Source organism: Variovorax sp. HW608 (assembly GCF_900090195.1).
Classification (GTDB): domain Bacteria; phylum Pseudomonadota; class Gammaproteobacteria; order Burkholderiales; family Burkholderiaceae_C; genus Variovorax.
Genome location: NZ_LT607803.1, coordinates 4,621,888 through 4,675,736, shown reverse-complemented (window position 1 = coordinate 4,675,736; position 53,849 = coordinate 4,621,888). Strand labels below are relative to the sequence as shown.

56 protein-coding genes and 1 tRNA gene (1 of these 57 running past the window's edge) are annotated in these 53,849 nt (G+C 67.8%); 19 read left to right on the top strand and 38 right to left on the bottom strand.

The features are described from left to right. The 3 genes in view from VAR608DRAFT_RS22070 to VAR608DRAFT_RS22060 are tightly spaced (at most 10 nt apart) and all read left to right on the top strand, a layout consistent with a single transcriptional unit that may run on beyond the window. Nucleotides 1-37 carry the 3' end of an ArsR/SmtB family transcription factor gene (locus tag VAR608DRAFT_RS22070; RefSeq protein ID WP_088956011.1) on the top strand. 284 nt of this gene lie to the left of the window's left edge, so only the last 37 of its 321 coding nucleotides appear in the window; its start codon lies beyond the left edge, outside the window; its stop codon occupies nt 35-37. Then, on the top strand, nt 37-471 hold the full coding sequence (locus VAR608DRAFT_RS22065) for a YeeE/YedE family protein (RefSeq protein ID WP_088956010.1): 435 nt from the start codon (nt 37-39) through the stop codon (nt 469-471). Before VAR608DRAFT_RS22070 ends, VAR608DRAFT_RS22065 begins: the two co-directional genes overlap by 1 nt. A gap of 10 nt (nt 472-481) precedes the next feature. Then, nucleotides 482-919 carry a DUF6691 family protein gene (locus VAR608DRAFT_RS22060; RefSeq protein WP_088956009.1) on the top strand — a complete coding sequence of 146 codons (438 nt, stop codon included), beginning with the start codon at nt 482-484 and terminating at the stop codon, nt 917-919. A gap of 26 nt (nt 920-945) precedes the next feature. Here VAR608DRAFT_RS22060 and VAR608DRAFT_RS22055 read toward each other — a convergent pair whose 3' ends face one another. From VAR608DRAFT_RS22055 to serS, 4 genes are all read right to left on the bottom strand, one after another. Beyond that, complete coding sequence (locus VAR608DRAFT_RS22055) at nt 946-2,106, bottom strand: YVTN family beta-propeller repeat protein (protein ID WP_088956008.1); 1,161 nt, start codon at nt 2,104-2,106, stop codon at nt 946-948. Nucleotides 2,107-2,143: 37 nt separating this feature from the next. Beyond that, entirely contained in the window at nt 2,144-2,968 is an 825-nt protein-coding gene (locus VAR608DRAFT_RS22050) for a creatininase family protein (RefSeq protein WP_088958906.1), read from the bottom strand. 207 nt (nt 2,969-3,175) lie between these two features. Beyond that, nucleotides 3,176-3,266 (bottom strand) — tRNA-Ser (locus VAR608DRAFT_RS22045). 48 nt (nt 3,267-3,314) lie between these two features. Next, on the bottom strand, nt 3,315-4,646 hold the full coding sequence (serS, locus tag VAR608DRAFT_RS22040; protein ID WP_088956007.1) for a serine--tRNA ligase: 1,332 nt from the start codon (nt 4,644-4,646) through the stop codon (nt 3,315-3,317). Between the two features lie 57 nt (nt 4,647-4,703). Between serS and VAR608DRAFT_RS22035 the strand changes: the two genes are divergently transcribed. Next, nucleotides 4,704-5,114 (top strand): VOC family protein, encoded by a 411-nt coding sequence (locus VAR608DRAFT_RS22035; protein WP_088956006.1) that lies wholly within the window; start codon nt 4,704-4,706, stop codon nt 5,112-5,114. 12 nt (nt 5,115-5,126) lie between these two features. Here VAR608DRAFT_RS22035 and VAR608DRAFT_RS22030 read toward each other — a convergent pair whose 3' ends face one another. From VAR608DRAFT_RS22030 to VAR608DRAFT_RS22020, 3 genes are read right to left on the bottom strand one after another with little or no spacing between them, the layout of a single operon-like run. After that, a complete protein-coding gene (locus tag VAR608DRAFT_RS22030) occupies nt 5,127-6,089 on the bottom strand; it encodes a threonine/serine dehydratase (RefSeq protein ID WP_088956005.1) in 963 nt (320 codons plus the stop codon). Next, on the bottom strand, nt 6,086-7,051 hold the full coding sequence (ispH, locus tag VAR608DRAFT_RS22025) for a 4-hydroxy-3-methylbut-2-enyl diphosphate reductase (protein WP_088956004.1): 966 nt from the start codon (nt 7,049-7,051) through the stop codon (nt 6,086-6,088). Before ispH ends, VAR608DRAFT_RS22030 begins: the two co-directional genes overlap by 4 nt. Beyond that, nucleotides 7,048-7,506 carry an FKBP-type peptidyl-prolyl cis-trans isomerase gene (locus VAR608DRAFT_RS22020; protein WP_088956003.1) on the bottom strand — a complete coding sequence of 153 codons (459 nt, stop codon included), beginning with the start codon at nt 7,504-7,506 and terminating at the stop codon, nt 7,048-7,050. The genes ispH and VAR608DRAFT_RS22020 overlap by 4 nt, the downstream gene beginning before the upstream one ends. Before the next feature lie 65 nt (nt 7,507-7,571). On the opposite strand from VAR608DRAFT_RS22020, the gene radC reads away from it, so the two are divergent. Both radC and VAR608DRAFT_RS22010 read left to right on the top strand, forming a co-directional pair. Continuing rightward, nucleotides 7,572-8,249, top strand: a complete 678-nt coding sequence (gene radC / locus VAR608DRAFT_RS22015) for a RadC family protein (protein ID WP_088956002.1) — start codon at nt 7,572-7,574, stop codon at nt 8,247-8,249. Between the two features lie 160 nt (nt 8,250-8,409). Then, the gene (locus VAR608DRAFT_RS22010) at nt 8,410-9,072 is read left to right on the top strand and encodes a Smr/MutS family protein (protein WP_088956001.1); all 663 of its coding nucleotides are present in this window, start codon (nt 8,410-8,412) and stop codon (nt 9,070-9,072) included. Nucleotides 9,073-9,082: 10 nt separating this feature from the next. Here the strand turns inward: VAR608DRAFT_RS22010 and VAR608DRAFT_RS22005 are convergent, their stop codons facing one another. Then, nucleotides 9,083-9,502, bottom strand: a complete 420-nt coding sequence (locus VAR608DRAFT_RS22005; RefSeq protein ID WP_088956000.1) for a group II truncated hemoglobin — start codon at nt 9,500-9,502, stop codon at nt 9,083-9,085. A 39-nt stretch (nt 9,503-9,541) separates the two neighbouring features. Between VAR608DRAFT_RS22005 and VAR608DRAFT_RS22000 the strand changes: the two genes are divergently transcribed. Continuing rightward, a complete protein-coding gene (locus VAR608DRAFT_RS22000) occupies nt 9,542-10,582 on the top strand; it encodes an isopenicillin N synthase family dioxygenase (protein WP_088955999.1) in 1,041 nt (346 codons plus the stop codon). Here the strand turns inward: VAR608DRAFT_RS22000 and VAR608DRAFT_RS21995 are convergent. The 13 genes from VAR608DRAFT_RS21995 to VAR608DRAFT_RS21935 all read right to left on the bottom strand — a co-directional run bounded on the left by VAR608DRAFT_RS21995 (nt 10,504) and on the right by VAR608DRAFT_RS21935 (nt 24,219). Beyond that, nucleotides 10,504-11,100 carry a GNAT family N-acetyltransferase gene (locus tag VAR608DRAFT_RS21995; RefSeq protein WP_088955998.1) on the bottom strand — a complete coding sequence of 199 codons (597 nt, stop codon included), beginning with the start codon at nt 11,098-11,100 and terminating at the stop codon, nt 10,504-10,506. The two genes, VAR608DRAFT_RS22000 and VAR608DRAFT_RS21995, sit on opposite strands and share 79 nt — an antisense overlap. Nucleotides 11,101-11,114: 14 nt before the next feature. Then, a complete protein-coding gene (locus VAR608DRAFT_RS21990) occupies nt 11,115-13,631 on the bottom strand; it encodes an ABC transporter permease (RefSeq protein WP_088955997.1) in 2,517 nt (838 codons plus the stop codon). Nucleotides 13,632-13,686: 55 nt separating this feature from the next. Then, nucleotides 13,687-14,550, bottom strand: coding sequence for a formate dehydrogenase accessory sulfurtransferase FdhD (locus tag VAR608DRAFT_RS21985; RefSeq protein ID WP_088955996.1), 864 nt, complete (start codon nt 14,548-14,550; stop codon nt 13,687-13,689). Next, the gene (locus VAR608DRAFT_RS21980) at nt 14,547-14,885 is read right to left on the bottom strand and encodes a hypothetical protein (protein WP_088955995.1); all 339 of its coding nucleotides are present in this window, start codon (nt 14,883-14,885) and stop codon (nt 14,547-14,549) included. Before VAR608DRAFT_RS21980 ends, VAR608DRAFT_RS21985 begins: the two co-directional genes overlap by 4 nt. Continuing rightward, the gene (locus VAR608DRAFT_RS21975; RefSeq protein ID WP_088955994.1) at nt 14,882-16,105 is read right to left on the bottom strand and encodes a formate dehydrogenase subunit gamma; all 1,224 of its coding nucleotides are present in this window, start codon (nt 16,103-16,105) and stop codon (nt 14,882-14,884) included. Before VAR608DRAFT_RS21975 ends, VAR608DRAFT_RS21980 begins: the two co-directional genes overlap by 4 nt. A 12-nt stretch (nt 16,106-16,117) precedes the next feature. After that, nucleotides 16,118-16,369 (bottom strand): hypothetical protein, encoded by a 252-nt coding sequence (locus VAR608DRAFT_RS21970; protein WP_088955993.1) that lies wholly within the window; start codon nt 16,367-16,369, stop codon nt 16,118-16,120. Next, a complete protein-coding gene (fdh3B, locus tag VAR608DRAFT_RS21965; RefSeq protein WP_088955992.1) occupies nt 16,366-16,986 on the bottom strand; it encodes a formate dehydrogenase FDH3 subunit beta in 621 nt (206 codons plus the stop codon). Before fdh3B ends, VAR608DRAFT_RS21970 begins: the two co-directional genes overlap by 4 nt. A 9-nt stretch (nt 16,987-16,995) precedes the next feature. Then, nucleotides 16,996-19,992: a formate dehydrogenase subunit alpha gene (locus VAR608DRAFT_RS21960; RefSeq protein ID WP_088955991.1), complete on the bottom strand. Its 2,997-nt coding sequence runs from the start codon at nt 19,990-19,992 to the stop codon at nt 16,996-16,998. Nucleotides 19,993-20,008: 16 nt separating this feature from the next. Next, complete coding sequence (locus tag VAR608DRAFT_RS21955; protein WP_088955990.1) at nt 20,009-20,236, bottom strand: formate dehydrogenase; 228 nt, start codon at nt 20,234-20,236, stop codon at nt 20,009-20,011. A 118-nt stretch (nt 20,237-20,354) separates the two neighbouring features. After that, nucleotides 20,355-20,972, bottom strand: a complete 618-nt coding sequence (locus VAR608DRAFT_RS21950; RefSeq protein ID WP_088955989.1) for a TorD/DmsD family molecular chaperone — start codon at nt 20,970-20,972, stop codon at nt 20,355-20,357. Further along, nucleotides 20,969-23,092 carry a 4Fe-4S binding protein gene (locus VAR608DRAFT_RS21945; protein ID WP_231972918.1) on the bottom strand — a complete coding sequence of 708 codons (2,124 nt, stop codon included), beginning with the start codon at nt 23,090-23,092 and terminating at the stop codon, nt 20,969-20,971. The genes VAR608DRAFT_RS21950 and VAR608DRAFT_RS21945 overlap by 4 nt, the downstream gene beginning before the upstream one ends. Further along, nucleotides 23,016-23,639, bottom strand: coding sequence for a DUF3306 domain-containing protein (locus VAR608DRAFT_RS21940; protein WP_088955987.1), 624 nt, complete (start codon nt 23,637-23,639; stop codon nt 23,016-23,018). The genes VAR608DRAFT_RS21945 and VAR608DRAFT_RS21940 overlap by 77 nt, the downstream gene beginning before the upstream one ends. Continuing rightward, the gene (locus VAR608DRAFT_RS21935; protein WP_088955986.1) at nt 23,632-24,219 is read right to left on the bottom strand and encodes a DUF3305 domain-containing protein; all 588 of its coding nucleotides are present in this window, start codon (nt 24,217-24,219) and stop codon (nt 23,632-23,634) included. Before VAR608DRAFT_RS21935 ends, VAR608DRAFT_RS21940 begins: the two co-directional genes overlap by 8 nt. A gap of 204 nt (nt 24,220-24,423) precedes the next feature. Between VAR608DRAFT_RS21935 and VAR608DRAFT_RS21930 the strand changes: the two genes are divergently transcribed. Further along, nucleotides 24,424-24,945 (top strand): hypothetical protein, encoded by a 522-nt coding sequence (locus VAR608DRAFT_RS21930; protein WP_088955985.1) that lies wholly within the window; start codon nt 24,424-24,426, stop codon nt 24,943-24,945. Here VAR608DRAFT_RS21930 and VAR608DRAFT_RS21925 read toward each other — a convergent pair whose 3' ends face one another. From VAR608DRAFT_RS21925 to apbC, 7 genes are all read right to left on the bottom strand, one after another. Then, the gene (locus tag VAR608DRAFT_RS21925; protein WP_157731082.1) at nt 24,946-25,311 is read right to left on the bottom strand and encodes an FHA domain-containing protein; all 366 of its coding nucleotides are present in this window, start codon (nt 25,309-25,311) and stop codon (nt 24,946-24,948) included. Nucleotides 25,312-25,453: 142 nt separating this feature from the next. Beyond that, nucleotides 25,454-26,356 (bottom strand): LysR family transcriptional regulator, encoded by a 903-nt coding sequence (locus VAR608DRAFT_RS21920; protein WP_088955983.1) that lies wholly within the window; start codon nt 26,354-26,356, stop codon nt 25,454-25,456. Then, nucleotides 26,338-29,202, bottom strand: a complete 2,865-nt coding sequence (gene fdhF / locus VAR608DRAFT_RS21915; protein ID WP_231972917.1) for a formate dehydrogenase subunit alpha — start codon at nt 29,200-29,202, stop codon at nt 26,338-26,340. Before fdhF ends, VAR608DRAFT_RS21920 begins: the two co-directional genes overlap by 19 nt. Before the next feature lie 104 nt (nt 29,203-29,306). After that, nucleotides 29,307-31,130, bottom strand: a complete 1,824-nt coding sequence (locus VAR608DRAFT_RS21910; RefSeq protein WP_088955981.1) for an NADH-ubiquinone oxidoreductase-F iron-sulfur binding region domain-containing protein — start codon at nt 31,128-31,130, stop codon at nt 29,307-29,309. Between the two features lie 195 nt (nt 31,131-31,325). Continuing rightward, complete coding sequence (locus tag VAR608DRAFT_RS21905; RefSeq protein ID WP_088955980.1) at nt 31,326-33,020, bottom strand: OFA family MFS transporter; 1,695 nt, start codon at nt 33,018-33,020, stop codon at nt 31,326-31,328. Between the two features lie 166 nt (nt 33,021-33,186). Further along, nucleotides 33,187-34,131, bottom strand: a complete 945-nt coding sequence (locus VAR608DRAFT_RS21900; RefSeq protein ID WP_088955979.1) for a LysR substrate-binding domain-containing protein — start codon at nt 34,129-34,131, stop codon at nt 33,187-33,189. A 16-nt stretch (nt 34,132-34,147) separates the two neighbouring features. Then, nucleotides 34,148-35,239 carry an iron-sulfur cluster carrier protein ApbC gene (gene apbC, locus VAR608DRAFT_RS21895; RefSeq protein ID WP_088955978.1) on the bottom strand — a complete coding sequence of 364 codons (1,092 nt, stop codon included), beginning with the start codon at nt 35,237-35,239 and terminating at the stop codon, nt 34,148-34,150. A 157-nt stretch (nt 35,240-35,396) separates the two neighbouring features. Here apbC and VAR608DRAFT_RS21890 point away from each other — a divergent pair, with 157 nt between their 5' ends. Then, nucleotides 35,397-36,338, top strand: coding sequence for a CysB family HTH-type transcriptional regulator (locus VAR608DRAFT_RS21890; RefSeq protein ID WP_088955977.1), 942 nt, complete (start codon nt 35,397-35,399; stop codon nt 36,336-36,338). 33 nt (nt 36,339-36,371) lie between these two features. Next, nucleotides 36,372-37,637: a patatin-like phospholipase family protein gene (locus tag VAR608DRAFT_RS21885; RefSeq protein ID WP_088955976.1), complete on the top strand. Its 1,266-nt coding sequence runs from the start codon at nt 36,372-36,374 to the stop codon at nt 37,635-37,637. On the opposite strand, the gene VAR608DRAFT_RS21880 is transcribed toward VAR608DRAFT_RS21885, so the two are convergent. Next, entirely contained in the window at nt 37,612-38,079 is a 468-nt protein-coding gene (locus tag VAR608DRAFT_RS21880; RefSeq protein ID WP_157731081.1) for a GNAT family N-acetyltransferase, read from the bottom strand. The genes VAR608DRAFT_RS21885 and VAR608DRAFT_RS21880 overlap by 26 nt on opposite strands. 130 nt (nt 38,080-38,209) lie before the next feature. Between VAR608DRAFT_RS21880 and metG the strand changes: the two genes are divergently transcribed. Genes metG through VAR608DRAFT_RS21865 form a run of 3 tightly spaced genes read left to right on the top strand, consistent with a single transcriptional unit; the run spans nt 38,210 to nt 42,222 of the window. Continuing rightward, entirely contained in the window at nt 38,210-40,288 is a 2,079-nt protein-coding gene (metG, locus tag VAR608DRAFT_RS21875) for a methionine--tRNA ligase (RefSeq protein WP_088955974.1), read from the top strand. 2 nt (nt 40,289-40,290) lie between these two features. Then, nucleotides 40,291-40,509 carry a hypothetical protein gene (locus VAR608DRAFT_RS21870; protein WP_088958905.1) on the top strand — a complete coding sequence of 73 codons (219 nt, stop codon included), beginning with the start codon at nt 40,291-40,293 and terminating at the stop codon, nt 40,507-40,509. Between the two features lie 36 nt (nt 40,510-40,545). Beyond that, nucleotides 40,546-42,222, top strand: coding sequence for a SulP family inorganic anion transporter (locus tag VAR608DRAFT_RS21865; RefSeq protein WP_088958904.1), 1,677 nt, complete (start codon nt 40,546-40,548; stop codon nt 42,220-42,222). On the opposite strand, the gene VAR608DRAFT_RS21860 is transcribed toward VAR608DRAFT_RS21865, so the two are convergent. After that, nucleotides 42,219-42,668 carry an outer membrane protein assembly factor BamE gene (locus VAR608DRAFT_RS21860; RefSeq protein WP_088958903.1) on the bottom strand — a complete coding sequence of 150 codons (450 nt, stop codon included), beginning with the start codon at nt 42,666-42,668 and terminating at the stop codon, nt 42,219-42,221. The two genes, VAR608DRAFT_RS21865 and VAR608DRAFT_RS21860, sit on opposite strands and share 4 nt — an antisense overlap. Nucleotides 42,669-42,767: 99 nt before the next feature. Then, entirely contained in the window at nt 42,768-43,442 is a 675-nt protein-coding gene (locus VAR608DRAFT_RS21855) for a hypothetical protein (protein ID WP_088955973.1), read from the bottom strand. A gap of 104 nt (nt 43,443-43,546) precedes the next feature. On the opposite strand from VAR608DRAFT_RS21855, the gene VAR608DRAFT_RS21850 reads away from it, so the two are divergent. Together VAR608DRAFT_RS21850 and VAR608DRAFT_RS21845 are read left to right on the top strand one after the other, a co-directional pair. Further along, nucleotides 43,547-43,753, top strand: coding sequence for a DUF3460 family protein (locus VAR608DRAFT_RS21850; protein WP_088955972.1), 207 nt, complete (start codon nt 43,547-43,549; stop codon nt 43,751-43,753). 126 nt (nt 43,754-43,879) lie between these two features. After that, entirely contained in the window at nt 43,880-44,677 is a 798-nt protein-coding gene (locus VAR608DRAFT_RS21845) for a segregation and condensation protein A (protein ID WP_088958902.1), read from the top strand. A gap of 2 nt (nt 44,678-44,679) precedes the next feature. Here VAR608DRAFT_RS21845 and VAR608DRAFT_RS21840 read toward each other — a convergent pair whose 3' ends face one another. From VAR608DRAFT_RS21840 to VAR608DRAFT_RS21825, 4 genes are all read right to left on the bottom strand, one after another. Further along, entirely contained in the window at nt 44,680-45,681 is a 1,002-nt protein-coding gene (locus tag VAR608DRAFT_RS21840) for an NAD(P)H-dependent glycerol-3-phosphate dehydrogenase (RefSeq protein WP_088955971.1), read from the bottom strand. 22 nt (nt 45,682-45,703) lie between these two features. Next, the gene (gene secB, locus VAR608DRAFT_RS21835) at nt 45,704-46,171 is read right to left on the bottom strand and encodes a protein-export chaperone SecB (protein ID WP_088955970.1); all 468 of its coding nucleotides are present in this window, start codon (nt 46,169-46,171) and stop codon (nt 45,704-45,706) included. A 103-nt stretch (nt 46,172-46,274) separates the two neighbouring features. Further along, on the bottom strand, nt 46,275-46,535 hold the full coding sequence (grxC, locus tag VAR608DRAFT_RS21830; RefSeq protein WP_088955969.1) for a glutaredoxin 3: 261 nt from the start codon (nt 46,533-46,535) through the stop codon (nt 46,275-46,277). Between the two features lie 32 nt (nt 46,536-46,567). Then, entirely contained in the window at nt 46,568-46,975 is a 408-nt protein-coding gene (locus VAR608DRAFT_RS21825; protein ID WP_088955968.1) for a rhodanese-like domain-containing protein, read from the bottom strand. 72 nt (nt 46,976-47,047) lie between these two features. Between VAR608DRAFT_RS21825 and gpmA the strand changes: the two genes are divergently transcribed. The 3 genes from gpmA (at nt 47,048) to VAR608DRAFT_RS21810 (ending at nt 50,149) form a co-directional block, all read left to right on the top strand. Then, nucleotides 47,048-47,794, top strand: coding sequence for a 2,3-diphosphoglycerate-dependent phosphoglycerate mutase (gpmA, locus tag VAR608DRAFT_RS21820; RefSeq protein WP_088955967.1), 747 nt, complete (start codon nt 47,048-47,050; stop codon nt 47,792-47,794). A gap of 101 nt (nt 47,795-47,895) precedes the next feature. Next, nucleotides 47,896-49,338, top strand: coding sequence for a S41 family peptidase (locus VAR608DRAFT_RS21815; protein WP_088955966.1), 1,443 nt, complete (start codon nt 47,896-47,898; stop codon nt 49,336-49,338). A gap of 52 nt (nt 49,339-49,390) precedes the next feature. Further along, a complete protein-coding gene (locus VAR608DRAFT_RS21810; protein WP_088955965.1) occupies nt 49,391-50,149 on the top strand; it encodes a HesA/MoeB/ThiF family protein in 759 nt (252 codons plus the stop codon). Here the strand turns inward: VAR608DRAFT_RS21810 and VAR608DRAFT_RS21805 are convergent. Together VAR608DRAFT_RS21805 and VAR608DRAFT_RS21800 are read right to left on the bottom strand one after the other, a co-directional pair. Beyond that, nucleotides 50,146-52,134, bottom strand: coding sequence for an AsmA family protein (locus tag VAR608DRAFT_RS21805; RefSeq protein ID WP_231972916.1), 1,989 nt, complete (start codon nt 52,132-52,134; stop codon nt 50,146-50,148). The two genes, VAR608DRAFT_RS21810 and VAR608DRAFT_RS21805, sit on opposite strands and share 4 nt — an antisense overlap. 70 nt (nt 52,135-52,204) lie before the next feature. After that, the gene (locus tag VAR608DRAFT_RS21800) at nt 52,205-52,411 is read right to left on the bottom strand and encodes a hypothetical protein (RefSeq protein WP_088955963.1); all 207 of its coding nucleotides are present in this window, start codon (nt 52,409-52,411) and stop codon (nt 52,205-52,207) included. Between the two features lie 288 nt (nt 52,412-52,699). On the opposite strand from VAR608DRAFT_RS21800, the gene VAR608DRAFT_RS21795 reads away from it, so the two are divergent. Beyond that, complete coding sequence (locus tag VAR608DRAFT_RS21795) at nt 52,700-53,104, top strand: response regulator (protein ID WP_088955962.1); 405 nt, start codon at nt 52,700-52,702, stop codon at nt 53,102-53,104. 20 nt (nt 53,105-53,124) lie between these two features. Here VAR608DRAFT_RS21795 and VAR608DRAFT_RS21790 read toward each other — a convergent pair whose 3' ends face one another. Next, nucleotides 53,125-53,757, bottom strand: coding sequence for a response regulator (locus VAR608DRAFT_RS21790; protein WP_028249172.1), 633 nt, complete (start codon nt 53,755-53,757; stop codon nt 53,125-53,127). Between the last annotated feature and the right edge of the window lie 92 nt (nt 53,758-53,849).

Genomic DNA, 53,849 nt, shown 5'->3' with positions numbered 1-53,849 from the left:
GCTTCTCTACCAACTCTATTGCCCAAAGGAAGAATGATGTCCATCGACTGGAACCACTTCACGCCGCTCGCCGCCCTGGCCGGGGGGGTGCTCATCGGGATTGCCGCCGCGATGTTTGCGCTGCTCAACGGCCGCATCGCAGGCATCAGCGGGGTGCTCGGAGGCCTGCTCCGGCCCACCAGGGGCGACATGGCCTGGCGTATCGCCTTCGTCCTCGGCCTGGTCGGCGCGCCAGGGGTTTATGTGCTGTTCGCGGCGCTGCCCAAGCCGCAGATCGACGCCAGCTACGGCGCGCTGATCCTGGCCGGCCTGCTCGTGGGTATCGGCACGCGGTATGGCTCCGGCTGCACCAGCGGCCACGGGGTCTGTGGGCTGTCTCGCCTTTCGCCGCGTTCACTCGTGGCCACGGCCGCCTTCATGGGCGCCGGTTTCGTCACGGTGTTCGTGACGCGTCACCTTCTGGGTATCTGAGGAGTCCACCATGATCGTTCTTGCTTCGCTGCTCGCCGGCCTGGTCTTCGGCCTCGGCCTCATCGTCTCGGGCATGGCCAATCCGGCCAAGGTGCTCGGCTTCTTGGACCTGGCCGGCACCTGGGACCCGTCCCTGGCTTTCGTCATGGGCGGCGCCATCGCCGTCGGCGTGGTCGCCTTCGCCCTGGCCGACCGGCGCTCCGCATCCCTGCTCGGCGCTGAAATGCGCCTGCCCTCGGCGCGCCACATCGACCGCCGCCTGGTCGCGGGAAGCGTGCTGTTCGGCATCGGCTGGGGCATTGCGGGCATCTGCCCCGGGCCGGGCCTGGTTTCGCTCGGGATGGGCGAAGTCAAGGCGCTCGTCTTCGTGGCCGCGATGCTGGCGGGCATGGGCGTGTTCGAACTCTTCGAGCGCCGCAAGCGCCTGCCGGTGCCGCGCGCGGCCTGAGGTCTCACCGCGGCACGACGATCTCCTCAACGCATGTTGCCGGTATGGCCGAGCGCATGCCGGCCCGGAAGCGGCCACACCGCGAGGCCGTGAGGCTCGGTGCCGACCGGAACCTTGACGACCGCGCCGGTGGTCGTGTCGAAGTTGTAGACCACGTTGTCAAAGCGCCCGGACAGCCACAGGTGGCCGCCGTCCGCGCTCACATTGCCCATGTCCGGACTGCCGCCGCCGGGGATCGGCCAGGTCGCCACGACCTTGCGGGTCGCGAAGTCCAGCACCGAAACGCTGCCGGGGCCGCCCTTTTTGCCGTGGATCTTGTTGGAGCCGCGGTTCGCGATGTAGAGCTTGGTGCCGTCACGGCTCGGGTACAGGCCATGCGTGCCGACACCCGTGGGGACGAAGCCGATCTCGCGGAAGGAGTCGCCGTCGATGAGGAACACGCCGTCAGCCATCATGTCGGCCACGTAGAAGACCTTGCCATCGGGCGAGACGCGGATGTCCTGCGGCATCCCGCCCTTGGACAGCTTCAGGATGCCGAGCACCTTGTGCTCGACCATGTCGATCTTGGCCAGGTGGCCGCCGAACTCGCAGGTGAAGATGGCATAGCGGCCGTCGATCGCGAAGTCGGCATGGTTGATGCCGGAGCAATCGGGCACGGCCAGCGAGGACTCCAGCGCCATGGTGTGCGGATCGCGGAAGTCGAGACGCTGGTGCGCTTCGGCGACCACGATCGCCTGCTTGCCGTCGGGGGTGAAGTACATGTTGTAGGGGTCGTCCACCGCAATCGGCTTGCCGGACGGCTTGCCGGTCAGCGGGTCGACGGGGGTGAGGCTGCCCTTGGTCGTTCCTTCGGCATTGTTGGCGACCCACAGCGTCTTCAGGTCCCACGAGGGCACGACGTGTTGCGGGTTCGTGCCGACCTTGAAGCGGTCGACCACCTTGTTGGTTGCCGGGTCGATCACGTAGACATCGTTCGACTTCACGTTGGGCACGTAGACGCGCGACAGCGCACCCTGCACCGCAGGGCTGAGCTTGTCGGCCGTGGTCTCGCTGTAGAGATTGGCCGGATTGACGATCGGCGGCATGCCCGGCAATGCCGGCTCGATCGCTGCAGCGTGCAGGTGGACGGCCAGCAGGGTTGCGCCGGCGAGCGAAGCAAGGCGCAAGGAGGAGCGTGAAAGATGCATGTTGAAAGTGGGTAGTTGTCTGGATGTGACGCAGGTCTCAATGCCGCTCGGTGTCCTTGCGAATCGCAGCGACGGTGTCAGCGACGATGGCATCGATGCCGAGCTTGCCCAGCTCTGCCGTGGCGCGACGCGGATCGCCTCCGTAGACGCCATCGCTCGGGCCGCGCTTGGGGGCCTGGCGCAGGCGATCGAGCCGCACCATCTGCGGCGCGCTGGCCAGTTGCAGCGAGGTGTCCGCGAGAGCCGCATGGGTGCCGATCTCGTCGTCGCGATAGCCCCTGCTGCGCAGGATCCTGTCGAAACCGTCGGAGCTGCTCTCGTAGTAGGCCGGCGGCACGAAGGCCCTTGCGCCCGAATTGGCCCATGACTTGTTGAGCATCGCCACCACGCGCTGGATGCTCTTCTGGTATCCGCCGTGGTCGCCGAGGAACACGATGTCGCGAAACCCGTGCGCCTTGAAGCTGTTGGCCGCCGAGGCCAGCGTCTTCTCGAAGGCATCCTCGGGCACGGTGATCGTGCCGGGAAAGCGCATGTGCGATGTCGGCGGCGCGTAGCCGCCCTCGGGCACATAGGCCACGACCGGCGCGACGATCGCGTTGCCGAGCTCTTCCGCAATGCGCCGCGACAGATACAGGACGCGCGCGTTGTGCTTTCCGAGCGCCATGTCCGGCCCGCTCTGCTCGGTACCGCCGATGGGGATGAGGATGGTTGTCTTGCCGGCGCCGACCTGGTCGCGCAACTCGGTCCAGGTCAGGTCCTCGAGCAAGACGGTGTGCGGCTCGGCCTGTGCGAGCGCAAGCTGCGCGCCCAGCAGCATCGCCAACAGAAATGCGGCCCGGCGAAAGCCAAGGGGAAACTGCATGTGCGCCATAGCTCCTGATGCGATCGGAGACGGATTACAGCAGATGCGAAAAGGCCAAAACCTGACGCGCCTCAAAGATCCTGCGCCGCCGGCGCGAAGTGGCTCGAGGTGATCCGCGGCATCAAACGACCAGACGCAAAAAAGCCCCGGCTGGCGGGGCTTTGGCGGGCTTTTTGATTCACCGTGAAGTGATCCGGAAGCCATTCCTGGAGGAGAGGGAGGGATTCGAACCCTCGGTGGGCTATGAACCCACGCCTGATTTCGAGTCAGGTACATTAGACCACTCTGCCACCTCTCCGGTGTTGGTCGAGCCCGCGATTCTAGCAGAGCTTCGGCCGGTTTTTCTTCAGGGGCGCAAAACTTCGAGGCCGCCGAGGTACGGGCGAAGCGCCTGGGGCACCTTGATCGACCCGTCCTCGTTCTGGTGGTTTTCGAGCACCGCGACCAGCGTCCGCCCCACCGCCAGCCCCGAGCCGTTGAGCGTGTGGACCAGTTCGTTCTTGCCCTGTGCGTTCTTGAAGCGCGCCTGCAGCCGGCGCGCCTGGAAGGCCTCGCAGTTCGACACCGAGCTGATCTCGCGATAGGTGTCCTGCGCCGGCAGCCACACTTCGAGGTCGTAGGTCTTGCTCGATCCGAAGCCCATGTCGCCGGTGCAAAGCAGCACGACGCGATACGGCAGTTCGAGCGCCTGCAGCACTGCCTCGGCGTGACCCACCATGGCCTCGAGCGCTTCATAGCTCTTCTCGGGATGCGTGATCTGCACCATCTCGACCTTGTCGAACTGGTGCTGCCGGATCATGCCGCGCGTGTCGCGGCCCGCGCTGCCGGCTTCCGAACGGAAGCACGGCGTGTGCGCGGTCAGGCGGATCGGCAGCTGCGCCTCGGGCACCACCTCGTCGCGCACGAAGTTCGTGAGCGGCACTTCGCTGGTCGGGATGAGATAGAGCGCCTGCAGGTCGGGCGCAGGCTCGCCCTCCTGCCCGCCCTTCTTGGCGGCGAACAGGTCGCCTTCGAACTTGGGCAGCTGGCCGGTGCCGCGCAGCGTCTCGGCGTTGACGATGTAGGGCACGTAGCACTCGGTGTAGCCGTGCTGCTGCGTCTGCAGGTCGATCATGAATTGAGACAGCGCGCGATGCAGGCGCGCGATCGGCCCCTTCATCACGTTGAAGCGCGAGCCCGACAGCTTGGCGCCCGTTTCGAAGTCCAGCCCCAGCGGCGTGCCGAGGTCGACGTGGTCCCTGGCCGTGAATCCCAGCGGCTCGGCAGAGGCGCCCGCACCGCCCTTCGGGCTCCAGCGGCGGATTTCGACATTGGCCTGTTCATCCTCGCCGACCGGCACGCTGGCGTGCGGCAGATTGGGCACCGCGAGCAGCAGCGCGTGCAACTCGGGCTGGAGCGCATCGAGCCGGGTGGCCGACGATTCCTGCTCGGCCTTGAGCGCGTTGACTTCGGCCATCAGCGCATCGACCGACTCGCCCTTGGCCTTCAGCGGCCCGATCTGCTTGTTGAGCGCGTTGCGCCGCGCCTGCAATTCCTCGGTGCGGGTCTGCAGGGTCTTGCGTTCGGCCTCGAGCGAACTGAACCTGGCGACATCGAGGTAAGGCTGGTTCGTCTTGCGGGTTTCGAGGCGCGCAACGACCGAGGCGAGGTCCTTGCGTAACAGTGTGATATCGAGCATTGCGCGATTTTAGGTGCGCGTGCATCGTGAACCCCCGACACACCTCAAGGAGCCAACATGGAAGCCTATCTGACCTTCAACGGCAACGCGGCCGAGGCGCTGGCGTTCTACGCCAAGTGCCTGGGCGGCAAGATCGAATTCAGCATGACCTTCGCCGAGAGTCCCATGGGAGCGCAGACGCCCGACAGCCACAAGGACAAGATCATGCATGCCACGCTCACCGCGCGCGGCCAGAAGCTGATGGCGTCCGACGGGCCGCCCGACTTCAAGTTCGAGGGCTACAAGGGCTTCTCGCTGTCGGTGCAGGCCAAGGACGTGAAGGAAGGCGAACAGCTCTTCAATGCGCTGTCGGCCGGCGGCAAGGTCACGATGCCCTATGCGGCGACCTTCTGGTCGCCGGGCTTCGGCATGCTGGAAGACAAGTTCGGCGTGCCGTGGATGGTCAACGTCGAGCATCCGCCGGTCTGATCGACCGGCCCTTCAGCCCAGCGTGGCCGGGTCCACGTTGGCGCCGCAGACGATGAGGCAGACCTTCTCGCCGTCCTGCGGCGCATAGGCGCCGCTCTGCAATGCGGCCAGCGGCAGCGCGGCCGCGGGTTCGACGGCGAGCTTCAGCTCCTTCCACAGCCAGAGCTGCGCAGCGCGGATCGCTTCATCCGTGAGCAGCAGCGCTTCGGGCACGTGGCGCTGCGTGATGCCCCACGAAATGCTTCCGATGCGCCGCGCGCCGAGCGCATCGGCCGCGATGCCGCCGACTTCGACGTCCACCGGCTGACCGGCTTCGCGCGCCTTGAACAGGGTCGGCGCGCGTTCGGGCTCGAGTGCCACCACGCGGGCACGCGCCCCGAACCACGCGGCCAGGCCGCCGATGAGGCCGCCACCGCCGACGCTCACGAGCACTGAATCGGGCACGCCGCCCTGCCGTTCGATCTCGAGCCCCAGCGTGCCGGCGCCCGCGACCACTTCGGGCTGATCGTAGGCGTGGGTCAACAGGGCGCCGCTCGCCCTTTGCCGCTCGAGGCAGGCGGCAAGCGCATCGGCGTAGGCATCGCCACCGACCACCACCTGGGCGCCGAGCGCGCGCAGCCGTGAACGCTTAGCCTCGGACGAGACATCGGGCAGGAAGACTTCGCAGTGAACGCGAAGCGCCTGCGCGGCCGCAGCCGTCGCGATGCCGGCATTGCCGCCCGAGGCCACGATCACGCCGCTGGCCGGGATGTCGTTGGCGAGCAGCCGGTTCATCATGCCGCGCGCCTTGAAGCTGCCGCTGGTCTGCAGCTGTTCGAGCTTCAGCCAGACCCGGGCATTGCGCGCCGCGAGGCCCAGCGCGGCGCCCGGCAGCTTCCACAGCGGCGTCTCGCGCAGGAATCCGGGCGCGCGTTCGCGCGCACGCTTCGACGCCGCCTCGATGTCCCCGCGCCAGTCGACCGCGCCGCCCGTCACGAGATATGCCCCGGTGCAGGAACGTCTTCGAGCTTGAGCCCCTTGGGCAGCGGGAACTTGAGCGTTTCCTGGATGCCGTCCATCTTGCGCACCGACACGGCGCCGAGCGCCTTGATCCGGTCGACCACCTCGCGCACCAGCACCTCGGGCGCCGACGCGCCTGCGGTCAGGCCGACGCGGCTCTTGCCTTCGAACCACTCGGGCCTGAGCTCGGCGGCCGAATCGACCATGTAGCTCTCGGTGCCCAGGCGCTGCGCAAGTTCGCGCAGCCGGTTGCTGTTGGAACTGGTCGGGCTGCCGACCACGATCACCAGGTCGACCTGCGGGCTCAGGAGCTTCACCGCGTCCTGGCGGTTCTGCGTCGCATAGCAGATGTCCTGCTGCTTGGGCTCGCGCGCATTGGGGAAGCGCGCGCGCACGGCAGCGGAGATCTCGGCCGCGTCATCGACCGACAGCGTCGTCTGCGTGACGACCGCGAGCTTCTCGGTCTGCGAAGGCGCCACGCGCTGCACGTCTTCCACGTCCTCCACCAGATGGATGCCGCTGGAGAGCTGCCCCATCGTGCCCTCGACTTCCGGATGGCCCTTGTGGCCGATCATGATGAACTCGTAGCCTTCCTTGGCCAGCTTCGCCACCTCGACGTGGACCTTGGTCACCAGCGGACAGGTGGCATCGAAGATCTCGAAGCCGCGCTCGCGCGCCTCGGCCTGCACCGCCTTGCTGACGCCGTGCGCGCTGAACACCAGCGTCGCGCCCGGCGGCACTTCGGCGAGGTCCTCGATGAAGATCGCGCCCTTGGCCTTGAGCTCGCTGACCACATAGGTGTTGTGCACGATCTCGTGGCGCACGTAGATCGGGGCGCCGAACTTCGCGATGGCGCGCTCGACGATCTCGATCGCGCGATCCACGCCGGCGCAGAAGCCGCGCGGCTCGGCCAGGATGACTTCTTCGACCTGGCTCACAGCACGCCGATCAGCTTGACCTCGAAGGTCACCGGTTGACCTGCGAGCGGATGGTTGAAATCGAAGCGCACCGCGGTCTCGCTCGACTCGATCACCGCGCCGGCGTAGCTGCCGGCGCCGTCCGGCGTCGGGAACTGCACCACGTCGCCGACGGCGTATTGCTCGTCGGGGTCGCCCATCTGGGCGAGCAGCTTGCGCGCGACCCATTGCTGCATGTCGGGATTGCGCTCGCCGAAAGCCGCGCCGGCCGGCAGCTCGAAAGTGGCGTGCGTGCCCTCTTGCATGCCGATCAGCCGCTGCTCGACCGCGGGCGAAAGCTCGCCGTTGCCCAGCGACAGCGTGGCCGGCTTGTCGTTGAAGGTGTTGATGATGTCGCCCGCAGGACCGGCAAGCCGGTAGTGCAGCGTAAGGAATGAACCGGCGGTGACGACGGCGGGCTGAGTGGTCGTAGACAAGGTGGAAGGCCGCTATAGACTGAGGGGCGTATTTTAGGGAGAGGGGCCAGAACCCCGTAGAAACCATGTCATTCAAGGACCTGATCGCACCGTTGCGGCCGCGCGAGAAGCTCATGGATTTCGGCCCCGGCGCGCTGGCCGACGCGGAGCTCGTGGCCCTGCTGCTGCGCACCGGCATCCGCGGAAAGAACGTGCTGCAGCTCGCCCAGGAACTGCTGGATTCCTTCGGCGGCCTCTACGGCCTGCTGCACGCGCAGCTCGGCGACCTCAAGCGCATCAAGGGCCTGGGCGGCACCGCCAAGCGCGCCGAGCTCGCCGCCGTCCTCGAACTCGCACGCCGGGCCATGGCCGAGGGCCTCAAGGAAAGCCCGGTATTCGACTCGCCCGAGGCCGTGAAGCAGTACCTGCAGCTCCACCTGTCCGCCAAGCCGCACGAGGTGTTCGCGGCACTTTTCCTGGACGCGAGGCACCGCCTGATCGCCATGGAGGAGCTGTTCCGCGGCACCCTGACGCAGACCAGCGTCTACCCGCGGGAAGTGGTGGCACGTTCGCTGCACCATGGCGCCGCCGCGGTGGTGCTGGCCCACAACCACCCGAGCGGCTGCACGGAGCCTTCGCGCGCCGACGAGATCCTGACCCAGTCACTCAAGAGCGCCCTCGCGGTCGTGGATGTCCGCGTGCTCGACCACATGGTCGTCGGCCGCGGCCACACGCTGTCGATGGCTGAACGCGGTCTGATCTGAGCGGATCATCCGCGTCGAAGCCCGCCAGAGGGAACTGGTTTTGTCGATCCGCGACAATGGCCGCGGCTTCGCGAACGAATCGACCGCAGCTGCCGGCACCCTCGCCGGCATGGGCCTCCCGTGAGCAAGGCCGTCCGAGTCATTCCCCTGCCCCGCACGCATGTCCGCCAAACCCAGGAACCTCAAGAGCCTCGCCGACCTCCGGGACGTGCAGCGCTCGCTCGTCGAACAGCGCGAACGCGAAGCCGCCGAGGCGATCGCCCGCGCGGCGGCCGAGAAGAAGCGTGCGGCCGAGCAGGACCTCTTCGCGCGCGCCATCGGCGCCACCCAGCCTTTGCGGCGCAAGGCCGCGGTGCATCTCGCGCCCGAGCCGCCCGCGCCGATTCCGGTGCAGCAGCAGCTCGACGAGCAGCGCGTGCTGCGCGAATCGCTCTCCGACGAGTTCGACGTCACCACGCTCCTTGACGCCGACGACGCGATGAGCTTCCGCCGGCCCGGCATCAACACCGACGTGACACGCAAGCTGCGCGCGGGCGAGTGGTCCATCCAGCGCCAGATCGACCTGCACGGCATGCGCACCGACGAGGCGCGCGAGGCGCTCGGCGCCTTCATCCGCGATGCCTGCAAGCAGGGCCTGCGCTGCGTGCGCGTGGTGCACGGCAAGGGCCTCGGCTCACCGGGCCGGCAGCCGGTGCTCAAGGCCAAGGTGCAGCGCTGGCTGATCCAGAAGAACGAGACGCTGGCCTTCGTGCAGGCCAAGCCGGCCGAAGGCGGCGCCGGCGCGCTGGTGGTGCTGCTGGCGCCGTCGCGCCGGAACATGTAGCGCCGCCGGACTAACCGCTGCGGTTGCGCATCCAGTCGGCCGTCTGGAAGAACGAGTCGCGCAGCCGGTCGCGCAGCGCCTCGGGCACGCCGGTCTCGCCCATCGCCTGGTCCATGCAGGCCAGCCACTCGTCGCGCTCCTTGATCCCGATGCTGTGGCCGCCGATGCTCTGCGGCAGATGCCGCGCACGCAGCATCGGGTGGCCGAAGCGGTCGGTGTAGTGCTGCGGGCCGCCGAGCCAGCCGCAGAGGAACCAGAAGAGCCGCTGGCGGGCGTTGTCGAGCGACGTGCCGTGCACCGCGCGCAGCCGCGCGTAGGCGGGCTCGAGGTCCATCAGATCGTAGAAGCGCTCCACCAGCGCGTGCACCTTTTCCTCGCCGCCGATCCATTCGAAGGGGGTGTCGAAGGGCGGTTTATCCTGAATTTGCATGGGCTACATTGTCCCAAGGACTTGCGGCACCATGGCGGGATGCGCGATTTACCCCTTCCCTCTGCCGGCGCCCTGCCGGTCATCGACGTGTCGGGCCTCGCCAGCGGCGGCCCCGCCCAGGGCGAGGTGGCGGCGCGGATCGGCGCCGCGTGCCGCGCCCATGGCTTCTTCTACGTGGTCGGCCATGGCGTCGATCCGGCGCTCGTGAAGCGGCTCGAAGACCTGAGCCGCCGATTCTTCGCGCAGGACGAGGCGACCAAGATGCGCTGGCGCATGGCGCTGGGTGGCCGGGCCTGGCGCGGCTATTTCCCGCTTGCGGGCGAACTGACCTCGGGCCGCCCGGACTGGAAGGAAGGTCTCTACCTCGGCACCGAGCTGCCCGAAGACCATCCGCTGGTGCGCGCACGCACGCCGGTGCACGGGCCGAACCTGTTCCCGGCGATCGAGGGCTTGCGTGAGACGATCCTGGCGTACATGGACGCGGTCACGCAGCTCGGACACCGGCTCATGGAAGGCATCGCGCTCGGCCTCGGGCTGGCGCCCGACTACTTCGCGCGCCGCTACACGGCGGATCCGCTGATCCTGTTCCGCATCTTCAACTACCCGACGCAGCCGGTGCCGGAAGGCATGGACGTGCACTGGGGCGTGGGCGAGCACACCGACTACGGCCTGCTCACGATCCTGCACCAGGACGACGTCGGCGGCCTGCAGGTGCGCACGCCGGAGGGCTGGATCGAGGCGCCGCCCGTCGCCGGCTCCTTCGTCTGCAACATCGGCGACATGCTCGACCGCATGACCGGCGGCCTCTACAAGTCGACGCCGCACCGCGTGACGCGCAACACCTCGGGGCGCGACCGGCTGTCGTTCCCGCTCTTCTTCGATCCGAACTTCGAGGCGCGCGTGCAGCGCATCGAGGGACTGGCGGGCGCGAGTGCGCTCGACGACAGCGCCGCGCGCTGGGACCGCGCGAACGTGCATGCCTTCAATGGCAAGTACGGCGATTACCTGCTCGCGAAGGTGTCGAAGGTGTTCCCGCAGCTTCGCGACGAAGTGCTCCAGGACGCGCGGCCGAGCCGGTAGAGCTTGTGCGGGCGCAGCGGGTGCCCTTCGGGCAGCGCGGGGTGCTCGAAGACGCCATCGGCCGTCATGCGAAGCCGCTGCATGACGGCTTCCGAACGCAGGTTCGGCACGGCGGTGAACGAGACGAGCTCCGGCAGGCCGAGGCGCTCGAAGCCCACATGCAGTGCGCCGCGCGCGGCTTCCTGAGCATAGCCCTTGCCCCAGTGCGCCCGTGCGAGGCGCCAGCCGACCTCGACGCAAGGCGAGCACGGCAGGTCGGGCCTGGGAACACTCAGTCCGACGAAGCCCACGAAGGCACCGCTCTCGCGCTCCTGCACCGCCCAGAGGCCCCAGCCGCGCTCATCGATGCCCGCCGCGATGCGATCGACCAGCGCATCGCTTTCGGCGCGCGTAAGCGGCGCGGCGAAGAATTCCATCACGCGCGGATCGGCGTTCAGTGCCGCGAAAGCCTCGCGGTCGCTGTCACGCCATTGGCGCAGGCGCAGCCGTTCGGTGTCGAACTCGATGCACTGAGTCATTGCTCGGCGAGCTTCTATTCAGCCGCCTGCCGCAGGGTGGCGACCACCGGCCGGCGCAGCACTTCACGCAAGCCCCACCAGCCGGCAGCCAGCGCGAGCACCGCGCCCGAGAGCGAACCGGCGATCGGCACCAGCGGTGACGCGGTCCAGGTGAAATCGAACACGTAGCGCGCAAGCCCCCAGCCGATCACCGAGGCCACGATGCTGGCGAGGAAGCCCGCCATCAGCCCGACGCCGGCCAGCTCGGCGCGCTGCACCTGGCGCAGCAGGCTGCCGCGCGCACCGACCGCACGCATCACCGCGAACTCGCGCGCCCGCTCCTCGCGGGTGGCGGTGACCGAGGCGAACAGCACCACCAGCCCGGCGGCGAGCGTGAAGCCGAAGAGGAACTCCACGGCGCCGATCACCTGGTCCAGCACGCGCTGCACCTGCCCGATGGTGGCGCTCATGTCGACATTGGTGATGTTGGGATAGGTGCGCACGAGCGCGTTGTCGAAGCCCTTCACGTCCGGCGCACGGAACGCGCCCATGTAGGTCACGGGCACGTCGGCCAGCTCGGGCACCGTGTACATGACGAAGAAGTTGGCGTGCATCGAACCCCAGTCCACCTTGCGCAGCGAGGTGATGCGCGCATCGTTCTGCAGGCCCCCGATGTCGAAGCGCAGCACGTCGCCGAGCTTCAGGCCCAGCGTCTCGGCCAGGCCCTCCTCGACGCTGACTTCGCCCGCCGCACCCGGCTTCCAGGTCCCGGCGGTGACGATGTTGTGCGGCGGTGCCTCGGCGCTGTTGCTGAGGTTGAACTCGCGGTCGACCAGCCGCTTCGCGCGGTCGTCGGGGTAGTCGTCCGGCGAGACCGCGCGGCCATTGACCGAGACCAGCCGGCCGCGAATCATCGGATACCAGTCGAACTTGCGCACGCCGGCGTCGCGCAGCGTCTTCTGGAACACGTCGCTCTGGTCCGGCATCACGTTGATGACGAAGCGGTTCGGCGCGTCGGGCGGCGTGGCCTTGCGCCAACTCGACACCAGGTCGGTTCGCAGCAGCACGAGAAGGATCAGCGCCAAGAGACCGACCGCCAGCGCGCTGACCTGCACCACCGCATAGGCGGGCCGTGCCGAGATCTGCCGCGTGGCCAGTACCAGCCAGCGCGGCGCGGTCGTCTCGTTGACGCTGCGGCGCAGCACCAGCACCGCGAGCCAGCTCAGGAGCGCGAACACCGCCACCGCGCCCGCGAAACCGCCGACCGCGATCAGACCCAGCTTGAGGTCGCTGCTGGCCGCGACCAGCAAGGCCGCGAAGCCGGCGACGCCCAGCGCGAGCACCGCGATCGACGCCGGCTTCAGGTTGCCGACGTCGCGGCGGATGACGCGCAGCGGCGGCACGCGCGCCAGTTGCAGCACCGGCGGCAGGCCGAAGGCGAAGAGCAGCGTGAGGCCGACGCCCATCCCGAAGGCCACCGGCCAGAGGGTCGGCGCGGGCAGCGAGTTCTCGACCAGCCCGGCCAGCAGCACCACGAAGGCGTAGTGCACCCCGAATCCGATCGCGACGCCGAGCACGCTGGCGATCACGCCGACGACGGCGAACTCGAAGGCATAGGCGCCGGCGATGGTGCGCTGGCTCTGCCCGAGCACACGCAGCATCGCGCAGTCGTCGAGATGGCGCGCGGCGAAGCCACGCGCCGCCAGCGCCACCGCCACCGCCGACAGCAGCGCGGCCAGCAGTGCGACGAGGTTCAGGAATTTCTCGGCGCGGTCCAAGGTCTGGCGCATCTCGGGCCGTCCGCTTTCGAAGGATTCGAGCCGCGCACCGCGGATCTCGCCGCGCTTGAGCGTCTCGGCCGCCCAATCGCTGAATCGCGTCACCGCGGCGGGTTCGCCGGCCACCGCGAAACGGTAGCTCACGCGGCTCGCCGGCTGCACGAGGCCGGTGCGCGGCACGTCGGCCTGGTTGATCATCACGCGCGGCGCGAAGCTCATGAAGCCGGCGCCGCGGTCGGGCTCCAGCGTGATCACGCGCGCGATGCGCAGGCCCGCGTCGCCGAGCAGCAGCGTATCGCCGACCTTGAGGCCCAGCGCTTCGAGCAGCGAGCCGTCGACCCAGGCGTCGCCGGGCGCCGGTATGCCGCGCGTCGGCTGGCCCGGCGTCGTGGCGTCGCTGCTGACCAGCAGGCTGCCGCGCAGCGGATAGCCGGCAGTGACGGCCTTGAGCGCCACCAGCTTGGTCGCGCCGCCCTGCGCATCGCTCGCGCGCGCCATGGTCGGGAAGCCGTAGTTGGTGGTGGTCTTGAGCCCCAGCGCACGCGCACGGTCGATGAAGGCGGCAGGCGTCGGGTTGTCGCTGGCGAGCACCGCATCGCCACCGAGCAACTGGCGCGCGTCGCGCTGGAGACCGCCCTTGAGGCGGTCGGCGAAGAACCCCACGGCGGTCAGCGCCGCCACGGCGAGCAGCACGGCCACGATGAGAAGCCGGAGCTCGCCCGCGCGAAGGTCGCGCCAGAGCGTGCGCCAGCCGAGGCGGAGGGAAGCGTTCATGGACGAAACGATAGCCGAGCGGCCAACGGCCCGCCAAACTGAAGGATTTAGGCGCTCAAGCCGCCGCGGGCTGCCGCGCGCCGGCCAGTTCGGGCTGGAGTTCCAGCCGGTCGGCGCCCGCGAAGCAAAGGAAGCGCCGGTTGGTCGCGCGGCCGATGGCGCACAGGCCGACGCGGCTGGCGACCTCGTGGCCCATCTGGGTGATGCCGCTGCGCGAAACCACGACCGCGACGCCCATCTGCGCCGACTTGATGATCATCTCGCTCGTCAGCCGGCCGGTGGTGTAGAACACGCGCGCGCCGCCGAGCTCGTTCGCGGGCTGCATCGCGATCCAGCCGGCGATGGTGTCGATCGCGTTGTGGCGGCCCACGTCCTCCACGAAGCAGCGCATGCGCACGCCCGCGCCGCCTTCGTCGAGCGTGAAGAGCGCGCAGCCGTGCACCGACCCGGCCGACTTGTAGGTGCTCTCCTGGACGCGAATGGTGTTGACCAGCGCATAGAGCTGCGTCTGCGTGATGCGCGTGTCCGGCAGGCGCAGCCGCTCGATGCCGGCCATCAGCTCGCCGAAGACGCTGCCCTGCCCGCAGCCGGTGGTCACGACCTTCTTGGCGGTGCGCTCCTCGATGCGGTCGATGCCGCTGTGCGTACGCACCGCCGCGCCGCCGACCTCCCAGTCGACGGTGATCGACTCGACGTCCGAGGCCGATTCGATGAGCCGCTGGTTCAGCAGGTAGCCCAGCACGAGCAGCTCGGGTTCGGCGCCGAGCGTCATCAGCGTGACGAGCTCGCGCCGATCGACGTAGACCGTGAGATCCCGTTCGGCGGGGATGGAGACGGTGCCGCGTTCGCCGTGCTCATCGACGATTTCGACCTCGCGCGTGAGCGGCGCCCGGGCCCTCGTCAGGCGCGGGAGTGTCACTGCTTGGGCGCGGTGGGCGCCTCGGCCGAAGGCTTGGGCTCCTCGGGCGGCGCGAAAGCGAACGGGCCGGGGTCGGCACACGGCGGCGTCGGCGTCGGGGTGGGCACCGGCTTGCCGGCGGCGACGAGGCCGTCGCGCACATGGGCCACCACACGCTCCTGCGCCTGGCAGAGCTGGAAGGTGTCGACCTTGGCCGACCAGGCGGCCTTTTGCGCTGCCTCGGCGGCCTTGAGCTTGGCGTCGGGCGTGGCGGCAGGCCCGGGCAACTTGGCGAAAGCAGCCGGCGCGGCGACCAGGCCGGCGAGCAGGCCGCAGAGGATCAGCGACTTCTTCATGAGGGACTTCCTTCGACGCGGGCACCGGCGACCGGCGCATGGGCGGCAGCGCGGGCCTCGGCGCTGCGCTCGGCCGGGATCTTGCCAGCCGCGATGTCGTCGTACCAGAGCTCGTGATGCTCCTTGGCCCAGGTTTCATCGACGTAGCCCTCGCGCATCGCAGCGTACGCGCCACGCATGCCCAGCGTGCCGAGGTAGATGTGGCCCATGATCAGCGCGATCATGAGCAGCGTCGCGGTCGCATGGATCATGTGGGCGATCTGCATTTCGCCGCGGGTGTAGACGAAGCCCGGAAGCAGCTTGTCGAGGAACAGCCCGGATGCGATCACGAAGCTGCCGAGCAGCAGCACACCGCCCCAGAACACCACCTTCTCGCCGGCATTGAAGCGGTGCGAGCGCGGCTCCCTGCCGCCGAACAGGCCGCCGCCGCGGCGGACCCATTCCACGTCATACCTGTGCGGCAGGTTGTCTCGGAAGAAGGTCACGAGCATGAAGATGGTGGTCAGGACGAACAGCGGGCCGACGAAGTTGTGCACCGTCTTGAGCACGTAGGTCAGCCAGCCGAAAAGCGCGCCGCCCAGGATCGGCAGCAGGAAGAACTTGCCGAAGGCCATCACCAGGCCCGAGACCGCGAGCACGACGAAGGCGATCGCGTTCGACCAGTGCGTCGCGCGCTCGAAGGGCGTGAAGCGCTCGATCTTGCGGCCGGTCTCCCTCTCGTGCAGCTCGATCGTTCCGCGCGTGAAGTAGTAGATCGTCACCGCGAGCAGCGTCACGAAGAGCAGCGCGGCGCCGTAGGGAATGATCAGGTTGTTGCGCGTCTGGCGCCAGGCTTCCCCGGCGTTGGTGTAGTGCGAGCCGGGGTAGGTCACGAAGCGCTGGATCAGGTTGCCGGCCTCCGGCGCCTGCTCGACCGGCAGGCTGCTGAAGCCGGTGACGCCGCCGCTCACCTGCCGCCACATCGGCGCGTTGTTGCCGGGCTGGACACGCTGGCGCTCGCCGTTGGTTTGCTCGAGGTAGCCGGGATCCTGGCTCGCATCGGGCTTGAGCTCGAAGATGTTCTGGCTGCGGATGCCGCTGCCGGCCTGAGCCGGCGCGGCGGCGGGTGCGGCGGGCGCCGCTGCGGGCGCGGCGGTCGTGGCCGGCGCCTGCGTCTGCGCGCCGGCCAAACCGCAACCCAGTGCCGCGGCGATGACCAGCGCGTCAAGCAGGTGTCTCATACGGCCTCCGCTTCAGTTGATCCGCGTGTATTCGTTCTGGCTGAACTGCATGCGTGCCTTGAGATGCTGTTCCCAGGCGTTGCGGTCGCCGGGCTGCCAGCCGCTCGCCGTGAAGGCGGTGCCGGTGTTCGCTTGCGCACCGCTGCCGGTCCACGGCGGCGCGTCGAAGCGCACGCCGTGCTGGTTGGTCTGCGGCCTTTCGCCGCAGGCGCCGACCAGCAGCGCGGCGGCCAGGACAACGGCGGTCGAGAGTGCGCGCTTCACTTGGTGCCTCCGTTGGTCGGCGTGCCGGCCTGGCGCGAACCGTAGGCCGTGCCCCAGCCCCAGACTTCCGCGCCCTTGCCGCGCTGGACCACGCGCGTGCGGAAGATGTCCGCCACGACATCGCCATCGCCCGCGAGCAGGGCCTTGGTCGAGCACATTTCGGCGCAGGCGGGCAGCTTGCCTTCCGCGAGGCGGTTGCGCCCGTATTTCTCGAACTCGGCCTCAGAGCCGTTGGCTTCGGGGCCGCCGGCGCAGAAGGTGCACTTGTCCATCTTGCCGCGTGCGCCGAAGGTGCCTTGCGACGGGAACTGCGGCGCGCCGAACGGGCAGGCATAGGAACAATAGCCGCAGCCGATGCACACGTCCTTGTCGTGCAGCACCACGCCTTCCTCGGTGCGATAGAAGCACTGCACCGGGCACACCGCCATGCACGGCGCGTCCGAGCAATGCATGCAGGCGACGGAGATCGAGCGCTCGCCCGGCACGCCGTCATTGAGCGTGACCACGCGGCGGCGGTTCACGCCCCACGGCACTTCGTTCTCGTTCTTGCACGCGGTGACGCAGCCGTTGCATTCGATGCAGCGCTCGGAGTCGCAGATGAATTTCATTCTGGCCATGGGATTTCCTTAAGCGCGTTCAACGTTGCAGACCGTCGTCTTGGTCTCTTGCATCATGGTCACGCTGTCGTAGCCATAGGTGGTCGAGGTGTTGATCGCCTCGCCGCGCACGATCGGGTGTGCACCCTCCGGGTAGTAGGCCAGCAGGTCGGCACCCTGCCAGTGCCCCGAGAAGTGGAACGGCATGAACACCGTGTCGGGCCCGACCCGCTCGGTCACCTGGGCCTGCACGTTCAGGCGCGCACCGGTCGGCGTCATCACCCAGGCGCGCTCGCCGTTGCGGATGCCCTTCTCGGCCGCGACCTTGGGATTGATCTCGATGAACATCTGCTGCTGCAGCTCGGCGAGCCACGGGTTGGAGCGCGTTTCCTCGCCGCCGCCCTCGTACTCGACCAGCCGGCCGGAGGTCATGACATAGGGGAACTTCTCCGAGATCTTGTCCGCGATGTTGCGCTGCTGCACCGTCTTGTAGAGCGTCGGCATGCGCCAGAAGGCCATCTTGTCGTCGTGGGTCGGGTACTTCGCGGCGAGGTCGGGCCGGGTGCCGTAGAGCGGCTCGCGGTGCTGCGGAATCGCATCCGGGAAGTTCCAGACCGTCGCCCGCGCCTTGGCGTTGCCGAAGGGATGGCAACCATGGTTCTTCATGAAGACGCGGATCATGCCGCCCGAGGGGTCGGTCTTCCAGTTCTTGCCGTCGGCCTTGGCCTTCTCGGCCTCGGTGAGTTCGTCCCACCAGCCGAGCCGCTTGAGCAACAGATGGTCGAGCTCGGGGTAGCCGGTGGTGATGGCCGCCCCCAGCGAATGCGAACCGTCCTCGGCGAGCAGGTTCTTGCCGTTGCGCTCGACGCCGAAGTTCGCGCGGAAGTTGCCGCCGCCGTCCATCACGTGCTTGGAGGTGTCGTAGAGGTTCGGCGAGCCGGGGTGCTTGAGCTCCGGCGTGCCGTAGCAGGGCCACGGCAGGCCGAAATAGTCGCCCGCGATGTCGTAGCCGTTGACCTTGTCCTTGACCGAGGCCTTGGCCCTGAGCGTGGCGACGTCGAAGGCGGCCATGTTGCGCATGTGCGCCTGCAGCCGTTCGGGGCTCTGACCGGTGTAGCCGATGGACCAGCAGTTCTTGTTGATCTCGCGCAGGATGTCGTCGGGCAAGGGCTCGTCCATGCCCTTGACCTTCTGCATCCGGTAGTTCTTGCTCAGTTCCTTGCCGAAGCCGAGGCGGTCGGCGAACTGCTGCATGATCATGTGGTCGCTGCGGCTTTCCCACAGCGGCTCGATGACCTTCTCGCGCCACTGCAGCGAGCGGTTCGACGCGGTGCACGACCCGCTGGTCTCGAACTGCGTGCAAGCCGGCAGCAGGTACACCGCGCGATTCGGGTTGAGGTCCTCCGGCTTGCCGGGCATCGCCGCCATCGCCGCGGTGGCGGACGGATAGGGGTCGATCACGACCAGCAGGTCGAGCTTGTCCATCGCCCGCTTCATCTCGAGGCCGCGCGTCTGCGAATTCGGCGCATGGCCCCAGTAGAAGACGCCGCGCAGGTTCGAGTCCTGGTCGATCAGCTCGTTCTTCTCGAGCACGCCGTCGATCCAGCGCGACACGGTGATGCCGGGCTTGCTCATCATCGCGGGCGAGGCGTAGCGGCTCTTGATCCACTCGTAGTCGACGCCCCAGCTCGCCGCGAAATGCTTCCACGAGCCTTCGGTGAGGCCGTAGTAGCCGGGCAGCGAATCCGGGTTCGGGCCGACGTCGGTGGCGCCTTGCACGTTGTCGTGGCCGCGGAAGATGTTGGTGCCGCCGCCCGAGACGCCCACGTTGCCGAGCGCGAGCTGCAGGATGCACGAGGCGCGCACGATCGCGTTGCCGATCGTGTGCTGGGTCTGGCCCATGCACCAGACGACGGTGCCGGGGCGGTTCTCGTGGAGCCAGGTCGCGACCTTGAGGACCTGCGCTTCCTTGACGCCGCAAACCTCCTCGACCTTGTCGGGCGTCCACTTGGCGAGCACTTCGGCGCGCACTTCGTCCATGCCGAAGACGCGGTCGTTGATGAACTGCTTGTCTTCCCAGCCGTTCTTGAAGACGTGGTGGAGGATGCCGAAGAGGAAGGCGATGTCGGAGCCCGACCGGATCCGCACGTACTCGTCGGCCTTGGCGGCCGTGCGCGTGAAGCGCGGATCGACCACGATCATCTTGCAGCCGCGCTCCTTGGAATGGAGCATGTGCAGCATGCTGACCGGATGCGCCTCGGCCGCGTTCGAGCCGATGTACATCGCGACCTTGGCATTGCGCATGTCGTTGTACGAATTGGTCATGGCGCCGTAGCCCCATGTGTTCGCAACGCCGGCGACGGTGGTGGAGTGGCAGATGCGCGCCTGGTGGTCGCAGTTGTTGCTGCCGAAGAAGCTCACGAACTTGCGCAGCAGGTACGACTGCTCGTTGCTGTGCTTGCTGGAGCCGATCCAGTAGACCGAGTCGGGCCCGCTGGCCTTGCTGAGTTCCTTGAGCTTGGCCGTGATCTCGTCGAGCGCGGTGTCCCAGCTGATGCGCTGGTACTTGCCGTTCACCAGCTTCATCGGATAGCGCAGGCGGTATTCGCCATGGCCATGCTCGCGCAGGGCCGCGCCCTTGGCGCAATGCGCGCCGAGGTTGATCGGCGAGTCGAACACCGGCTCCTGGCGCACCCAGACGCCGTTCTCGACCACGGCATCCGATGCGCAGCCGACCGAGCAGTGCGAACACACCGTGCGGCGGACTTCGACCTTGCCGGCGCCGATCGCGGTGGGCCGGCCGTCGGCTGCCTGGGCCTTGCGGATCAGCGTGAGCTGGCCTGCCGCGAGGCCGACGCCGACGCCCAGTCCGGAGCGCCGCAGGAAGGCGCGCCGGTCCATGGTCGGCAGGGCGTTGGAGAGCCCGCGCCGGAGGCTGTGCACGAACGATGACGTGGAGTTGGAGGAAATTGCAGGGGTCGCGGCGCCGTCACGCGCGGTGCCGCTCGCTTTCTTGGTCAATAGCATGGGTTCACCTCCGTCTTCAGGCGGACGCGGTCTTGTAGTAGCGCTTGACGTGCTCGCTCAGCGTGTAGCCGCCCCCCTTTTCGGGCGCGGGCTTGGGCTCGGGCGCGGCGGCGGAGGCATCGGGCGCCTGCACGACCTTCGGCAGCACCGTGACGGCCGCTGCGGCTGCGCCGACCGTGGCGGCGCCGAAAAAGAATCCCCGACGGGAAGCCGGCCGTGGGCCGGAAGCTTGACAGTCCTGCATGACGAACTCCAGGAATGGCTGACGCACCAGTCAGATATGAAACCAGTTACATAAGTTCGGATACTAGTCCAGACCCTAATACGGTGGTCTGAAATTCCCTCTGAGATTTCCCCTGTTCTCAGCCGAGCATGTCGAAGCCCTGGGCCTCGACCTCGCCGAAGGCACGCGTGAGCGCCGCCAGCGCGGCGTAGAAACGGGCCTTCGAATGCCCGGACACGGCATCGCACAGCGCCGGAAGCCAGGGCAGGATGTGGGCCGAGAAGAACGCCCGCTGACGGGTCAGGTTGGCCACCGCTGCGTCCTCGCCCGCGATCAGGTAGCGCATCACCTCGAACAGGAAGGCGATGTGGTCCTCGGTTTCGGGCACGCTCTCTTCGCGCGCCAGGCCGAGCTGGTCGAGGTCGCCCCGCAGCTTGGCGAGCGGCTTGTCGTTGAGGAAGCCGCTCAGGTAGTGCGAGCCGAAGAGAAAGACCTCCGGCTTGCCGATGCCGCCGAAGAGCGCGTCGTATTCGTCATCGAGCGCGGCGATGTCCATGCCGCGCCCGACGCCGACGAGATGCCGCCACGGCTCCTCGAGGAAGGCGCCGGCGGCCGGGGCCTCGGTCGGCGCGACCTGGAAGGCTTCGAGCAAGGCGGCATCCGGCGCCGCATACCAGAGCCGCGCGAGCAGGCCGTAGAGTTCCGCGCGCGCGATTTCTTCGTCGAGGGCCGAGGTCGCAGGGAAGGTCTGGCTCATTGCGGCGGGATCCTGGTGATCTTGATTTCGTCCTGGGCGCTGTAGAGGTCGATGACCCGGCAGTCGCTGCACATCTTGAGGCGCTCCAGCGCCTCGCCCTGGAACATTGCGTGGCCGGCCAGCTTGACCAGCATCGCCTCGATGGCCTTCTGCGTGCCGAAGGGCTTGCCGCAGCGGATGCAGGCCCACGGCCTGGCCTCGTTGAGCACTGCGGGCTGCCTGCGCGCGGGCGAGGCCAAGAGGCGCGGCACGAGTTCGATCGCATCCTCGGGGCAGGTGGTTTCGCAGAGTCCGCACTGGACGCAGTTCTTCTCGATGAAGCGCAGCTGCGGCGAATCCCGGTTGTCCTGCAGCGCGGCCGCGGGACAGGCGCTGACGCAGGCGAGGCACAGGGTGCACTTGTCCTTGTCGACCGCGATGGCGCCGAAGGGCGCGCCCGCCGGCAACGGGACCGCCAGCGGCGCATCGGCCGCCGCCTTCAGCGCGGGCGACTCGTCCATCAGGTGATCCAGCGCCAGCTCGAGCGTGCTGCGCTTTTCCGCACCGACCGCGAAGCGCGCGGCCCTGGACGGCACGATCTGCCGGGTCTCGCGCAAGCCGGCCAGCGCGGTGTCGAGCGCAGCCGGCGTTGCCGCTTCGATGAGCCTGAAGTGCGTGCCGGTATAGCCCAGGCCATGCAACAGCGCCTGGGCGATCTCCGCCTGCTTCTTCATGGCCGCGACGTACTGCGGCGCTTCTTCGCCGGTCAGCAGCACGCACACCTGCGAGGCGCCGAACGCCACCGCGCTCAGCCAGAGGTCGATGCCGGTGCTCGCCGCATGGAAGAGCGCCACCGGAATCACGTTCGCTGGAACGCCATGCGCCTTGCGAAGCTGCGCCGCGCGGCCGAGCTGTTCGACCAGCGCGCGCCCGCCCTCCTCGCTGTGCAGCAGCAGCGTCGCGTCGCGTCCGCCGGCAGCGGCGTAGGTCGCGAGCAGCGTGCGCAGCTTGAGCCCCTGGTCCGGCGTGCGCGGGTAGGTGTAGGCGAGCGCACCGGTCGGGCACACCGTCGTGCAGGCACCGCAGCCGACGCAGAGGTTCGGGTTGACGACGATGCGCTGGCGCTCCTTGTCACTGCTGACCGCGTGGGCCGAGCACACCTCGATGCAGGCGTTGCAGCCGACCACTTCGTTGCGGCTGTGCGCGCAGAGCTTCTGCTTGTAGTCGAAGAACTTCGGCTTCTCGAATTCACCGACCAGTTCGCGCAGCCGCATCAAGGTCTGCGCGGCCTTCGGATGCGACATGCCGCCCGCAAGATGGAAGTAGCCTTGCGGCGGCGCGTGCCAGTCGATGAGCGGCGCCGTGCCGAGATCGAGCACGAGGTCGAAGGCGCCGTCCTGCGGCTCGCGCGCGCGATCGAAGCGGATCGCGCCCGCCACGGCGCAGGCGCGCTCGCAATCCCGGTGCGAGGTGCACTTCACGGTGTCGATCTGGTAGTCGAGCCCGATGGCCTGCTCGGGGCAGGCGCTCAAGCAGGCATTGCAGCGCGTGCACAGGTCGAGGTCGATCGGGTTGTCCTGCGTCCACTGCAGCTTGAACGCGCCGAGCCACCCCGCCAGCGCATCGATGCGTCCGGCGATCACGGGCCAGCGCCGCTCCTGCGCGCCGCCGGCGACGCCGGGCCCGCGCGAAAAGATCGTCACCTCGAGCGCATCGGCCAGCAGCGCGGCAGCCTGCTCGGCCGCATCGAGGGGCCCGACGATCAGCAGCCGGCCCTGGCTGGCATAGCTCACGGTCGAGACCGGATCGGGCTCGGGCAGCCCGGCGGCCGCCAGCAGCGCGGCGATCTTCGGCATCGCGCTCTTCGCGTCGCGGCTCCAGCCGCCGGTCTCGCGGATGTTGACGAAGCGGATCGGGGAGCTCGCTCCGGGCGTCTGCTGCGCGAGTTCTCCGAAGAGTCTTTTTTCCTGCGTGCACGCGACCACCACGTCGTCACCGGACTGGATCGCCCGCTGGAAGGCCGGCGCCTCGCGACGGCAGAGCGTCGAATGCAGTGGGAGGGATTCAGTCAGCGCGGTCCCGAGCGTCTTCGGCTCGAGGGGCATCGTCTGGTTGCAGTCGCAGATCAGCGTCGTGGTCATCAGTCTTTGGGCTGGCAGGTGGCGCATCGGCCACCGGCGGGCTGGGAAGATCCCCGGAATGTCCGGACTTTGCCACGCCGACCAATCCATCACCCTCGGGAGTTTCTTCGGGATGCGCGGGGTCTTCGTCGAAGAGCTTCAGGAACTTGGCGCTGGCCATCTGGCGCAAGGCGCCCTCGGGCAGCGGCGAAGGTTTGGAGTAGTCGTCGATGTAGGTGTCCAGGCCGTCCATGACGTTGAAATGCGGATCGGAGAAGAGCTTCCGGAAGGCGGCGTTGCGCACCTCGGGCGCCACGTTCTGCGCCACGAAGGGCCGGAAGTCCGAGTCGACGCGCAGGGCCTTCACGTCCTCCAGGGTGAGCGGCGGCGCCTCGACGGCTTCGACGGGCAGTGGGCTGCCAGTGGTTTCGGGCTCGACGGCCGGCGCAGCGGCCGGCCGCTCCACCGGCACCGGTTGCGCCGGCGGCTTCTGCGGTTCGTCCGCCACCTCCCCGCTGCGCGCCTGCTGCTTGCGGCGCGACCAGCGGTCGAAGAAGCCTTCAGACATCGCCGGCTCCCCGGCCGCGCGGCTTTTCGGTGGACACGCTCGCGGCATTGCCGAAACGGTCGGTCAGCGAGCGGAAGCTCTCCGGGCGCTTGCGGCGCTTGGGTTCGATCACGTAGTGCTCGTCCACGAAGGCGCGCAGCCACGCCACGACCTCCCTGGGCGCCGGCACCTGCTCGACGGTTTCCTGTGCGTCGAGCCACCGTCCGGCCTCGTAGTAGCTGAGGGTCACGACCACCGGACGCGGGATCGGCTCGGCGGCCAGCGTGGCCTCCTCGTCCATGCGCCAGAGCACGAACCAGCAGGGGGCGGGCGACGAGACGTTCAGGTGATAGCCCTCGGCCTCGTCGCGGAACAGTTCGACCTTGAAGCCCGGATGCAGCCAGCGCTGCACCTCCTCGCCGTCGTGCAGGAGGCGCGGCGCGCGGCCGAAGCCCGGTTCGTCGGGCACCACGTCGTCGAGCGTCCAGCGCCACGCCTGCCAGTGGCTCGACGGCCCGTGCAGGCGCTCGCGCCGCATCACGACGGCGACGTCGAGGGGCGATTCGTGGCCGGCCGGGGTCTGGATTTCGGATTGCGCCATGCAAAAGACGATAGCCCATGCGCCGGGGACGACAGGCGATCACGGGAATCGGGGTTGTCACTGGGTTACAAAGTACTACACCTTGTAGTACTTTCGTGACAAAGTCATCAACAAATCGGAAACCTAAGTTCTCATTTCCAAGAAACCGGCGTGTCATGCGCTCCAATGGAGCCATTCACACAAAGTAACACGAAGGCCCTACACATGAGCTATTACGACTGCGAATTCGCCCCCGGTGCCCTCGAGGTCAAGGTGTCGGACCTGCTCATCGCCACGCCGGACTACTGCGATCCGCTGATCGATCCGGGCGTCCACCAGGTGCTGAAGCTGCTGCGCGAGCAGCAGGGCATGGACGCTGCCTTCGCCTGCGAAGTGGTGGACGGCCAGCGCGTGGCGCACCGCTCGCCCACGTTACGCGCCCAGTTCATCGACGAGCAGGCGGAGCCGCTGGAAATGGCCTTCTGCCGCCAGGTACTCAACGCCCGCGTGCCGGCCGGCTGCTACCTCAGCGCGCCGGTGGTGGTGAACGGCGGCGTCTACGGCACCCTGTACTCGTTCAGCTTCAACCCCGATCCGGCCATCGAGGCGCGCGATCTCAAGAAGCTGGAAATGGCCGCGCAACTGGCGGCCCGCTTGGTCGGCGAGCGCCGTCCGCGGACCGCCGCGCCCGTCGCGCAAGGCACCGCGGCGCAGGTGCAGCACCGCACCGAAGCGCGCGCCGCCTGATCAGCGCGCCGGCACGAGGTGGAGGAACTCGTCCGGCGCCGGCATCAGCCGCAGCGCATCGACCGGCACCTCGACCCGCCTGTTGCACAGGAAGCGGAGCTGGCAGTCGCCCACGAGGATCACGTCGCCGTTGGCCAGTTCGTGCGCGCGGACCCGCTCGCGATTCACGTAGGTGCCGTTGCGGCTGCCCATGTCGGTGAGGATGAAATGCTCGCCGGTCCACTGGATGGCCGCGTGGTGGCGGCTCACCCGGTCGCTGTCGATGCAGACGTTGTTGGAATTCGAGCGCCCGATGGTGGTGATCGGACCCGCGAGGTTGACCTGCCGCACGCTGCCGTGCCGGGCCAGGATGATCAGTCTTGCCATGCCAGTTTCTTTAGTTCGTTTGACTTGCATCGAAGCTTAGGCGGGCAAGTCCAAACCGAAAGACAGAAACAGAAGGCTTAATCCCGCGCAGTTCGGTCCACGCGAGTCAGTCAAAGGCATTCCTTCACGAAGCGGCGGTCGATCAGCGGCCTGACTTGTCCTGCTTGCGGAAGCTCATCTCCAGGAAGTCGAGAAACGCGCGCAAGGCCGCGCTGTTGTGGCGCCGCTGGAGGTAGGCGGCCGACAGCCACATGTCGTTGCGCGAGTAGGCCTGCAGCACCGGCACCAGCTCGCCATGATCGATGTGCGGCTGCACCAGCATCTCGGGCAGGTAGATCACGCCGAAGCCCTGCATCGCGACCTGGATCAACGGCGCGGCCTCGGTCGCGTCCATGCGCGACTTCACCGCCACGTCGAAGGGCTTGCCGTCGACCTCGAAGCGCCATTGCGGATGCAGGCCCAGCCGCGAGTGCGTGAGCGCGTCGTGGGTCGCGAGCTCGCCCGGATGCGCCGGCTTGCCGTGCTTCTTCCAGTACACCGGCGAGGCGCAGACCACGAGGCTGCGGCGGGCGAGCTTGCGCACGATCAGGTTCTCGTCCTCGACCGGCCCGAAGTGCAGCGACAGGTCGATGCCTTCCTCCGCCATGTCGATGTTGCGGTTGGTCAGGTGCAGGCTGATGCTGACATCGGGGTAGTGGCCCATGAACTCGCCGATCAGCTTCGGCAGGTCGCCCTGCCCGGCGCCGAGCGGCGCCGACAGGCGCAGGCGGCCGGTCGGCCGGCTCGCGTGCTCCTGGACCTCGGCCTGGGTGTCCTCGAACATCTCCATCATCGGCTTGCTGCGCTCGAGCAGCAGCGAGCCGGCATCGGTGAGGCTCACCGCGCGGGTGGAGCGGTTGAGCAGCCGCACGCCGAGCCGCGATTCGAGCTCGGCGATGTACTTGCTGACGGTGGCCTTGGAGACGTCGAGCTTGCTGGCGGCGCGGGAAAAGCTGCCGTGGGAGGCGACTTCGCGAAAGGTTCTGATCAGGTCGAGGCTGTCCATGACTGGGGTCGATTGTCCCCCGTCGCGCCCGTTCCGTAACCCGCCGCCGGCACCGGCACGCCGCCGCGCTCGATCTTCACCGCGCAGTACTTGAACTCCGGGATCTTGCCGAAGGGGTCGAGCGCCGCGTTGGTCATGAGGTTCGCCGCCGCCTCGTAGTACGCGAAGGGCACGAACACCGCGCCGTGCGGCGTGCCGTCGTCGCGGCGCACATGGATCGCCACTTCGCCGCGCCGCGAGCGGATCGTGATCACGTCGCCGGGCGCAAGCCCCATCGCCTCGAGGTCGGCCTGGTTCATCGACGCGGTCGCCATCGGCTCCAGCGCATCGAGCACCGTGGCGCGGCGCGTCATGCTGCCGGTGTGCCAGTGTTCGAGCTGGCGCCCGGTGATCAGCACGTACGGGTAGTCGGCATCGGGCCGCTCGGCCGCCGGGATGATGTCGGCCGGCACCAGCTTCACACGGCCGTCGGCGGTCGGGAAGGTCTCGACGAAGACGATCGGCTGGCCCGGATCGTCCTCGGAGAGGCACGGGTAGGTCACGCTCGATTCGCGCTGCAGGCGCTCCCAGCTGATGCCGCTGATCGCCGCATGCATCGCCTGCCGCATCTCCTCGTAGACCGCCGCGACGCCGGATTCCTCGCCCTCGTAGTCCCAGGCCAGCCCCATGCGCTTTGCGATCTGCTGGATGATCCAGAGGTCGGGCTTGGCATCGCCCGGCGGATCGAGCGCCCGCTTGCCGAGCTGCACCATGCGGTCGGTGTTGCTCACGGTGCCGGTCTTCTCGGGCCAGGCGCTCGCGGGCAGCACCACGTCGGCGAGCCAGGCGGTCTCGGTCATGAAGATGTCCTGCACCACGAGGTGCTCCAGGCTCGCCAAGGCGTGGCGCGCATGGTTCAGGTCCGGGTCGCTCATGGCCGGGTTCTCGCCCATGATGTACATGCCGCGCACCTTGTGCGGATCGTCGTCCGGCGCGAGCGCCTTGTGCATGATCTCGACCACGGTGTAGCCGGGCTGGTCGTCCAGCGGCATGCCCCAGAAGTTCTCGAACCACGCATGCGCGCCGGCGTTGTCGACCCGCTGGTAGTTGGGGAACATCATCGGGATCAGCCCCGCATCGCTCGCGCCCTGCACGTTGTTCTGGCCGCGCAGCGGATGCAGGCCCGAGCCGGGCTTGCCGATCTGGCCGGTGACGGTGACCAGCGCGATCAGGCAGCGCGCGTTGTCGGTGCCGTGCACATGCTGGCTCACGCCCATGCCCCAGAGGACCATCGCGCCCTTGGCGGTCGCGAAGGCGCGCGCGACCTCGCGCAGCGTCTCGGCCGGGATGCCGCAGATCGGCGCCATCACCTCGGGGCTGTAGCCCTTGACGTTCTCGCGCAGCGCCTCGAAGTTGCTGGCGCGATCGCGGATGAAGGCCTCGTCGACCAGCCCTTCGTCGATCACCGCATGGATCAGCGCATTGAGCATCGCCACATCGGTGTCGGCCTTGAACTGCAGCGTGCGCCAGGCATGCTTGCTGATCTCGGTGCGGCGCGGGTCGGCCAGCACGATCTTCGTGCCGCGCCTGGCCGCGTTCTTCATCCAGGTGGCGGCGACCGGGTGGTTCGCAGTCGGGTTGGAGCCGATCACGAAGATCAGGTCCGCATGCTCGACATCGTTGACCTGGTTGCTGACCGCGCCCGAACCCACGCCTTCGAGCAGCGCCGCCACGCTGGACGCATGGCACAGCCGCGTGCAGTGGTCGACGTTGTTGCTGCCGAAGCCGGTGCGCACCAGCTTCTGGAACAGATACGCCTCCTCGTTGCTGCCCTTGGCCGAGCCGAAGCCCGCCAGCGCCTTGCGGCCGTGCGTATCGCGCAGGCCCCTGAGCTTGCCGGCAGCGAGCGCCAGTGCCTCTTCCCAGCTCGCCTCGCGGAAGGCCTCGCTCCAGTCGCCGGGGCGCGGCGCGTCGTCGCAGGTCTTGGGCACGCCGGGCTTGCGGATCAGCGGCTTGGTGAGGCGCTGCGGATGGTGCGCGTAGTCGAAGCCGAAGCGGCCCTTGACGCACAGCCGGCTGTGGTTGGCCGGGCCGTCGCGGCCGTCGACGCTGACGATCTTCTCGTCCTTGACGTTGTAGGTGATCAGGCAGCCGACGCCGCAGAACGGGCACACCGAGTCGACCTTGCGGTCCACCTGCTGCGAGCCGATGTGGCTCTTGGGCATCAGCGCGCCCGTCGGGCAGGCCTGCACGCATTCGCCGCAGGCCACGCAGGTGCTGTCGCCCATCGGGTCGTCGAGGTCGAAGACGATCTTCGAATCCTGTCCGCGCAGTGCGTAGCCGATCACGTCGTTGACCTGCTCCTCGCGGCAGGCGCGCACGCAGCGGTTGCACTGGATGCAGGCGTCCAGATTCACCGCCATCGCCGGGTGCGACACATCGGGTGCAGGCTGCTCGCGACGCAGGGCCTTGAGCTCGGGCCGCACCGCGACATCGAGCTTGGCCGCCCATTCGCTGAGCTCGCCATGCTGCCGCGTGGCATCGTCGCCGATCCACTTGTAGCCCGCGTCGGGCATGTCCGAGAGCAGCATCTCGACGACCATCTTCTGGCTCTTGAGGGCGCGCTCGCTCGCGGCCTGCACTTCCATGCCGGCCGAAACGGTGCGGCAGCAACTCGGCGCGAGCGTGCGTTCGCCCTTCAGCTCGACCACGCAGGCGCGGCAGTTGCCGTCGGGCCGCAGCCCTTCCTTGAAGCAGAGATGTGGAATGTCGACGCCGTGGCGCTTCGCGGCCGCGAGGATGGTCTCGCCTTCGAAGGCCTCCACGGTCCTGCCATCGAGCTGGAACTCGATCGATGAGACTGGCACAGCCCAGTCCAGGGCACCCGCGGAACCGGCTCCGCCGGGCCGCAGGGGTGCGCCCCCTTGAGGGGGTGCAGAGCCACACGAAGTGGGCGAGGCTGGGGGTGGTCTCATATTTCCTGCGGGAAGTACTTCTGGATGCAGCGGATGGGGTTGGGCGCAGCCTGCCCCAATCCGCAAATGGATGCATCGCCCATGACCTGAGCGAGGTCTTCGAGCGTGGCGTTGTCCCACGCCGGCGCTTCCATCAGCGCCGCCGCCTTCGCGGTGCCGACGCGGCACGGCGTGCACTGGCCGCAGCTCTCGTGCTCGAAGAAGCGCATCACGTTGAGCGCGGCGTCGCGCGCCCGGTCATGCTGGCTCAGCACCATCACCGCCGCGGAGCCGATGAAGCAGCCGTGCGGCTGCAGCGTGTCGAAGTCCAGCGGGATGTCGTTCATGCGCGCGGGCAGGATGCCGCCCGAGGCGCCGCCCGGCAGGTAGGCATAGAGCGTGTGGCCGTCCTGCATGCCGCCGCAGTATTCGTCGATCAGTTCCTGCACCGTGATGCCCGCCGGCGCGAGCTTGACGCCCGGTGCCTTCACGCGCCCGCTGACGCTGAAGCTGCGCAGCCCCTTGCGGCCATGGCGGCCGAAGGCGCTGAACCACTGCGGCCCCTTCTGCACGATGTCGCGCACCCAGTAGAGCGTCTCGAAGTTGTGTTCCAGCGTCGGCCGGCCGAACAGGCCCACCTGCGCGATGTAGGGCGGCCGCATGCGCGGCTCGCCGCGCTTGCCCTCGATGCTTTCGATCATCGCGGACTCTTCGCCGCAGATGTAGGCGCCCGCGCCGCGCCGCAGTTCGATGTGCGGCAGCGGGCATGGCGGATCGGCGCGCAGCCTGGCGAGCTCCGCCTCGAGGAGTTCGCGGCAGTCGTGGTATTCGTCGCGCAGGTAGAGGTAGCAGGCGTCGATGCCGACGATGCGCGCGGCGACCAGCACGCCTTCGAGGAAACGATGCGGATCGCGCTCGAGGTAGACGCGGTCCTTGAAGGTGCCGGGCTCGCCCTCGTCGATGTTGACCGCCATGAGCTTGGGCGCCGGCTGGTCGCGCACGATGCGCCACTTGCGCCCGGTCGGGAATCCCGCGCCGCCCAAGCCGCGCAGGCCCGAATTCTCCATCGCGCGGATCACCGTCTCCGCTTCCTTCTCGTTGCCCACCAGGGCGGCGGCAAGCTGGTAGCCGCCTTTCGCGCGGTAGGTGGCGTAGTCGGTATACGCCGGCTGCACCTCGATGTGCCCCGCCGGCGGCGAGACGCTTTGCTGTGCCAGCTCGGCGGGCTCGAAGCGCACGACGGACCTCTGGGCGGGCGGTCCGGCCTGCAGCGATTCGCCGGAAAGAACGGTGGCCAGCACCTTCTCCGCGGTCGCGCACGGCACCGCCCGCTGGTGCACCGCCACCGCCGGCGCCTGCTCGCAGCGCCCGATGCAGGGCGCGGGAATCACGCGCACGTCGCCGCGTCCGGCCTGACCCAGCAGCGCGGGCAGCCGGGAGAGCAGGTCCTTCGCGCCGGCCATCTCGCATGCGAGGCTCTCGCACACGCGCACCGTGAGGCCCGGCGCGTCCTGGCCACCGCGCACGATCTCGAAGTGGTGATAGAAGCTCGCGACCTCGAACACCTCCGCCATCGGGATGTTCATGAGCTTCGCGAGAGCGACCAGATGATGGTCGCGCAGGCAACCGTGCGCGTCGTTGATCCGGTGCAGGAACTCGATCAGCAGATCGCGCGGATAGCCGTCGGCCGGCGCCGGGCCGATCAGTTCGCTCACCTGCTGCAGGGAGGCCTCTTCAGGCTGGCGCCCCTTGAGCTTGCTCTTGCGCCGGATGCGCTCGCGCAGCTGGTCGGGAGTGGCAATGGCCACCTCCCTGATTTGTTCTGTGCCTGGGTATTGCATTTGCCTCGGCCTCGGGCGCCTGCCCCGGGTGGCGCCGTCTCATCGTTCGTTTCAGCCTGAAGCCCTTCTCCAGACTCGTCGAGTGTGGGCGGCCCCGGCGCGGATCGTCAAATTGGATCGCGAAATGCAGCGATTCAGAAAAGAAATGGAGCCGGGCGCCATCCGCCGCCTCGCGGGCGCCCGTCTCTCACGTGGCTAGTTGAAGAATTTCGCAACGGGTGCCAGCGTGCGATACACGCCCCAGGCCAGCGGAATGCCCACCGCCAGCCAGGCCATGATGGCCACGGCCGGGCTCACCGCATCGCTTGCGCGCACCGCGCCGGAGCCTACCTCGGCCGCCGCGGCCCTCTCGTGTGCGAGCTTCTTCTCGTGCGCCAACTCCTCTTCGGTCATGAAGTGCTTGTCGGCGACCGGACGCACCAGCAGGTTGCAGATGAGCCCGATGACCAGCATGCCGACCAGGATGTACATGGTCTGGTTGTAAACCTGCTCGCGCGGGATGCCAAGCCCGAGCTGGTATTCCCGCATGTAGTTGACGACCACCGGGCCCAGGATGCCGGCCGTGGCCCATGCGGTGAGCAGGCGGCCGTGGATCGCGCCGACCATCTGCGCGCCGAACAGGTCTGCGAGGTAAGCCGGCACCGTCGAGAAACCGCCGCCGTACATCGACAGGATGATGCAGAAGGCACCGACGAACATCAGCTTGCTGCCGATGGCCGCCGAGGTCGGCACGCTGAAGTACAGCGCGCCGCCGAGCAGGAAGAAGACGGTGTAGGTGAGCTTGCGGCCGAGCTTGTCCGACAGGCTCGCCCAGAAGAAGCGGCCGCCGATATTGAAAAGCGACAACAGCGCGGTGAAGCCGCCGGCTACCGCGGCGATGGCGGCGAGCTGAGTCTTGTCGAGTTCGCCGAACTTCTTCGGCACGTCGATCAGCGCGCCGCCGAAGACCTCCTGCAGCATCGGGCTGGCCATGCCGATCACGCCGATGCCCGCGCTCACGTTCATGGTGAGCACCATCCACACGAGCCAGAACTGCGGGATGCCCCACACCTTCTTCACGTGCACGTGGTGCTGCGTGATCATCGCGTTGCTGGTCTGCGCGGGCGGCGGGGTCCAGCCCTCGGGCTTCCAGCCGGTCGCCGGCACGCGGTAGCCGAGCGCACCGCCCATCATGAAGACGAAGTAGACCAGCGCCATCACGATGAAGGTCTGCATCACGCCGACGTCCGTGGGGCTGGAGAAGGCCTTCATCAGGTCCACCGCAAGCGGCGAGCCGATCATCGCGCCGCCGCCGAAGCCCATGATCGCCATGCCGGTCGCCATGCCGCGCCGGTCGGGGAACCACTTGATCAGCGTGCTCACCGGCGAGATGTAGCCGAGCCCCAGCCCGATGCCGCCGATCACGCCGGAGCCGACGATCATCATCCAGAACTGGTGCAGGTGAATGCCCAGCGCCGAGATCAGCATGCCGCCGCACCAGCACAGCGCCGACACCACGCCGGCCTTGCGCGGACCGGCGCGCTCGAGCCAGCCGCCCCAGAGCGCCGCGGCGCAACCGAGGAAGACGAAGAACAGCGTGTACATCCAGCCCAGCGTGGCAATGCGCCAGTCGCAGCCGGTGGCGAAGAGCTCGGCGAAAAAGCTCATGTCGTTCGGACAGGCCTTGGCGCCGGTGCCGGCGGTGGACAGCGACTTCGACAGCGGCAGCCAGAACACCGAGAAGCCGTAGGCCATGCCGATGCACAGGTGGATCGCCAGCGCTGCCGGCGGGACCAGCCAGCGGTTGAAGCCCGCCCCCGCGATGATCCGTTCCTTGTCGAGAAAGCCCGGTTCCGGTACGGCGACGCCGATGCCGTCCCCGCCGAGGACGCCTGCAGTTGAACCTGTCATCGATTGAACTCCTGTTGTGGTCTTGAGCGCGCCCTCTGTGGGGCCGGCGGAGTGTCAGTGCGAATGTTACAAATCGTCAAATAAAATCGCTCTATATGACGATTCAATAAATAAATGGACGTAACAAGGCCGGCCACGGGCCGGCCCTGCCGGGCTCAGCCGGGAATCAGGCGCCCAGCGCCCCGCTGTGCTGCTCGACCTGCTCGCGCCACTCGGGCGTCTGCAAGAGCGCCAGCGCCGCCTCCAGGGCGCGCGACGGCCGCACCCCCTGCTGCGTCATGAAGCCGATGGGCGTCTTCACGTCGGGCTCGGCGAGCGGCAGCGCTTCGAGCTCGCGATGGCTGCGCACGGCGGCCACCATGGCGCCCGGCAGCACGCTGCAGACATTGCCTGCCACCACGCCGAGCACCAGCGTCAGCACCGAGTTCGTCTCGATGGCCGGCGCAACGGTCTTTCCGCTGCCCCGGAAAGCCTGATCGATGATGTCGCGGTTGTGCATGTCCGGCGTGAGCAGGCACAGCGGCAGCTCGGCCGCCTCGGCCCAGGTGATCGGCTTGCCGATGCGCAGCATGTCCGCGGCCGGCCGCTTCGCGCGGCGCAGCAGGAAGTAGTGCTCGATGGTCTGCGGCCAGGCATCGAGCTTCACGTCCCGAAGGTGCATGCGCTCGATATAGCCCAGCGCCAGATCGAGCGAGAGGGTTTCCAGACCGGTCTCGAGCTGCTGCGAGCTCATCGTCAGCACCGACGGCACGATGCCCGGATGCCGCTGCTGCAGCATCGCCGCGAAGCGCGCCAGCACCGGGATGGCCGTGGGCACCGCCGCCATGCGCAGGTGGCCGCAGGGCTTGCCCTCCTCGCTGCGCAGTTCCTGCTGCAGCACCTCGCTTTCGCGCAGCATGCGCTGCGCGGTCGCCAGCACGAGTTCGCCTTCGTGCGTGAGCCCGACGTAGGTGCGGCCGCGCCGCACGATCACCACGCCGTATTCGGCCTCCAGCGCGCGCAGCGCATTCGACAGCGCCGGCTGAGTGATGTGGCAGGCCTGCGCGGCGCGGCCGAAATGGCGGTGCTCGTCGAGCGCGACGAGATAGCGCATCGAGGCGAGCAGGTTCATGCGAGCGCTGCAGGCCTCAGGTGTTCTTGGAGATCGTGATGGTCGGGAATTTCGACGAGAAGTCCTTGGCCTTCTCGGCGATGCCCACCGCGACGCGGCGCGCGACCGCCTTGTAGATGCCTGCCACCTCGCCGTCGGGGTCGGCCACCACCGTCGGCTTGCCGCTGTCGGCCTGCAGGCGGATGTTGATGTCCAGCGGCAGCGCGCCGAGGTACTCCATCTTGTACTGCTCGGCCATCTTCTTGCCGCCCTCGGCGCCGAAGATGTGCTCGACATGGCCGCAGTTGGAGCACACGTGCACCGCCATGTTCTCGACGATGCCGAGGATCGGCACGCCGACCTTCTCGAACATCTTGATGCCCTTCTTGGCGTCGAGCAGCGCGATGTCCTGCGGCGTGGTGACGATCACCGCGCCGGTCATCGGCACGCGCTGCGAGAGCGTGAGCTGGATGTCGCCGGTGCCCGGCGGCAGGTCGACGATCAGGTAGTCGAGGTCCTTCCAGTTGGTCTGGCGCAGCAGCTGCTCCAGCGCCTGCGTGGCCATCGGGCCGCGCCAGATCATGGCCTCGTCCTGGTCGACCAGGAAGCCGATCGACATGACCTGCACACCGTGGTTCTCCAGCGGCTCCATGGTCTTGCCGTCCTCGCTCTCGGGCCGGCGGTCGATGCCCAGCATCATCGGCTGGCTCGGGCCGTAGATGTCGGCGTCGAGCAGGCCCACCTTCGCCCCCTCGGCCGCGAGCGCGAGCGCGAGGTTGACCGCGGTGGTGCTCTTGCCGACGCCGCCCTTGCCCGATGCGACCGCGATGATGTTCTTCACGTTGGGCATCAGCTGCACGCCGCGCTGCACCGCATGGCTGATGACCTTGGTCGTGACGTTGACCGAGACGTTCTGCACGCCCGGCACCGCCTTCGCGGCCGCCACGAGCGCCTTGCGGATCTCGGGCACCTGGCTCTTGGCCGGGTAGCCGAGCTCGATGTCGAACGCGACGTCGCCGCCCTGGATCTGGACGTTCTTCAACGCCTTGGTGCTGACGAAATCCTTGCCGGTGTTGGGGTCCTGGACCGCCTGGAGTGCGCTTGCGAGCGCCTCTTGTGTAACTGCCATCTGAGTAACTCCTGAATGGCAGCTAGTCTAGTGCGGCGGCGGCAGGCGCCGGCGCCGCGCGGCGCTTGCCCATGGGGGCCAAAGATCATTTCGCCATTTGGAACCAACGATTCGTTCGTTCGCGATCGGCACGCCGCTTCGGACAATGAAGACCGTCATGAATTTCCAACAATTGCGCTCGGTGCGCGAGGCCGTGCGCTGCGGCTTCAACCTGACCGAAGTCGCTCATCAGCTTCACACCTCCCAGCCCGGCGTGAGCCGGCAGATCCGCGAACTCGAGGAAGAGCTGGGCATCGAGCTCTTCGTGCGCGCCGGCAAGCGGCTCACGGGCCTCACCGAGCCCGGCGGCCATGTGCTGCCGATCATCGAGCGCATGCTGCTGGAGAGCGCGAACCTGAAGCTCGCGGGCCAGGAATTCGTCGCGCGGCAGACCGGGCTGCTCTCGGTCGCGGCCACGCACTCCCAGGCACGCTATGCGCTGCCGGTGGCGGTGCAGGAGTTCCGGGCCCAGTTTCCCGACGTGAAGCTGCACCTGCACCAGGGCTCGCCCAAGCAGATCGCGCAGATGCTGCTCGACGGCGAGGCCGACGTCGGCATCGCGACCGAAGCGCTCGGCGACTACCCGCAGCTCGTCGCGCTGCCCTGCTACCGCTGGACGCATTCGGTGGTAGTGCCGCCCGGGCATGCGCTGCTCGACCAGCCGCTGACGCTGGGGGCGCTCGCGAAGCATCCGCTGATCACCTACGACACCGGCTTCACGGGCCGCACGCGCATCGACAGGGCCTTCGAGGAACGCGGCCTCGCGCCCAACATCGTGCTGACCGCGATGGACGCGGACGTCATCAAGACCTACGCGCAGCTGGGCATGGGCGTGGGCATCGTCGCCGGCATCGCCTACGAGGCCGAGCGCGACACGCACTTGCAGGCGCTCGACGCGGGCGAGCTGTTCGGCATCCACCTGACCAAGCTCGCGGTGCGGCGCGGCAGCTACCTGCGCGGCTACGTGCACGCCTTCATCGAATCGTTTGCGCCGACGCTGCCGCGCGAGGTGGTGGAGAAGGCGCTGGCGGAGGACCCCGCGGCGCAGATCGAATCCTGATCCGCCGGGACCGGGTACGCTTGCGCCCAGCGCATGCCTTCCGTCCCGAACGATCCGCCGAACATCGACATCTCGCCCGTGGGTCTGGTCCTGACCGGCGGCGGTGCGCGTGCGGCCTACCAGGCCGGCGTGCTGCAGGCGATCGGCAGGCTGCGGCGCAGCGCCGGCGAACGCTCGCGCATCAATCCCTTCCAGATCATCACCGGCACCTCGGCGGGCGCGATCAACGCCGCGGCGCTCGCCTGCGGGGCCGATGACTTCGAGGCCACCGTGCGGATGATCGGACGCGCCTGGTCCGGCCTCGGCCCCGGCCAGGTCTACCGCGCCGACGCGCTGAGCGTGGTGCGCAGCGACGCCCCGTGGGCGCGCCTGCTGTCAGCCGGCTGGCTGATCGCCAAATGGCGGCGCAGCGGCCTGCGCTCGCTGCTCGACAACACGCCGCTGCGCCAGTTGCTGGAGCAGATGGTGCCGCTGGCCCGGCTGGACGACCTGATGGCAAAGGGCCATCTCGACGCGCTGGCTGTGACCGCATCGAGCTACGGGTCGGGCGAGCACGTGACCTTCTACCAGGCCGGCCCGCACCAGCAGCCGTGGGTCCGCTCCAAGCGCATGGCGGTGCCGGTGCGCATCACCTACGACCATCTGCTCGCGTCCTCGGCGATTCCCTTCGTGTTCCCGGCGACGGCGCTCGACATGGGCGCGCACCTGGAGTACTTCGGCGACGGCTCGATGCGGCAGTCGGCGCCGCTGTCGGCGGCCATCCACCTGGGCGCGCGGCGCGTCCTCGCGATCGGCTCCGGCCGCATCGAGGAGCCGCAGGAGGTGCTGGCGCCGAACGCGCTCAGCGGCTATCCGTCGCTGGCGCAGATCGCCGGGCATACGCTTTCGAGCATCTTCCTGGATTCGCTGACCGCCGACGTGGAGCGCCTGCGCCGCATCAACGACACCCTGTCGCTGATCCCGCTCGAGGCGCGCCATCGAACCGCGCTGCGGCACGTCGAGCTGTTGCTGATCGCGCCGTCGCAGCGCGTGGACCTGATCGCCGCGCGGCACGCGCACGCCCTGCCGCCGGCCGTGCGCAGCCTGCTCGGCGAGCCCTCGATGCCGCGCGCGGCGGAAGAGCTCAAGGGCGCGGCGCTCGCGAGCTACCTGCTGTTCGAGAAGGCCTTCACGCGCGAGCTGATCGCGCTCGGGCGGTCGGATGCGATGGAGCAGCGCGCTGCGATCCGCCGATTCTTCGGCTGGCGGCGCTGCGAAGACTCGCCGGACGGCCTCAGGGCTCCACGCCGAGACGCTTGACCATCCGCACCGCGTCTTCCACGTCCTCGTAGTAGCCCGGGCTCGACGCGTATTCCGTGAAGCCGTGCCGCCGGTAGAAGGCCTTGGCCGGCGCGTTGCCGATCCGCGCCTCGAGCCGTATCGCGCTGAGGCCGGCCACGGCGGCGGTGGCTTCGAACCATGCCAGCAGCGCGGAGCCCACGCCCAGGCGGCGATGCTGGGCGCTGACGGCGAAGAGCGCGATGTGCGCCTCGTCGTCGCCGTACTGCATGATCCCGAAGCCCAGGAGCATGCCGTCCCGGCGCGCCACGGCCACGTTGGTCTCCTCGCTGCGGATGGCGCGCAGCACGCGGCGTTCGGTCCAGCGCCATGAAAGCCCCCGCTCGATGGCGTCGCGGGACAGCTCCGCGATCGCCCCGGCGTCGGCCGCCTGGGCAAGGGTGATTTCGTAAGCGGTGATCACGGCGGAACTCCGGTTGGCGGGACGACTATAGCCCCGGCACCTAAAATGCGTGTCCTCCTGCTGGTCCCGGCGGCTTGCGCCGCCCTCCGGTCCAGCTCGTTTTCTGATCTCCCCGAAAGCGCACCACGCGATGTCCCAGCGCAAACTCTTCGTCACCACCGCCCTGCCCTACGCCAACGGCAAGTTCCATGTCGGCCACATCATGGAATACATCCAGGCCGACATCTGGGTGCGCTTCCAGCGCATGCAGGGGCACATGGTGCACTTCGTGGGTGCCGACGACGCGCACGGGGCAGCCATCATGATCTCGGCAGAGAAGGCCGGCGTCACTCCGCAGGAATTCGTGGCAGGCATCTCTGCCGGACGCAAGGAATACCTCGACGGCTTCCACATCCGCTTCGACAACTGGCATTCCACGGCATCGCCCGAGAACAAGGAACTGGTCCAGGGCGTCTACAAGCGGCTCAAGGCCGCAGGCCTCATCACCAGTCGGGCGGTCGAACAGTTCTATGACCCGGTCAAGGGCATGTTCCTTGCCGATCGCTTCATCAAGGGCGAGTGCCCGGTGTGCCATGCCAAGGACCAGTACGGCGACGCCTGCGAGGTCTGCAGCAGCGTCTATTCGCCGACCGAACTCATCAGCCCCTATTCGACGCTGACCGGCGCGGCGCCCGAACTGCGCAGCTCGGAGCACTTCTTCTTCAAGCTCTCCGACCCGCAGGTGGTCGACTTCCTCAAGGCCTGGACGCAGGACGGCAAGCTGCAGCCCGAGATGGCGCGCAAGGCCGGCGAGTGGTTCGAGGCCGGCATGGCCGACTGGGACATCTCGCGCGAGGCGCCCTACTTCGGCATCGAGATCCCCGACGCGCCGGGCAAGTACTTCTACGTCTGGCTCGATGCGCCGGTGGGCTACCTCGCGAGCCTGAAGAACCACTTCGACAAGGGCCAGGCGGCCAACCACTGGCACGCGCCTTCGCGCACCGCACAGAGCTTCGACGACTTCGTCGCCGATCCGTCGGTGGAGCAGGTGCACTTCATCGGCAAGGACATCGTCTACTTCCACACCCTGTTCTGGCCCGCGATGCTGCAGTTCAGCGGCCGCAAGACACCGAGCCAGGTCAACGTGCACGGCTTCATCACGGTGTCGGGCGAGAAGATGAGCAAGAGCCGCGGCACCGGCATCGACCCGCTCAAGTACCTCTCGATCGGCATGAACCCCGAGTGGCTGCGCTACTACATCGCGGCCAAGCTCAACGCCAAGGTGGAGGACGTCGACTTCAACCCCGACGACTTCATCGCCCGCGTGAACGCCGACCTGATCGGCAAGTACATCAACATCGCGAGCCGCGCGGCGGGCTTCATCGCCAAGCGCTTCGGCGGCAAGCTGGGCACGGTGTCGGCGGATGGCGCGGCACTGCTGTCGGCGCTGCAGGCGGCATCGGCTTCGATGCAGACGCTCTACGACACCCGCGACTACGCACGCGCACTGCGCGAGATCATGGGGCTGGCCGACAAGGTCAACGAGTACGTCGACCAGAACAAGCCCTGGGAACTCGCCAAGAAGGAAGGCATGGATGCGCGCCTGCACGATGTCTGCAGCGCCTGCATCGAGGCCTTCCGCCTGCTGACGATCTACCTGAAGCCGGTGCTGCCGGCGCTCGCGGCGCAGGTCGAGGCCTTCCTGGGCAGCGCGCCGCTGGTCTCGGCCGACGCCGGCAGGCTGCTCGGCGCGGGCCATGCGATCAACGACTACAAGCACCTGATGCAGCGCGTCGATGCCAAGCAGCTCGACCAGCTCTTCGAGCCGCCCGAGCCGGCCGCGGCGCCTGCTGCCGCCACCGAATTGCCCGGCGGCGAAGGCATCGCGCCGACGATCACCATCGACGACTTCGCGAAGATCGACCTGCGCATCGCGAAGATCGTGGAATGCCAGAAGGTCGAAGGCTCGACCAAGCTCCTGCATCTCACGCTCGACGTCGGCGAAGGCCGGACGCGCAACGTGTTCTCGGGCATCGCCTCGGTCTACCAGCCCGAGCAGCTGGTGGGCAAGCTCACCGTGATGGTGGCGAACCTCGCGCCGCGCAAGATGAAGTTCGGCATCTCCGAAGGCATGGTGCTGGCCGCCAGCCACGCGGACGAGAAGGCGACGCCGGGCATCTATGTGCTCGAGCCGTGGCCCGGGGCCATCCCGGGCATGAGGGTCCGTTGATCATGATGCGGCGAATCGGCCTCTTCGTCGCGCTGGCGTGCACCGTGGCGCTGGGCGGATGCGCGGTAGCCGGCGCCGCTGTCGCGGTCACCAGCACCGCCGTGAGCGTGGGCGCCGGCGCCGTCGGTCTCGCGGCCGATGCCGCGATCGGCACGGCGCGCATCACCGGCAAGGCGGTGGGCGCGGCCGCCGATGCGGTGCTGCCCGGCGACTCGAATTAGCGTGTTTGTCACGGGGGCGCGTCCACAATGGCCCCCATGACGACCCGGCGCCCGATCGCTTCGTTCCGTCCCCGACTGATCGACGCGCTGGCGGGCTACAACAGGGAGCGCTTCCTCAAGGATGCAGCCGCGGGCGCGACGGTCGGCATCGTCGCGCTGCCGCTCGCGATGGCCTTCGCGATCGCATCCGGGCTCAAGCCCGAGGCCGGCATCTGGACCGCGATCATCGCGGGCTTCCTCATCTCCGCCCTCGGCGGCTCGGCGGTGCAGATCGGGGGACCGGCGGGCGCCTTCATCGTGATCGTCTACGGCATCGTCGAACGCTACGGCGTGGCCAACCTGCTGATCGCCACCGCTTGCGCCGGCGTGCTGCTCTTCCTCTTGGGCCTGTTCCGGCTCGGCACGCTGGTGCGCTACGTGCCGGTGTCGATCGTGATCGGCTTCACCAACGGCATTGCGGCGCTGATCCTCATCTCGCAGATCAAGGACTGGCTCGGCCTGTCGATCGAGAAGATGCCGGCCGACATGTTCTCGCAGCTGCACGCGCTGGCGACCCACCTCGACACCTTCAATCCCTACGCCTTCGGGCTCGGCCTGGCTTGCCTCGTCGGCTTGTTCGCCTGGCCCAGGCTGCTGCACGACTCGACCCGCTTCGGTCACGCGGTGCGCATCGTGCTGGGTCGCGTGGCCGATACGCGCGCGGTGCGGGCGGGCTCGCGCGTGCCGGGGCCGATCGTGGCGCTCGTCACGCTCACGCTGGTGTCGTGGGGATTCAGTCTGCAGGTCGAAACCATCGGCACCCGGTTCGGCGGCATCCCGCAGGGCCTTCCGGCTTTTGCGCTGCCCGATTTCTCGTGGGAGACGGTCAAGCAGCTCGTGACGCCGACGCTCACCATCGCGGCGCTGGGCGCGATCGAGTCGCTCCTGTGTGCGCGCATCGCCGACCAGGTCAGCGGGCTGCCGCGCCACGATCCCAACCAGGAGCTCATGGCGCAGGGCATCGCGAACACGGTCGCACCTTTCTTCGGCGGCATGCCGGCGACGGGCACCATCGCGCGCACCGTCACCAACGTGCGCGCGGGCGCCACTTCGCCGATCGCCGGCATCGTGCATGCGATGAGCCTGATGGCCGTGGTGCTCGTGGCCGCACCGCTGGCGCAACACGTGCCGCTCGCGGTGCTGGCGGGCATCCTGGTCTTCGTGGCCTGGAACATGGGCGAATGGCGCGAGTTCTCGCCGTACATGCTGCGGCGCTTCAGCCGCCACTACCGGCTGCTGATGCTGGGCACCTTCTTCCTCACCGTGGTGTTCGACCTCACGGTCGCCGTGCAGGCAGGCATCGTGCTCGCCTGCGCCCTCTTCATCCGGCGCATGAGCGGGCTGTTCAACGTCGAGATGGTCTCGCTGGAACCGCCGGTGCTGACCTTCAGGCTCTACGGGGCGCTCTTCTTCGGCGCGGCGGCCAAGCTGGATGCGGCGGCGCAGGCGGTCGAGCGCGCGCCGCGCGGCATGACGGTGGTGCTCGATGCGATGCACCTCATCTCGCTCGACGCGACCGGGCTCGATGCGCTGCGGCAGCTGCACAAAACGGTGCTCGGGCGCGGCGGTGCGCTCAGCATCGAATCACTGCAGCCGCAGCCGCTGGAGGTCATCGTCCGCTCGGGCTTCGCGGACGAACTGGCATCGGGCATGCCGCGCGCCGATGAGGGCTAAGGTGCTTCCACGCTGCGGTCGGGCGACGAACCCGCGCTGACCACGCGCTGCGCGTCATCCACCGTGGCGGTGAACACCATCGGCGAATTCGGCGGCTGGACCCAGCGCCATTCCCATTCGGTCTGGCTCTTGAGCGGGTACGGCGTGCGCCTGGCGGGCTTGCCGAGCAGCCGGCGCATATCCTCCATCGGCATGCCGGGCGTGACCTTGGCGAAGTTCTCCGGCGTGAGCACCTGGCGCAGCGCGCTCATCTTGCCGTCGGGGCCGATCGTGATCATGTAGTTCTTCTGGCCCTGCGGCTGGCGGTTGTATTCGAAGACCCGGCCGGCCGGCGTGTCCCAGACGTTCTCGGGCACGCCGAAGCGCGCGCGGACGTCGGCCTCGGTGGAGACGCCCTCCTCCAGTTCGCTGATGCGCTTCGAGTCGCAGCCGAGAAGCCAGAACATGGTGGTCAGAAGCAGAAGAGCCGCGATGCCGCGGCGGATTGTCGATGGCTGCATACCGTCCCAGGAAATTGCACGGGACGGAAAGTCTAGCCGTCGCCGTCAGTTCGCCGCGAAGCAGTACATCAGGCCTGCACCGCCGGTACTTCTGAGAGCTTCCAGGCTGCAGCCCCGGGTGGCGTGCGAGGAGTTCCAGGACATCGACGCCGGCGGCGCGTTCGTGCCCATGCGGTTGTGATGGCCGACGATGGCGGAGCCCTCGCCGCTCTGGGTCCAGTTGCCGCAGGTCGTGTCCTTGCTGATGTCGGTGGAAGCGCGCCCGTCCGGCATCGAGCCGGTCAGGATGTCATGGTTGTTGACGGGGTCGCCGCTCGCGCTGACGATCTCGCCCTTTTCCGTCAGGCCCGTCTGCTTGTCGATGTTGTTGGTGCCGTGCAGCTCCTCGAGGTTGTTGGCGATCGTCACGCCTTTCACGTTGACCCACGGCCCGTTGCCGATGCGATCGCGGGCGTTCACCGCCGGAGTGCCGGCCGTCGCCGTCGTGCTCAGGTACGCACGCCAGGTGCGGCCCCCGGCACCGACGCTTTCGGCGAGGCTCTGACAATGGCGATCAGCGCCCGCGAGACCGCCGAAGTCGCCTCCCTTGCCCGGATTGGCGCTGGTAATGAAGAAGCTCATCTTGTTCCGCGGTGCGGACGAGCCGCCCATCGCGCAGGCGGCCAGCAGTGCGGCGGCAGCGATCGTCGAAGCAAGGAATAGCGTGTATCGGCGTTTCATCGACAGGCTCCTTGGTGTTTGGGAGCCGCCACGCTAGCGCATGCCAGAGCCCGCTTCAAGGCGGAATCCACCCGGTAAAATCCCGCCCCAAAGGTTCAATCGCCATGCCCATCTTCGCCCGCCCGCACTACACCTCCGAGATCACCAACTTCATCGAAGAGATGAAGGAAAAGAAGCCGACGCTCGAGGCCGAACAGCGCGCCGGCCGCGCCCTGCTGTGGGACAAGCACCTCGACCCCAGCCTGCAGGAGGAATTCAGCGAAGGCCGGGTGCCGCAGCAGCCCTACGTCTACCAGACCCAAGCCAAGTAAGTGACCATCCGCGCCGTACCGGGTTCCGGCGCCCGCCGCCAGGGCGAAGGCGCCGAAACGGATGAGCACGACCTTTCCTCACAGGACGTGGTCACGGCGGAGGACGGCGCTGCCGTCGTGCCGCCGATGCCCGACGTGATCGACCAGGTCGCCCTCGCCCGGCTGTACGGCGAGCCGCTGTTCGCGCTGCCGAACGACCTCTACATCCCGCCCGACGCGCTGAAGGTCTTCCTCGAAGCCTTCGAGGGGCCGCTGGACCTGCTGCTCTACCTCATCCGCAAGCAGAACTTCAACATCCTCGACATCCCGATGGCCGGGCTGACTCGGCAGTACCTGAGCTACGTCGACGAAATCCGGCAAACCAATCTCGAGCTCGCTGCCGAGTACCTGCTGATGGCGGCGATGCTCATCGAGATCAAGTCGCGCATGCTGCTGCCGCCCAAGAAGACGGCCGACGGCGAGGAAGCCGAGGATCCGCGCGCCGAGCTCGTGCGCCGGCTGCTCGAATACGAACAGACCAAGCTGCAGGCCGCCGCGCTGAGCGCGCTGCCGCAGGCCGGGCGCGATTTCTGGAAGGCACAGGTCTACATCGAGCAATCGCTGAAGCCGCGCTTTCCGGACGTCAACGTGATCGACCTGCGCGAAGCCTGGGCCGACATCCTCAAGCGCGCGAAGCTGGTGCAGCACCACAAGATCTCGCGCGAGGAACTGAGCGTGCGCGAGCACATGAGCCTCGTGCTGCGCCAGTTGCAGGGGCGGCAGTTCGTCGAGTTCGAGAAGCTCTTCGATGTGTCGCGCGGCACGCCGGTGATGATCGTCACCTTCATCGCGATGCTCGAGCTCGCCAAGGAGACGCTGATCGACATCACGCAGGCCGAGGCCTTCGCGCCGATCTACGTGCGGCTGGCCTACACGCCGGCCTGAGCTCAGGCGGATTCGCTGCCGGGCTCGCGGGCCATGAGCCCGGCGACCGCATCCGCCGGCCGCACGCGGCCGTCGAGCACCGCCACCACGCCGGCCGAAATCGGCATCTCGACGCCCAGATGCCGCGCGCGCTGCACCACGGTGCGCGCGCAATAGACGCCTTCGGCCACGTGGCCGAGCGAATCGACCGCCTGCGACAGCGTCTGGCCCTGTGCCAGCAGAAGCCCGACCTTGCGGTTGCGCGACAGGTCGCCGGTGGCGGTCAGGACCAGATCGCCGAGACCGGAGAGCCCCATGAAGGTCTCCGGGCGCGCGCCGAGCGCCACGCCGAACCGCGTCATTTCGGCCAGGCCGCGCGTGATGAGCGCCGCCCGGGCATTGAGCCCCAGCGCGAGCCCGTCGGCCAGCCCGGTCGCGATCGCCAGGACGTTCTTGACCGCACCGCCGACTTCGACGCCGACGATGTCGTCGTTGGCATAGACCCGCAGGGTGGGGCCATGGAAAGCCTCCACCAGCGCCTTGCGCACATCGGCGCGTCGACTGGCCGCCACCAGCGCCGTGGGACGGGCCTGTGCCACCTCCTGCGCGAAGCTCGGCCCGCTCAGGACGCCGGCGGCGAGTCCGGGCGCGACCTGGGCCTGGATTTCATGGGCCAGCAAGCCTTCCCCGCCGCCCCCGGCGAGTGCCGGCTCGACACCTTTGGAAAGCCAGGCAACCGGGGACGACAAGCCATCGAGCAGGCAGAGCTGCTCGCGCAAGGCCGCCATCGGCGTGGCAATGATGACGAGATCGGCAGCTTTCGCCGCGGCGAGCGCATCGCCGGACGCCAGGGTGATGGAGGGAGGAAGCGCGACGCCCGGCAGGTAGCGCGCATTCTCGCGCGCCGCCGACATGGCTTGCGCCTGAGCGGCGTCACGGGCCCAGAGCGTGACCGCGTGACGGCCGGAAGCATTGACCGCCAGCGCCGTTCCCCAGGCGCCGGCTCCGAGCACGCAGATTCTCATCGGCGGCGGCGGGCAGTACCGATTACTGCGTGATGATCGGCGAGGGCTGATTGGCGGCGGCCTGCGCCTGCTGCTGCTCGAACATCGCCTGGAAGTTGATTTCGGCCAGGTGCACCGGCGGGAAGCCGCCGCGCTGGATCACGTCGGCGACGTTGCCGCGCAGGTACGGATAGACGATCTGCGGGCAGGCGATGCCGAGGATCGGGCCCATCTGATCTTCGGGCAGGTTGCGGATTTCGAAGATGCCGGCCTGCTTGGCCTCGACCAGGAACACCGTCTTCTCGCCGATCTTGGTCTGCACGGTCGCCGAGACAGTGATTTCGAAGATGCCGTCAGCCACGGGCTGGGCGTCGACGCCGAGCTGGATGTCGACCGTCGGCTGCTGCTGCTCGAGCAGGATGGCCGGCGAATTGGGTTGCTCGAGCGAGAGATCCTTCAGATAGACGCGCTGGATCTGAAAGACGGGATCTTGTGCTTGCTGGTCGGCCATGGCTGAACTTTCGAGAGTCAAAACAACGCCCGCCCGGGAAAACCCCGGAGCGGGCTTCTGGATGTAGCGGGCGATTATCGCCCGTGAGAACGCGGCACCGGACTCAGGCGCCCTCAAGCAGCGGCATCAGGCCGCCGCGGCCGTCGAGCGCGATCAGGTCGTCGCAGCCACCGACGTGCGTATCGCCGATGAAGATCTGCGGCACCGTGCGGCGCTGGGTGATGTCCATCATCGTGGCACGCGCCCGGGGGTCGCTGTCGATGCGGATCTCTTCGATCTGTTCCACGCCCTTGGACTTGAGGATTTGCTTCGCGCGAATGCAGTAGGGGCAAACGGCGGTGGTGTACATCTTGACGGCTTGCATGGGTCCTTGCATGGGTCGTAAGTCGGGAAAGTTCAGGCCTTTTCAACCGGGAGGTTAGCTTCTTTCCACGACTTGAGTCCGCCGGAGACCGCTTGGGCTTGCTCGTAGCCCAGCTTCTTGGCCGTCGCCACGGCGCGTTGCGCACGCGCGCCAGTGGCACAAATCAGCAACAAAGGCAACGATTTGTTCTTCACCGCACTGGGGAGCTTCTGTTCCAGCTCGCTGAGCGGCACATTCTTGGCACCGGTGACATGGCCAGTGGCAAACTCCTCCGGCTCCCGAACGTCGACCACCACTGCACGCTCACGATTGATCAACTGCACCGCCCCCTGCGCCGAGAGCGAGCCGCCGCCGGCCCCGCGCAGCATCGGCCAGAAAAGCATGCCTCCCGAGGCCAGTGCGATCAGGATGAGCATCCAGTTGTCGACGATGAATTTCACGGTGTTCCTTGAGTGGCAAACCTCGGATTTTAGAATGTCGGGTTTACGACCGCGTTCCCAAAGGCCTCCCCCATGCACAAACTGGTACTGATCCGCCATGGCGAATCGACCTGGAATCTCGAAAACCGCTTCACCGGCTGGACCGATGTCGACCTGACCGCCGCCGGCATCGAGCAGGCCAAACAGGCCGGCCGCCTGCTCAAGGCGGAGGGCTACGACTTCGACGTGGCCTACACCAGCGTCCTCAAGCGCGCCACCCGCACCCTGTGGCACACGCTCGACGAACTCGATCGCACCTGGCTGCCGGTCGTGCATTCCTGGCGCCTCAACGAACGCCACTACGGCGCCCTCCAGGGCCTGAACAAGGCGGAAACGGCCAAGAAATACGGCGACGAGCAGGTGCTGGTCTGGCGCCGCAGCTACGGCACGCCGCCGCCGCCGCTGGAGTCGAACGACCCGCGCAGCGAACGCACCGACATCCGCTACGCCAAGCTGCCGCCGGAACAGATCCCGCTGACCGAGTGCCTGAAGGACACCGTCGCCCGCGTGCTGCCCTTCTGGAACGAATCCATGGCGCCGGCGATTCGCGCCGGCCGCCGGCTGGTCGTCGCGGCGCACGGCAATTCCATCCGCGCGCTGGTCAAGTACCTGGACGGGATTTCCGACGACGCCATCGTCGGCCTCAACATTCCCAACGGAATTCCTCTGGTCTACGAACTGGACGATGATCTCAAGCCGCTGCGCCATTACTACCTGGGCGACGCGGAAGCGGCCGAGAAGGCCGCCGCCGCGGTCGCGGCGCAAGGCAAAAAGGGTTGAGCGCAAAGTCCTCCAGAGTTCGAGTCATTCACGGAACCCGGGCAGACAAGTAGCTTCCAAGCTGTGTATATTGATTTGACAGGCGACAAGGACTCCTACACATGGGCCAGAAACTGAAAATTGGCGGCTGGATTGCCGCGGGTGCCGTTGCGGGCGCACTGACCACGGTCTCGTTGCAAACCGTCGCACGCGGTTCGCTGGCCCCCCTGCCACTGGAGGAACTGCAGCAGCTCGCTGCGGTTTTCGGCATGGTCAAGACCGACTACGTCGAGCCGGTCGACGAGAAGAAGCTCATCTCGGACGCCATCTCCGGCATGGTCGCCGGGCTCGATCCGCATTCGCAGTACTTCGACAAGAAGTCGTTCAAGGAATTTCGTGAGGGCACCACCGGCCGCTTCGTCGGCGTGGGCATCGAGATTTCGCAAGAGGACGGCCTGGTCAAGATCGTGTCCCCGATCGAGGGCTCCCCGGCGTTCCGAGCCGGCCTGAAGCCGAACGACCTGATCACCAAGATCGACGACACCGCCGTGCGCGGCCTCTCGCTCAACGACGCGGTGAAGCGCATGCGGGGCGAAGCCAACACCAAGGTGCTGCTGACGATCTACCGCAAGGACGAGAACCGGACCTTCCCGGTCACGATCACGCGCGAGGAAATCCGCACCCAATCGGTGCGCGGCAAGGTCATGGAGCCGGGCTACGCGTGGATTCGCCTGTCGCAGTTCCAGGAGCGGACCGTCGACGACTTCGTCAAGAAGGTCGAGGAAATCTACAAGCAGGAGCCGAACCTCAAGGGTCTGGTGCTCGATCTGCGCAACGACCCCGGCGGCCTGCTCGACGCCGCGGTGGCGATTTCCTCCGCATTCCTGCCCGAGAACGTGACTGTCGTGTCGACGGACGGGCAGCTGGCCGAAAGCAAGGCCGTCTACAAGGCCGCGCCCGAGTTCTACCAGCGTCGCGCAGGCAGCGACCCGCTGCGCGGCCTGCCGCCCGCACTCAAGACCGTGCCGCTGGTCGTGCTCGTCAACGAGGGCTCCGCCTCCGCCAGCGAAATCGTCGCCGGCGCGCTGCAGGACCACAAGCGCGCGACCGTCATGGGCAGCCAGACCTTCGGCAAGGGCTCGGTCCAGACGGTGCGGCCGCTGGGCCCCGACACCGGCCTGAAGATCACGACGGCCCGCTACTACACGCCGAGCGGCACCTCGATCCAGGCCAAGGGCATCGTTCCGAACGTGCTGGTCGACGAAAGCGCCGAGGGCAGCCCTTACGCCGCCCTGCGCATGCGCGAAGCCGACCTCGAGAAGCACCTCGCGAGCGGCCAGGGCCCCGAGGTCAAGGATCCCGAGCGCGAGAAGGCGCGCGACGAAGCCCGCAAGCGCCTCGAAGAGGAAGCCAAGAAGGCGCCGCAGGATCGCAAGGTTCCGGAGTTCGGCGCCGACAAGGACTTCCCGCTGGTCCAGGCGCTCAACCGGCTCAAGGGCCAGCCGGTGCTCGTGAGCAAGACGCAGGTGATCGTCGACAACAAGGAAGAGAAGAAGGAAAACTGACCCTCGGGCGGCCCGGCCTCGCGCCGCGGCCACCGGGCGTCCCGCGCGGCGCATGGAAGACGAACACCTCCTGCGCTACTCGCGCCACATCCTCCTCGAAGAATTCGGCATCGACGGCCAGGCGCGCGTCAGTGCGGCGCACGCGCTGGTCATCGGTGCCGGCGGGCTGGGCTCGCCCGCCCTGCTCTATCTCGCTGCAGCGGGTGTCGGCCGCATCACGCTCGTCGACCATGACGAGCTCGATCTGACCAACCTCCAGCGGCAGATCGCACACACCACCGCGCGCGTGGGCATGTCCAAGGTCGATTCGGCCGCGGAAGCGATGCGCGCCATCAACCCGGACATCACCATCGAAGCCGTCAAGCTGCGTGCCGACGACGCGCTGCTGTCCAGGCGGGTCGCCGAAGCCGACGTGGTGGTGGATTGCAGCGACAACTTCCGGACGCGGCATGCGGTCAATCGCGCCTGCGTGGCCCATGCGAAGCCCCTGGTGGCCGGCGCGGCCATCCGCTTCGACGGGCAGCTGAGCGTCTACGACACGCGCGACCCGGCGTCCCCCTGCTATGCCTGCATCTTCCCGCCCGACGCCGACTTCGAGGAAACGCGATGCGCAGTGCTCGGCGTGTTCGCGCCGGTGGTCGGCACCATCGGGACCTTGCAGGCCAACGAGGCGCTGAAGCTGCTGGCCGGAATCGGCCCCTCTCTCGCAGGCAGCCTCCTGATGTTCGATGGCCGGCGATCGGCTTTCGACAGCCTTCGCGTCGCGCGCGATCCGGGATGCAGCGTGTGCGGCCACCGCCCGGCGGCCTAGCTGCGGTTTGCCGTCGGCGCGGGTTGCTTCCTCGCCTTGGCCGCGCCGGCGGCCGCTTCGCCGGACGCCGGCTTGCGGGCCTGCGCCAGCACTTCCGTGCAATCCGCATCCTGCCCGGGGCCCGTCTCGATCGTGGCCGCGAGCGCGAGCAGCGGGTTGATGGCGCCCAGTGCCAGCGCCGCCGCGCCTCGCGCCGCCAGCGGCCCCTTCTCGACTCCGACCTTCGGCGACGCGAAGGTGCCGCGAAGCAGCAGCGGCGTGCGCGCCGCCAGGATGCTCTTGTCCTTGGGCTGCGGCCGGACGACGATGTTCATGGTCTCGTCCGCGAGGCTGACGTCGCCGCTTCCGTCGAAGAGGGTGTCGCTCGTGTCGAGCAGCAGGTTGCGGCCGTGCATCACGCCCTTGCCGACGTCGAACGCCAGCGCCGCGCAGCGCAAGCTCACCTCGCGGTCGCCCTCCAGCAGGAACTTGATGATCTCGCCGCCGTCGAGCCCGAAGATTTCGATCAGCAGGTTGCTCATCTGCCCGTGGCCGGTCATCGCGGCCACGTCACCCGACGCACCGCCGAGCCATCCGGCCACCGAATTGCCGCGCCCTGACAGGTTGATGCGGCCGTCCAGCTTGCCGAAGCTGCTCCTGGACTTTTCCACCTTGGGGATCAGGCGCTCGAGCTGCATCGAACGCACGTCGAGCGCCGCGCGGATGTCGGCCGGGTTCTGCGTCGCATCGATGCGGATCCTGCCGGCGACCTTGCCGCGCGCCACACCGAGATCGAGCGGATCGAGCGTCAGCACGCCGTCGTTCAGCGTCACCTGAACGCTGCCTTTGTCCAGCGGCAGCTCGCGCACGTTGTCGATGCGGTCGGCGACATACTTCACGTCGGCGTTCATGGCGCGCAGCCGCTCGAAGTCCAGCGGCGCATCCGGAAGCACCTTCCGGTTCGAATCGGGGCGCCCCTGCTTCGTCTGCGAGATCGTCGGCGGCGGCGCGACGCCTTCCACCGCATGGGCGGAACGGGATGTCGGCGCCAGACCGATGAGCGGACCGAGGTCGTCCATGTCGAGGACGCGCGAGCGCAGCGCACCGCCCAGATGCGGCACCTTCGGGGCCTTGTCGAACTGCATGTCGCCTGCGATGTCGGAGAGCCCCAGCCGGCCCGTCAAGGCACGCAGCTCCCACAGATCGCCGTTCTTTCGGAGATTGCCCTTGATCGCGTACGGAGGCGTCTGCGGCAACGCCACGCCGAGCACCGGATAGAGATTGCCGAGGTTCTGGCCTCGCATGTCGACCTGCGCATCAAGGCCGTCGAGGCTCGCCAGCTCGGCCACCGTGCCCCGGGCCTTGAGATGGGCCGTGCCGGCACGCAGGTCGATCTCGATTGGAAAAGGCGAGCGCCCGCCCCGGCCCGAATTGAGTTCGAGCACGTCGCCCGCGCGGCCGTCGGCCCCGAGCGGCTGGCGATGGAGCAGCCCTTTGATCGTGTACTGCAGCGGCATCTCGCCGCGGCTGTTGTCGTAGTCGAACTCGGCATGCAGGTCCAGGGCCTGGTGGCTTGCGAGGAAGTCCACGCTGCCGCCGTCAACTTCCACCCGACCGATGGCGGGGACCGTACCGGTGTCCGCGCTGTCCTTGCCGAGGGCCCAGGTGCGCCTGCCGTCCTCTTCGATCTGGAGCCCGATCGCCGGCGAGCTGAGCTTCAGGCGCGCAAGCACGACCTTGCCCGCGAAGAGGCGCCAGAAGCTGATCTCGAACTCTGCGCGTTCGGCGCGCAGCAAATAGGGATCCCGCGCCCACCCGGGGTTGGCGAACTCCACACCGTCGAGCTCGACGGTGGCAAGGCGCAGCCCGGGCTTGACGTCGAGCTTGCGTGTGATCTCGAACCTGCGTCCGGTCCGTTCGCTGACATAGCGATTGACCGGCCCGCGCAGCAGGTCCCACGGGAACCATGCGATGAGCAGGACCAGCGCGACCAGGAACCCCAGCAAGACCGCGCCGAGTCTGACCCAGACCGGCCGATGTCCTGAAGCGTGGGGGGCCGCTACCACCGCGCCCCCTTCAGTCGATGCCCGCCGCAGTGCTTGCGGATGACAAGGCTGCCTTGGGCTCGGGCAGAAGACAAACCGCCGAAACGCCGACGACGGCGGCCTTGGTCGCGGCCTCCGCCAGCTTCAGCTCGGCGACGGCGGGCTCGCCTCCGGCAATGGTGGCGGCGGCCACCAACGCCAGCAAACCCAACGCGATGTAACTCCACAGAATCTGCATTTCAGGGCTCCTCGACCTCTGGTTCCGTCGGCACCGCATTGCGGGCCTCTTATGAACAGCGTACGAGGGCGGCTGCCACTGCCGCGTCGGCATCGCGCCGCAAGCGCTGTGGGGACGGGCCTACGACTGCGGCTTTCGAGCAACAATCGTAAGAACAAGCCTACAGCGGCTGGACGCGGTTCCCTGCATCATCGGACCTAATATTCCGTAGCATTTGCAACGACAGCTTTCCGTGGAAGGTGGAAGGCTAGCCTCGTCGCCAAGCTCGCCCAGGGACAAGCGGTGCTCATGGACCTCAGATTGAAAACCTACATCGTCGAAGACAACGTCACGATTCGAGAGAATCTCGTCGGCACTCTGGAGGAGCTCACGTGCATTTCGACGATCGGCTTCGCAGAGACGGAAGCCGAGGCGACCCAGTGGCTGAGCGAAAACGGCGACGAGTGGGAACTCGCCATCATCGACCTCTTCCTCAAGCAGGGAAGCGGCCTGGGCGTCCTCCAGGCCTGCATGTCGCGCCGCCCTGGTCAGAAGGTCGTGGTGCTGAGCAACTATGCGACGCCGGACATCCGCAAGCGCTGCGCACAGTTCGGGGTCGATGCGGTCTTCGACAAATCGAACGAGATCGACGGACTCATCGACTTCTGCATCTCGCAGACCGCCACGCAGCGGCAGACGGCCAGCCGAAACTGACCGCGCCGCAAGAAGCCGCTTCAATCGATCAGCTTGTTCTTCAGCGCGTAGTAGGTGAGGTCGCTGTTGGAGGAGAGATTCATCTTCTCCATCAAGCGTGTTCTGTAGGTGCTCACGGTCTTCACCGACAGGGACAGGGTCTTCGCGATGTCGCCCGCGGTCTCGCCCTTCGCCAGCTTGAGGAAGACCTGGAACTCGCGCTCGGAAAGCTGTTCGTGCGGCGCTGCGTCATCCTTGCGATCGAGCTGGCGTGCGAGCAGCTCTGCCACGGCCGGCGTGATGTAGCGGCGGCCCAGCGAGATGGTGCGGATCGCATTCACGATCTCGATCGGATCGCACTCCTTGTTGAGATAGCCGCTCGCACCCTGGCGGATGAGGTTCATCGCGTAGTGCTCTTCGGGATAGCCGCTGAGGATGAGAATGCCGACATCGGGCGCCTTCGCACGGATCATCGCCAGCGCATCGATGCCGCTCTGACCCGGCATGGAGAGATCCATGACGAGCACATCGAGTTCAGTCGTGCGAACGAGTTCGATCGCCTCGCGGCCGCTCGCCGCCTCACCCACCACACGCAGATCGACATGCTCGGAAAAGAACTGCCGCAAGCCGGATCGAACGATGGCATGGTCGTCCACAATTCCAATCTTGATCATCTGTTACCTTCCGTGTTGAATCGCGGCTTTTTGCGTCGCAACATGCCGGTCCCTGGCCTGTTTCGATTATTCCCGAATTCGATTTTTCGGCA

Bases quoted from the DNA above. Each gene is read 5' to 3' on its own strand.
- VAR608DRAFT_RS21920 (WP_088955983.1), bottom strand. From the start codon at position 26,356: ATGGACAGCCTCGACCTGATCAGAACCTTTCGCGAAGTCGCCTCCCAC.
- VAR608DRAFT_RS21905 (WP_088955980.1), bottom strand. From the start codon at position 33,020: ATGACAGGTTCAACTGCAGGCGTCCTCGGCGGGGACGGCATCGGCGTC.
- grxC (WP_088955969.1), bottom strand. From the start codon at position 46,535: ATGCAAGCCGTCAAGATGTACACCACCGCCGTTTGCCCCTACTGCATT.
- VAR608DRAFT_RS21940 (WP_088955987.1), bottom strand. From the start codon at position 23,639: ATGTCTGAAGGCTTCTTCGACCGCTGGTCGCGCCGCAAGCAGCAGGCG.
- VAR608DRAFT_RS21950 (WP_088955989.1), bottom strand. From the start codon at position 20,972: ATGAGCCAGACCTTCCCTGCGACCTCGGCCCTCGACGAAGAAATCGCG.
- VAR608DRAFT_RS21975 (WP_088955994.1), bottom strand. From the start codon at position 16,105: ATGAGACACCTGCTTGACGCGCTGGTCATCGCCGCGGCACTGGGTTGC.
- serS (WP_088956007.1), bottom strand. From the start codon at position 4,646: ATGCTCGATATCACACTGTTACGCAAGGACCTCGCCTCGGTCGTTGCG.
- VAR608DRAFT_RS21960 (WP_088955991.1), bottom strand. From the start codon at position 19,992: ATGCTATTGACCAAGAAAGCGAGCGGCACCGCGCGTGACGGCGCCGCG.
- VAR608DRAFT_RS22035 (WP_088956006.1), top strand. From the start codon at position 4,704: ATGGAAGCCTATCTGACCTTCAACGGCAACGCGGCCGAGGCGCTGGCG.
- VAR608DRAFT_RS21815 (WP_088955966.1), top strand. From the start codon at position 47,896: ATGGGCCAGAAACTGAAAATTGGCGGCTGGATTGCCGCGGGTGCCGTT.
- VAR608DRAFT_RS22060 (WP_088956009.1), top strand. From the start codon at position 482: ATGATCGTTCTTGCTTCGCTGCTCGCCGGCCTGGTCTTCGGCCTCGGC.
- VAR608DRAFT_RS22005 (WP_088956000.1), bottom strand. From the start codon at position 9,502: ATGCAAATTCAGGATAAACCGCCCTTCGACACCCCCTTCGAATGGATC.
- VAR608DRAFT_RS21795 (WP_088955962.1), top strand. From the start codon at position 52,700: ATGGACCTCAGATTGAAAACCTACATCGTCGAAGACAACGTCACGATT.
- apbC (WP_088955978.1), bottom strand. From the start codon at position 35,239: ATGGCAGTTACACAAGAGGCGCTCGCAAGCGCACTCCAGGCGGTCCAG.
- VAR608DRAFT_RS21855 (WP_088955973.1), bottom strand. From the start codon at position 43,442: ATGAAACGCCGATACACGCTATTCCTTGCTTCGACGATCGCTGCCGCC.
- VAR608DRAFT_RS21810 (WP_088955965.1), top strand. From the start codon at position 49,391: ATGGAAGACGAACACCTCCTGCGCTACTCGCGCCACATCCTCCTCGAA.
- VAR608DRAFT_RS21900 (WP_088955979.1), bottom strand. From the start codon at position 34,131: ATGAACCTGCTCGCCTCGATGCGCTATCTCGTCGCGCTCGACGAGCAC.
- VAR608DRAFT_RS21995 (WP_088955998.1), bottom strand. From the start codon at position 11,100: ATGACTCAGTGCATCGAGTTCGACACCGAACGGCTGCGCCTGCGCCAA.
- VAR608DRAFT_RS21990 (WP_088955997.1), bottom strand. From the start codon at position 13,631: ATGAACGCTTCCCTCCGCCTCGGCTGGCGCACGCTCTGGCGCGACCTT.
- VAR608DRAFT_RS21845 (WP_088958902.1), top strand. From the start codon at position 43,880: ATGCCCGACGTGATCGACCAGGTCGCCCTCGCCCGGCTGTACGGCGAG.
- VAR608DRAFT_RS21885 (WP_088955976.1), top strand. From the start codon at position 36,372: ATGCCTTCCGTCCCGAACGATCCGCCGAACATCGACATCTCGCCCGTG.
- VAR608DRAFT_RS22000 (WP_088955999.1), top strand. From the start codon at position 9,542: ATGCGCGATTTACCCCTTCCCTCTGCCGGCGCCCTGCCGGTCATCGAC.
- VAR608DRAFT_RS22050 (WP_088958906.1), bottom strand. From the start codon at position 2,968: ATGCAGTTTCCCCTTGGCTTTCGCCGGGCCGCATTTCTGTTGGCGATG.
- secB (WP_088955970.1), bottom strand. From the start codon at position 46,171: ATGGCCGACCAGCAAGCACAAGATCCCGTCTTTCAGATCCAGCGCGTC.
- VAR608DRAFT_RS21890 (WP_088955977.1), top strand. From the start codon at position 35,397: ATGAATTTCCAACAATTGCGCTCGGTGCGCGAGGCCGTGCGCTGCGGC.
- VAR608DRAFT_RS22010 (WP_088956001.1), top strand. From the start codon at position 8,410: ATGTCCGCCAAACCCAGGAACCTCAAGAGCCTCGCCGACCTCCGGGAC.
- VAR608DRAFT_RS21935 (WP_088955986.1), bottom strand. From the start codon at position 24,219: ATGGCGCAATCCGAAATCCAGACCCCGGCCGGCCACGAATCGCCCCTC.
- VAR608DRAFT_RS21955 (WP_088955990.1), bottom strand. From the start codon at position 20,236: ATGCAGGACTGTCAAGCTTCCGGCCCACGGCCGGCTTCCCGTCGGGGA.
- metG (WP_088955974.1), top strand. From the start codon at position 38,210: ATGTCCCAGCGCAAACTCTTCGTCACCACCGCCCTGCCCTACGCCAAC.
- fdh3B (WP_088955992.1), bottom strand. From the start codon at position 16,986: ATGGCCAGAATGAAATTCATCTGCGACTCCGAGCGCTGCATCGAATGC.
- gpmA (WP_088955967.1), top strand. From the start codon at position 47,048: ATGCACAAACTGGTACTGATCCGCCATGGCGAATCGACCTGGAATCTC.
- VAR608DRAFT_RS21800 (WP_088955963.1), bottom strand. From the start codon at position 52,411: ATGCAGATTCTGTGGAGTTACATCGCGTTGGGTTTGCTGGCGTTGGTG.
- VAR608DRAFT_RS21790 (WP_028249172.1), bottom strand. From the start codon at position 53,757: ATGATCAAGATTGGAATTGTGGACGACCATGCCATCGTTCGATCCGGC.
- VAR608DRAFT_RS21945 (WP_231972918.1), bottom strand. From the start codon at position 23,092: ATGACCACGACGCTGATCTGCGACTGCAACCAGACGATGCCCCTCGAG.
- VAR608DRAFT_RS21910 (WP_088955981.1), bottom strand. From the start codon at position 31,130: ATGCAATACCCAGGCACAGAACAAATCAGGGAGGTGGCCATTGCCACT.
- VAR608DRAFT_RS22065 (WP_088956010.1), top strand. From the start codon at position 37: ATGTCCATCGACTGGAACCACTTCACGCCGCTCGCCGCCCTGGCCGGG.
- VAR608DRAFT_RS21850 (WP_088955972.1), top strand. From the start codon at position 43,547: ATGCCCATCTTCGCCCGCCCGCACTACACCTCCGAGATCACCAACTTC.
- radC (WP_088956002.1), top strand. From the start codon at position 7,572: ATGTCATTCAAGGACCTGATCGCACCGTTGCGGCCGCGCGAGAAGCTC.
- VAR608DRAFT_RS21870 (WP_088958905.1), top strand. From the start codon at position 40,291: ATGATGCGGCGAATCGGCCTCTTCGTCGCGCTGGCGTGCACCGTGGCG.
- VAR608DRAFT_RS21860 (WP_088958903.1), bottom strand. From the start codon at position 42,668: ATGTTCTGGCTTCTCGGCTGCGACTCGAAGCGCATCAGCGAACTGGAG.
- VAR608DRAFT_RS21840 (WP_088955971.1), bottom strand. From the start codon at position 45,681: ATGAGAATCTGCGTGCTCGGAGCCGGCGCCTGGGGAACGGCGCTGGCG.
- VAR608DRAFT_RS21980 (WP_088955995.1), bottom strand. From the start codon at position 14,885: ATGAAGAAGTCGCTGATCCTCTGCGGCCTGCTCGCCGGCCTGGTCGCC.
- VAR608DRAFT_RS21930 (WP_088955985.1), top strand. From the start codon at position 24,424: ATGAGCTATTACGACTGCGAATTCGCCCCCGGTGCCCTCGAGGTCAAG.
- VAR608DRAFT_RS21925 (WP_157731082.1), bottom strand. From the start codon at position 25,311: ATGGCAAGACTGATCATCCTGGCCCGGCACGGCAGCGTGCGGCAGGTC.
- VAR608DRAFT_RS22055 (WP_088956008.1), bottom strand. From the start codon at position 2,106: ATGCATCTTTCACGCTCCTCCTTGCGCCTTGCTTCGCTCGCCGGCGCA.
- VAR608DRAFT_RS21865 (WP_088958904.1), top strand. From the start codon at position 40,546: ATGACGACCCGGCGCCCGATCGCTTCGTTCCGTCCCCGACTGATCGAC.